Here is a 55123-nt window from a genome sequence, read left to right on the forward strand (position 1 = left end):
AGCGGGTCACGGGCGACGACAAAACCCCGGACGCCGGGGAGCCGTCCGACGACCCGACTACCGAACTCACCTACAAGGGACCGCTGGTCGAGGCCGAGTCGAAGACCCGCCGAGAGGTCGAGACCGCGGTCGCTGACGGGGCGGCCGCCGACGCCATCCTCGACGCGCTGGGGTTCGCGCCCGCCGCGACCGTCCGCAAGGAGCGCCGTCGGTACGCGGTCGACGGGTTCACCGTCACGATCGATGCGGTCGAGGGTCTGGGCGAGTTCGTCGAGGTCGAGACCGAGGTCGAGGGGTCTGACTCGGTGCCGGCGGCCCGCGAGCGGGCCTACGGGATTCTGCGCGAGGTGGGCCTGGACCCCGACGACCAGATTCGGACCTCGTATCTCGGACTGTTGCTGGAGTCCGAACCCGGGGCGTAGGGCGTCCGAACGGTTCGCGACGCTTCGCTCGACGGTGCCGGAACGGCCGAGTTCCCGAATCGAGGACGGCCGCGCTCCCCACGCTCACGTCGGTCCTGCGGACGCTGGCTCGTTTCGATCGCCGAAACCCCGAATCCGCCGATACAACCTCGCACGCCCGTATCTCATCGGAAATATCCGAGCCAGGGGGATAACCATCAGTAATTACTGGCGGCCTTCGTCGTTTCCGCAAGTTATAGATTGCGCGACCGGAAATGGGGAAGCAATGACCGACAGGAACGTGCAGGTCGAACCGATCGACCGACCCGCAGTCGAGGACCAGGAGATAGAGATCGTTGAGCGAAAGGGGCTGGGACACCCCGACTCCATCTGCGACGGCATCGCCGAGAGCGTCTCGAGCGCGCTCGCACAGGCGTACCGCGACCGCGTCGGGACCGTCCTCCACTACAACACCGACGAGACCCAACTGGTCGCCGGCCGGGCAAACCCCCAGTTCGGCGGCGGCGAGGTCGTCGAACCCATCTACCTGCTCATCGTGGGCCGGGCGACCAAGGAGTACGAGGGCGTGACCATCCCCGCCGAGAAAATCGCGCTCGAAGCCGCACGCGACTACCTCGGCGAGCACTTCCCCGAAATCGACTTCGGCACCGACGTCATCGTCGACGTGAAACTCGGCGAGGGCAGCGGCGACCTCCGGGAGGTCTTCGACGACGAAGAAGCGGAAGAGCGCGAGGGCTCCACCGGCGACCAGCCCCGAGCCGGCGCGTCCGTCCCGATGGCCAACGACACCAGCTTCGGCGTGGGTCACGCGCCCCTGACCGAGACCGAGCAAATCGTGTTGAACGCCGAGCGCCGCCTCAACGGCGAGTTCGCCGACGACAACCCCGCGCTCGGGCAGGACGTCAAGATAATGGGCAAGCGCGAGGGCGACCACATCGACATCACGGTCGCGGCCGCGCTGGTCGACAGCTACGTCGAGGACCGCGCCGACTACGACGACACCGTCGAGTCCGTCCGGGAGTTCGTCCGCGGAGTGGCCGGCGAGTACACCGACCGCGACGTGAGCGTCTACGTCAACACCGCCGACGGCGAGGGCGACGACGAGGCGTCTATCTATCTCACCACCACCGGCACCAGCGCCGAGCAGGGCGACGACGGTTCGGTCGGGCGGGGCAACCGCTCGAACGGCCTCATCACGCCCAACCGCTCGATGTCGATGGAGGCCACCTCGGGCAAGAACCCGGTCAACCACATCGGCAAGATTTACAACCTCCTCGCGACTCAGATCGCCGAGCAGGTCGTCGCCGAGGTCGACGGCATCCGCGACCTCCGCATCCGGCTGCTCAGCCAGATCGGCCGCCCCATCGACCAGCCCCACGTCGCCGACGCCCAGCTCGCGACCGAGGACGGCGTCGCAATCGCCGACATCGAGGACGAGATGACGGCCATCATCGACCGCGAGCTCGCCGACGTGACGTCGATCACCCAGCGTGCCATCGAAGGCAAACTGACCACCTTCTGAGTTACGGCTCCCGGACGAGGCCGACGTCCCACCGACGCGCGCCGAGCAGTCCCGCCGGGCTGCACACCGGACCTGCCCGGTCGACCGACCGCCTAGCTGTACCGCTCCTCGTTCCACGGGTTCGCCGTGTTGGAGTACCCCCGCTTCTCCCAATAGCCCCGTTCGGGTTCGGTCAAAAACTCCACGCCGTCGACCCACTTCGCGCCCTTGTAGGCGTACTTGTGGGGCGTCACCACCCGGAGCGGGCCGCCGTGTTCGCGCGGGAGGGGTTCGCCGTCGAACTCGTAGGCGAACAGCACCTCCTGGCGGTCGCAGTCGTCGAGGGGCAGGTTCGTGGTGTAACCGTCGAGCGCCGAGAACATGACGTGGACCGCGTCGTCGTCGACGCCCGCCCGTTCGGCGAGCGTGGGGAAGGTGACGCCCGTGAACTCACAGTCGAACTTGCTCCAGCCGGTGACGCAGTGGAAGTCCTGGCGCTGGGTCCCGGTCGGGAGCTCCCGGAATTCGTTCCACGACAGCGATAGCTCCTCGTCGACCGCGCCCGTGACCGTGAACTCCCACGTTTCGGGGTCCCAGTCGGGCGTCCCGCCCTTCGAGAGCACGGGGAACTTGCTGGTCTCGCGCTGGCCCGGCGGGAGTCGGTCGCCGTCGAACTCCTCGTGGAGGTCCGTGACGTCCGTGACGCTCATGTCCCCCAGTGGGCGTCCCACGAAAGTAGGCCTGTCGACCGGGGTCGAACTCGCGGGGGCCGTCGACCGCGAACGCGATGTGTCGCTGCCGCAGCCGGTCGCAACCAGCGATTGCGGCCGGGTAACGACCCGATTCGACCGGCAACGGTCTGAACGCTCGAAACGACCGAGCAATACTGCCGGGCACCGACTGAATAACAAAGGAGCGCCTGCGCCAATGCGCACTCGCAATGTCACTGGAAAGCCAGCAGAAGATGGGCGACCGGTCCACGATGGAGGCCGCCGAGGAGTCGACGACGGACCTCGCCATCGTCGCGTCGGCGGCGTCGGTCGCGCTCTCGTGGTACCAGTTCTTCGGACGCGGGAACAAGATGCAGGGGCTGTTCGTCGGCCTGTGGCCGCCGACCATCCTCGCGTTCGCGAGCTACTTCAACCAGAAGCGGATGGAGCAGAAGCTGCAGTCGCTGGGTCCGAGCCGAATCCGGGAGTCCATCGAGCAGATGCTCAGCAGTCGGTGAGCCGCGGCCGCGTTTCGTCGTTCGCCGGGGAGCGTCGGCCCCGCGGAGCTATGGATTCCGCAAACGGGACTTCAACTGATTCGGCGTCCGACGATAGCAGTTAAACTGTCGGTCCCGGGACCGCGAAACCGGCAGCAGCCGCCGGTTCCACTCCCCGTCAGACTTATAAACACCCCTCCCGAAGCCACCAATGTTCCAATGCCGAAGGTAGAGATAACTATCCCGGAGCATCTCGAAATGCAGATCGCCCAGATGGTCGAACAGGGCGAGTTCGTCAACCGGGAGGAGGCGATAGAGGACCTCCTCTCGACCGGCCTGAAGGCCTACAAGACGAGCGGTCCGATGGACGACGACGACCGCGACCCCGGCCTCGAAGACGAGGGGATGATGGGCCACGAGGACGAGTACGTCTTCTGACGCTCCCTGTGAACCGTTCTCAGAAACCCTTAACTCGGCCACCTCCATATCCACGGACATGCACAAAGACGAGCTTCTCGAACTCCACGAGGAGATGGTCCTCATCATGGAGTACTTCCAGGACCGCGAGAGCGTCCAGGACGGGCTGTTCGACCCCTACGAGGAACTCGACGTCGACCCCTCGCACGTCCACAAGTCCAAGAGCGAGCACAAGCACGCGGTGTTCGTCCTCGGCAACGCCCTCGCCACCGCGATGAGCGACGACGAGTTCAGCGAGGCCGGCCGCATCGGCAAGCGGATGCAGGAACTCGCCGACGACGCGGAATCGCGCATCTAGGCCACTTTTTGCTGCGCACCCTTTTGCAGGGGAGGCGCTCTCGTGCGCCGCCCGAAGCAAAAGGTCGTGATGTGCCGCAAGATATTTGAAACGGCTTTGGCTTCCACGTAATATGGAACCGCGCACGGTCGAGCAGGTCGAGAGCTGGAGTACCCGTTCCGTCGCCGACGGGTACGCTGGCCTGCGCGAACTCTCAGACGGGGAGTTCTCGGGGGCAGTAAGGGGGAGTGGGGCGTGGCTGTTCATGCTCAACGGCCGAATCGTCGGGGTCTTCGAGGGGACCCTCGACGACTTCGAGGACGCGGACGCGACCGCGTACGCCGCACCGCATCCCTCGCTCCCACTGCTGTTCAGTATGCAGGAACAGGGCGGGGACACGCGGGCGAAGTACTACACGAACGACACGCCGCTGTCGGAGGTCGACGACACGCTCACGGAGGGGAAGTTCACGGGGTTCGTCGAACTCAGCGAGAACGTCCTGAGCGGCGACTACTACGTCGCCTACTACGGCGGGCGCTCGCTGAGCGTCGCGTTCGTCGGCGCGAGCGAGCAGGTGGTGACCGGCGAGGAGGCCTTCGAGCGCGCCGCCGACGAGGTCGGCATCTACGAGGTCACCGACGTCGACGTCAAGGTCGTCGACGTCCCCGAGCCCGCGGACGACGAACCGGACGCCGCGCCCGGCGGCAGTGGGTCCGGTGGCGGCGCGCCCGGTAGTACCGGGGCGAGCGGCGCGGGCGGTGGCGGCTCGTCCGGCGACGCTGCGACCGCCAATGACGCGGCGTCTCGCGACGCCGCCGGTCGGAGGTCCGCGGGGTCGAGTAGCGAAGCGGCGTCGAACCCGTCGGCCAGTCGCTCGGGCTCGAACGACGCCGACTCTACGACCGACTCGGACGCCGCCACCGGCGCGTCTGCCCGGTCCTCGGGCGACGACGCGGACGCGTCCGACCGGCGACGGAACGCCCCGGCCCGAGAGTCGTCGGACGCCGGGACGACCGAGCCCTCGGACGCGTCGGCGACCGATTCGGCGGAGTCCGCGTCGAGTCCGAGCAAAGCGGGCGGGGCCGACCCCTCGCCGGGAACCGAAGCGTCGGCGTCCGAGCGGTCGCGGCCTGCCGAGTCCGGGCGAACCACCGATAGCGCACGGAACACGGCCGCCGACCGGACAGCGTCGACGCGCGAGCCCGCCGGAGCGAGTGGGGGCGCGTCGGCCGACCGCTCGACGTCCGGTGACGCGGCGACCGGCCCCGACGTTCGGGACGCCGGTCCGACGGAAGACGCTGGTTCGGCTGGCGACGCCGGGTCATCGGGCGACGCCGGTGCACGGTCGGAGGCGAAAGCGGGCGGCAGGTCTGTCGGGACCGCCGGAACGGCGGACGCCGCCGACTCGACCGGAAGCGGGTCGAGCGCGGTCGGCGGGGAGGCCGAGTGGCGCGAGACCACAACGATTCCGTCGCTCGACCCCGACCTGAGCGACGAGCCCGACGAGCCCTCGGACGACTCGCAGGCCGACGCGACTCCCGCGGGCGGCGACCGGAGTCGGGCCGACGCGTCCGGCGAGCAGTCCCGCGGTCGGCGACCCACCAAAGAGCGAACGTCCCGAGCCGGGACGAGCGAGACGACGGGGACGGCCGCCGGCGAGTCGGGCGCGGCCGAGCGCACCACCGACGACGGCTCTGGGGAGTCGAGCGAGGCCCGGGCCCGCATCCGGAAGCTCCGGAAGCAACTCGAGCAGCGCAAACAGCAGGTCGAGCAGCTCAAAGAGCGCCTCTCGTCCCTCGAATCCAAGCGCAACGAGTACAAGCGCGAGCGCGACGCGCTCAGTCAGGAGGTCGAGCGGCTCGAAGCCAAGCTCGACGGCGCGTCCTCGGCCGGCACCAGCGCGGTCGGCCGGCAACTCGACGAGGCCGACGCCTTCGACGGGACCAACCTCTTCGTCCGGTACGACTCCAAGGGCGAGGCCACGCTCGACGAGGCCGCGAAGGGACAGGTCGACCGGAGCGACGTGAACGCCAACCTCCGGCTCGAACACCACACGCAGTTCGAGGCCGACGAGGTCAGCGTGGACGGCGAGCCGTTCGAGGCGTTTCTCGTGGGCTCGTTCGAGTACGAGTTCGCGTCGTGGGTCGTCGAGGAGCTGCTGTACGAGATACGCGACACCGGCAAGCGGAACGCCCTGAAGGAGCTATACGAGGCGATTCCGAAGATAGACCGGGTCGACCTCCACGGCACGGTGAGCGCGGGCGACACCCGGGAGGACACCCGACAGGAGTCGTTCGACGTCATCATGCGCGACCGGATGGGCGAGCCGCTGGTGGTGGCCGACCTCAACGACTCGCGGGACCCCACCACCGGCGAGATGATGGGCTCGCTGGTCGACGCCGCCTCGGACGTGTCACGGAGCCACGACGAACTCGCGGGCGCGTTCCAGGTCACGGCGAGCTTCTTCGAGCCGGAGGCGCTCGAAACCGCGGAGGCGGCGACCAGCGGCGGCCTGTTGAGTCGCGAGAAGAGAGCGAGTTTCGTCAAACTATCCCGCAAGCGCGGTTACCATCTCTGTCTCGTCGAGTCGCGGGGCGGCGACTTCCACCTGAACGTTCCGGAACTCTAGCTCTCGGCTTCCTGTTTCTCGGTGATCTTCATCCCCTCGAGTTTCCCGTTTATCTCGTCTATCTTGCCGTCGAGTTCGGCCACGAACTCGTCGGTCCGCTCGGTCGTGATGGCACCCTGACTCGACGGCTCGATGAGGTTCTCCTCTTCGAGGACGCGGAGGGAGTAACGGACCTTGTGGTGGGGGTAGCCCGTCTCGTTGGACATCTTCACGATGCCGATGGGCTCGCTCTCGATGACCATCTTCAGTACCTGCAGATGTCGCTCCAACATATCGACTTCCTTCTCCAGTCGATCTATCATGGCACGTGTTAACTTGTCTTAGAGGCTTTTAAATGTTGCTGTCCACCCGGTGGCGCGCTGTTACTGTTCCGATTGTTGAGAGTGAGAACAGTTAACGGTTTTGGCGCTCCCGACGAGCCGCGCGTCGGCCCCTCCCCGGTCGATATCCTCGAAACTGGTTGTTTCGGCCGGGCGAGGTTCGGTTTTAGGCACGACTATGCATCATCACGGTCGACGGACCGAAATCGGTTTACGACGAGCGGGTGAACCACTCGGCGTAATGACCGTAACCATCGTCGGCTCGCAACTCGGCGACGAGGGAAAGGGCGGCATCGTGGACCTCTGGGGCGATGCCGCCGACGTGGTCGTCCGATATCAGGGCGGCGACAACGCGGGCCACACAGTCGTCGAGGGCGGCACCGAGTACAAGCTATCGCTGGTTCCGAGCGGTGCAGTGCGGGGGAAGGTCGGCGTCCTCGGCAACGGCTGCGTGGTCAACCCCGCCACGCTGTTCGAGGAGATAGACGACCTCCGCGAGCGGGGCCTCGACCCCGACGTCCGGGTCGCGCGGCGCGCGCACGTCATCTTCCCGTACCACCGCGTGCTCGACGGCATCGAGGAGGAGGCCAAGAGCGAGTCCGACCAGGAGGTCGGCACGACCGGGCGCGGTATCGGCCCGACCTACGAGGACAAGGTCGGTCGGCGGGGCGTTCGGGTCGGCGACTTGGTCGACCCCGAGCGCCTGCGCGAGAAGTTGGAGTACGTCGTGCCCCAGAAGCGGGCGCTCGCCGAGGACGTGTTCGGCGTCGATATCGGCGAGGAGTTCGACGTGGCGTCGCTGTACGAGGAGTACCGGCGCTACGGCGAGCGCCTGCGCGAGGAGCGGATGACCGTCGACGCCGGCCCGTTCCTCGCCGACCGCCTCGACGCCGGCGACGAAGTGATGTTCGAGGGCGCGCAGGGGACGCTCATCGACGTCGACCACGGCAACTACCCGTACGTCACCTCCTCGAACCCCACTGCGGGCGGCGCGGCCACCGGGACCGGCCTGGGGCCGGGCGTGGTCGGCGGCGGCGAGGTCGTCGGCATCGTCAAGGCCTACCTCACTCGGGTCGGCAGCGGGCCGATGCCGACCGAACTCGGCGGCGTCGTCGGCGATACGCCCGGCTACGACGAGCAGGGCGAGGGCGACGACGAGGAACTGGCGACCTACGTCCGCGAGGAGGGCGGCGAGTACGGCACCGTCACCGGCCGACCCCGGCGCGTGGGCTGGCTCGACCTGCCGATGCTCCGCCACTCGACCCGCGTGAACGGGTTCACCGGCCTCGCGGTCAACCACGTCGACGTGCTGGCGGGGTTGGACGAAGTGCAGGTCGGCCACAGCTACGACCTCGACGGTGAGGAACTGTTCACCGTGCCCGCGACCACCGAGCGGTGGGGCGACTGCGAACCGAACTTCCGCACGTTCGACGGCTGGGAGGACGTGGACTGGTCGGCGGTCGCCGAGACGGGCTACGACGCCATCCCCGAGAACGCCCGCGAGTACCTCGGCTACGTCAGCGACCAACTCGACGTTCCCATCTACGCGGTCGGGGTCGGGCCGAACCGCGAGGAGTCGGTCGTGCTGGAAGACCCCTTCGAGTGACCTGCCCGGGCGTTCGCGAGCGTCACCGCGCGGACTCGCCTACGCGGGGGACCCCGCCCGAGACCGCCCGCCAACCCGTCACGCTTTTGGCCCGTCCGCCCACACGCTCTCTCATGAAACAGTCGCTGATGGACGTCATCTGCTGTCCACTCGACAAACAGGCGCTCGAACTCGACGCGACCGAGACCGACGACGAGGAGGTCCTCGCGGGCACCCTGACCTGTACGGAGTGTGGCGAGACCTTCCCGATCGAGGACGGCATCCCGAACCTCCTGCCGCCGGACATGCGCGACGCGGAGGCGTAGTTTTTTCTCCCCCGACTCGGAGGTAGTACCCGTCGTGCCAGACAGTCTCCCGGTCTCGCTCAACCACGACCGACTCCACGACGTCCGGACGCCGGCGTCGTTCGAGGCGACCGACTCGTTCGAGATACTGCTTCGGAACGGCGACGCGCCTGTCCACGTCCACCTCCACCTCGACGACGCGCTGTCGCAGGTGGCGTCGATTCCCGCGAACAACCACTTCGTGGACGCCGATTCGACCCGGCAGGTGACGGTCGAGGTCGCGGACGAACCCCGCCCCGTGGAGGGCCAGCTCAAGGTGGTCACCGGCCACGGCGCGGAGACCGACTACGTGACCGTCTCGGTCGTCGAACCCGACGAGCGCGAGGACGCCGTCGACGTCGACGAGCGCTTCGCCGACCCGCCCGCGAGGGAAGCGACCGACGACGAGGCGGGCGGGTACGAGGCGGTGTCGGCGTCGCTGGCCGCGGACGGCCCGGTCGCCGCGCTCGGTCTGTTCGCGGTCGCGGTGGCGGTCGGCTCGGCCACGCTCTCGAACAGCGGTGCGGTGGTGGTCGGCGCGATAGTCGCGCTGGCGAGCGTGGCGACGGCGGGCTACCTGCTCGTTCGCGGCGATTGAACGCTCGGCGCGGGACCCGCCCGCGACCGAGCTTTCGCATCGTTTTTGCCGGTCGACCGCGTCGCCCCGCGCATGACGCTGGCCGAAGACGCCCGCGAGGCCGCCCGGCGTCGCCCCGCGTTGCTGGGCGCGCTCCGCGACGGCGTCGTCAACTACACGGCGGCGGCCCGCTCGCTCGCGGACGAGGTCGACGGGGACGCGGAGTCGGTCGCGACCGCGCTGCGCCGGTACGCGGAGTCGCTCCCCGACCGCGAGCGCGAGCCACGGGACGTCCGCGTGTCGATGCGGAGCGGACTCGGCGAGACGGACGGATGGCCCAACGCGGGAGGACAGACGGGGCCGGGCGACGACGGTGGCGCGCCGCTCGCGGTCGGGGACACCGGTCTCGAACCCGGCGAGGGGACGCTGACGGCGGTGGTCGCCGAGGGCGAGGTGGACGGTCGCGGGCTGGCCCACCTCCTCGACCGGCTGGACGCGGCGGGCGTCGACGTCCGGAGCGCGGGGGTTGCCGGCGGCCGGCTCGTGGTCGCGGTCGACCGGCGCGACGGGCCGAACGCGGTGCGGGTCGCCGAGGACGCGCTCGCGACCGTGCCCGCCGCCCTCGGGTCCGACGGGAGCGAGTAGGCGTCGGTCGGGCCCAGCGGGTCGCCCCGAGCGAGTGTCGGCGCGAAGTGTTCCTATCGAACCTTTAAAGCGAACGCTGGGGCTACTAGCCGGCGATGACGTTACGCGTGACGAACACCCTGACCGGTGAGCAGGAGCCGTTCGAGCCCCAGGACCCCGACTCGGTTCTCCTCTACTACTGCGGGCTGACGGTCTCGGACCTCGCCCACCTCGGGCACGCCCGGTCGTGGGTCCACGTCGACGTGATGCATCGATGGCTCGAACAGGTGGGCTACGACGTGCGCCACGTCGAGAACTTCACCGACGTCAACGAGAAAATCGTCGCGCGCGTCGGCGAGGACGGTCTCGGCGACAGCGAGGACGAGGTCGCCCGCCACTTCGTCGGCGAGGTCCTCGAGGACATGCGCTCGCTCAACCTCCGACGCGCCGAGGTGTACCCCCGGGTCAGCGAGCACGTCCCCGAAATCGTCGACCTCGTGGAGACCCTGCTAGGGAAGGGGTACGCCTACGAGTCGAACGGCTCGGTCTACTTCGACGTGACCGAGTTCGAGGAGTACGGCAAGCTCTCGAACCAGCAGGTCGAGGAGATGGAGGCCCAGGGCGAGGCGTCCGAACTGTCGGAGAAGCGCAACCCGGCCGACTTCGCGCTCTGGAAGGCCGGCGAGGCCCAGCCGGACGACGCAGCTCCCGGCGGCCAGACCTGGGACTCGCCGTGGAGCGAGGGCCGGCCGGGCTGGCACGTCGAGTGCTCGGCGATGAGCACGACGCATCTGGACGACACCATCGACGTCCACGTCGGCGGGCAGGACCTCGTCTTCCCCCACCACGAGAACGAGATCGCCCAGAGCGAGGCCGCGACCGGCCAGCAGTTCGCGAAGTACTGGCTCCACGTCCGACTGCTGGAGACCGGCGGCGAGAAGATGTCGTCGTCGCTCCAGAACTACTTCACGGTCCGGAACGCGATTTCGGAGTTCGGCCCGAACGCGGTCCGGATGTTCCTGCTGTCGACCGCGTACAACAACCGCCAGACGTACAGCGAGGCGGTCCTCGACGAGGCGGTCGAGCGCTGGGAGCGACTCGACAGGGGCTACGACGCCGCCGTCGACGCCGTCGACTCGGTCGAGGCCCGGACCAAGGTCGAAGACGGCGACCTCCGGGACGCGGTGGCCGACGCTCGCGAGGCGTTCGAGGCCGCGATGAACGACGACTTCAACACCCGCGAGGCCATCACGGCGCTGCTGGAACTGGTCGGCGCGGTCAACAGCCACGTCGACGAGCGCGACGAGTACGACTACCGGGCGCTCCGCGACGCGGTCGAGACCTTCGAGGAACTCGGCGAGGGCGTCCTCGGGTTCGCGCTCGCGGGCGACGCCGCGGGCGACGTCCGGCTCGTCGACGAACTGGTCGACCTCGTGCTGGACGTCCGCGAGCGCGAGCGCGACGCCGGCAACTACGAGCGCGCCGACGACCTCCGGGACGACCTCGAAGCGCTCGGCGTCGAGGTCCAGGACACCGACTCGGGGCCGGAGTTCCGCGTCGAGTAGTGCGGCGTTCGATTCGCCGCAGTAGATGTCACGGCCGAGACGGGAAGCTCAGATAAGCGCGACCACCGGCTACGTGCGCTCGGTCACGCAACCGTCCAACCCTGGTGGACTGAACTGGCCGAGGGCTTTCGACGTCACACTCGTCGTTCGGTCTTCTCCGAACTGCCACGACCCCCGAGTTATAAAGTCCCGCTGGGCCTTCGGGACGGTATGGACAGGGTAGCAATCGTCGGGGCGTCGATGACGGAGTTCGGCGAGCGCGACGCGTGGCTGAGCGAGTTGCTCGCGCAGGCCGGTCGCGAGTGTCTCGCCGACGCGGACGCGACCCCCGCCGACGTCGACCACCTCTACGTCTCGAACATGGCCAGCGGGGAGTTCGAGGGCCAGACCGGCGCGCCAAACGCGCTCGCCCACGACCTCGGGGCGATGCCGGCCTACACCCAGCGCGTCGACCAGACCTCGGCCTCGGGCGGCGCGGGCGTCTACGCCGCGTGGCAGTCGGTCGCCTCGGGCGCGAGCGACCTCACCCTGCTGGTCGGCGGCGAGAAGATGACCCACCGGACGACCGCCGAAGCGACCGACGTCATCGCCTCGCTCACCCATCCCGTCGAGTACAAGCACGGCGTGACCCTCCCGAGTTTCGCCGGCCTCACCGCCCGCCGGTACCTCCACGAGTACGACGCGCCCCGCGAGAGTCTGGCGAAGGTCGCGGTCAAGAACCACCGGAACGGGCTGGACAACCCCCACGCCCAGTTCCGGAAGGCGGTCGACCTCGAAACCGTGATGGACTCGCCAATCGTGGCCGACCCCCTGCGGCTCTACGACTTCTGTCCCATCACGGACGGGAGCGCGGCGCTGTTGCTCTGCCCCGAGTCGCTGGCCGACGAGTACGCGCCGGACGAGCGGTACACCGTAATCTCGGGCGTCGCGGGCGCGACCGACACCCACGTCGTCCACGAGCGCGACGACCCCACCGTGATGGGCGGCGCGGTCGAGAGTTCCCGCGAGGCCTACGAGATGGCCGGGCGCGGCCCCGAGGACGTGGACGTGGCGGAACTCCACGACATGTTCACCATCCTCGAATTCCTCCAGAGCGAAGCGGTCGGCTTCTTCGAGCAGGGCGAGGGCTGGCGCGCGGTCGAGGACGGCGTCACCGACCGCGACGGCGAGTTGCCCGTCAACACCTCCGGCGGCCTCAAGTCGAAGGGCCACCCGCTCGGCGCGAGCGGCGTCGCACAGTTGTACGAGTTACACCGGCAGTTGCTCGGCGAGGCCGGCGACCGACAGGTCGATTGCGAGGTCGGCCTGGCCTGCAACGTCGGCGGGTTTGGCAACTGCGTCACCACGACTATCGTGGAGGAGCCGTAGATGTCGATGCACGCACACCGCTGTCCGAACGGCCACCTGACCTATCCGGGCCACGAGCTGTGTCCGGACTGTGGCGAGGCACAGACCGACGAAATCGACCTGAGCGATCGGACCGCGACGGTCGTGACGTGGACGACCAACACCGCGACCCCACCTGGCGTCCGCCAGCCCAACTCGCTGGCAATCGTGGCGTTCTCGGTCGAGGGCGAGTCGGTGCGCGCCATCGGCCAGTTGGTCGAGGACGCCGAAGTCGACATCGGCGACGAGGTGCGGCCGGTGTACGCCGAGGAGCTTCGGGACCCCGAGGCGGGCATCCGCGAGCCGGCGAGCCAGGAGTGGGACGGCTACCGGTTCGAGCCGGTGTGACCGCGACGCCAGCCGAGGAGCGACGATGACACCACCCGAAGAAGGGGATACCCGAACCTTCGAACGCGCCTTCACGCCCGAGGAGGTCCGGGCGTTCGCCGCCCTCTCGGGCGACGACCAGCCCCGCCACCTCGAACCCGACGCGGAGGGCCGCCTGCTGGTCCACGGCCTGCTCACGGCCACGATGCCGACCAAACTCGGCGGCGACCTGAACGTCCTCGGCCGGTCGATGACCTTCGACTTCCTGAAACCGGTCTACACCGGCGAAACCGTCACCTGCGAGATGACCATCGACGCCGTCGCGGAGCGCGAGCGCAGCTACGACCTCACCGCGTCGGTCACCTGCGAGAACGAGGCCGGCGAGACGGTGCTGACGGGAACGGTCGAGGGACTGGTCCGGAAGGAGTAGATGCGGTGCTGTGCGGTTGTTGGGGTGCAGTGCTGTGCGGTCTCTCATCGGCTTCGGCAGTAGCTAGCTTCGAGCTGCCCGAACTGGCCGTGACCGCTGTCAGGAAGCTAGCTGCTGCCGTCACCTGTGAGAGACCGCCCAGCGACCGCGCCGCAACCCTACCACGACCGCGCCGGACGCTGTTTGCCCGCGCAATAATTTGAATCGATAGATTCACATTGAGTCCCGAGAGGCGATTCGGTATGTTCCCGCTGGGCCACTACGGCGTCGCGCTGACGCTGTACGCCCTCGTCGGCTACGCGCTGCTCTCGCGGCGATACGACAGCGACGCGCTCTACGGCGGCGGCGTGGTCGTGGCGTTCGCGCTCCTCCCGGACGTGGACGGCGACGTCGCCTTCCTCGTCCACCGAGGCGTAACCCACACGCTCTGGTTCGCACTCGGGGTCGGGGCGGTCTGCGTGCTGGTCGTGGCGTCGTCGCTGCGGGGTCGCCCGCGCCGCGAGGCGATTCGGGGCGCGTGCTGGGCGTTCTTCCTCGGCGCGTTCGCGGTCGTCGCCCACCTGCTCGCGGACGTACTGAACCCGTGGGGCGTGATGCCGCTCTACCCGCTCTCGCCGAAGCTGTACGCGCTCGACCTCGTGTACGCGACCAACGACGCCGCCAACTACGCGCTGCTCGCGCTCGGGGTCGGGGCGGCGACGCTGGCGTGGGTCGCCGGGCGGGCCGGGCGCTCGGGACCGACGCTCAGGGAACGACTCTATCGGTGGGTCAGCGACCCCGACGTCGAGCGCGTGCCGGAGTAGATAGCCGGCGACGCTTCCCAGAAGGAATCCGGAACCGACTACTCGTCGTCAGCGTCGCTCTCGTCCGCGCCGTCCTCGGGCGCGTCGTCGCGCTCGCCGGTGGCGGCTTCCTCGCTGGCGTCGTCGGCCGCCGACTCGTCGTCGGGGTCCGACGACTCCGAGGTCGGCGTCGCGCCCGTGCTTCGGGCGTCGTCGAGTTCGTCCTTGATGGACCGGAGTTCGGCCTCGACGTCGACCTCGGGACCGGGTTCGTCGACCCCCTCGCGGTCCTCGGCGGCCGCGTTCCGGCCTTCGGAGTCCACGTCGTCGACCTCGATGCGCGTTCCGCCGTCGAGGCTATCGTCCGAGTCCTCGAACGCCCTCCTGCGCTCGCGGTCGCCTCCGTCGTCGACGCGTCGGTCGCCGTCGTCCCTGCGCGGTCGCTCGCGGTCGGTCTCGCGGGCGCGCTCCCGTGCGTCGTCGGCCGCTTCGCGCTCGCTGTCGACCCGGTCGCGTATCTCGCGGTTGACACGGCGAGCGTCGTCGAGGATGCTCCGGGCCTCCTCCTCGCGGGGCAGGTCGTTCTCCCGGATGGTCGTCTCCACGTCTTCGAGCGCGGATTCGAGCCGGTCGAGCGTCGCCCTGCTGGCGTCGGCGGCCCGGGATTCGAGCCGGTCGCGCTCCTGGCCGACCGCGCTGCGCTCGGGGTCGAGTGCCGTGACGACGCGCTGGAGCGCCTTCAGCGCGCGGACGTTGGCCTCCAGCACGGCGATGGCGGTCGGAATGGCGTACTCGCCGGTGAACGACAGCACCTCGCGGGGCGTCGGCGGTCTGGGCAGGCCGGCGGGACCCTCCGGCGGTCGACCGAGTTCGTCCCGGAGCTCTCGGACGTGGGATTCGAGTTCGGCGACCCGCTCGTCGAGGTCCTCGGGGTCGCGCCGAGCTTCCCGCCGGTCGCGTCGGTCGTCGCGGTCGTCGCGGTCGTCGCTCATGACTGGACGTAGGTGTCGCGGCGTAAAGAGTTTGGGCGCTTTCCCGGGAGTGTTCGGATACGCCAGTTTCCGCAACGAGAGGTCTTCGAAAGCCCTCGCCCGTTCAGCCCACCAGGAGCGCTAGTTGCGTCACCGAGCGCGGGCAGTAGTTGGGTGCGCATATCTAAACACTGCCGTCTGGAACCGGAGTGTCGCCCCGTTTCGTGCGACCGAAATGCGGGTCGAGAAGCACAACGCATTTTTCGGTCCGGTTACAGGTTTGGGTCGATGGCCCTCCCGCGAGCCGACTCGCCGCTGGCCCGAGACGTACTGGTCGGTCTGCTGGCGGTCGGACTGGTCGCCGGACCGCTCTGGACCGCCGCTATCGGACTGGGCGGGCCGACTTACACCTACGACCGCGCCGAGGTCGTGACGACCGACGAGGGAATCGAGTACGCCGGCGAGGCGGACCTCCCGCCGGGAACGCCGCTCAGCGAGGACATCGAGTGTGCGGGCTGGGGCGGCGACCTCCGGGCGTGTAGCTTCGAGCGCCACCTGCTCGACGAGGGGTGGATTCCGACCGGGGTCTACTTCTCCAACCCGGACCACACGCCCACGTTCTCGACGTACTCGGCGGACTACTACGAATACGTCCAACTCGACGGCACGCTGTACGAGCCGACGCACGTCACCAACGAGTCGGCCCCGCGTGGCGACGGACTCTACCGGGTCGACGCGAGGCTCGAACGCGCGGACCCTGCGGAAGCCCTCGAACGGGAATCCCTCGACGTGAACCGCGACGACCTCGCTTCCGTGACGGTCGAGACTGCTCGGAACGGCGAGACCACGTCCCGGCGCGAAGTCGACGTTCCCGACACGCCGATTCGACTCGACGACGGGTCGTACTACCGGGTGTACCGCGAGCGAGTCACCGACGACCCCTCGTGGATCGAGACGTTCGTGACGTGGGTGTTGACCTACGTCGGGCCGCTGTACGGCCTCTCACTTCTCGTCCGGCTCGCGGGTCGCGTCGAGGTGACGTATCACGGCGACCGCAGGTGACCCCCGAGCGAACCCGACGTCTCAGAACCCCTCGGTCAGGAAGACCTCGCGCTCGGGGAACGCGGCCGCGAGCGCGTCCCGGACCGCCGGCGTCCGGATTTCGAGGTCGCCGAATCGCTCCGCGTCCGCGACCGAGTGGTAGCCCGCGACCACCTGCGAGAGCGCGCCCACGCCGGTCGTCGCGTCGGCCTCGTCGTCGGGCGCGTCGGTCGGCTCGCACGTCGCGGTGCCGTCCGCGAGCGCGACCCGGAACGTCCCGTCGTTCCAGTCCGCGAGCGGGTCCGACACCGAGAGCGTGAACTCGGTCGCCGCGCCCTCGGGAGCGTCGGGGGCTGGCTCGGCGAACGCCTCGAACGCCGCCGGAACGTCCACGATTCGGGCCATCGGCCCGGGCTTGACCTCGCACTCGACGTCGCCGGGGTCGTCGACCACGTCGAACAGGTCGGCGTCGGGCGTACCGTAGAAGCTGACGCGGTCGACCTGCGAGTCGTGGTCGGCGAGCAGTCGCAGGCAGTGGAGCCGCGCCTCGTGGTCGGCCGCGACGAATTCGTCCGCAGCGAGTCGCTTCCCACCGTCCTCGTCCTCGACGCGGTAGGCGACGTAGCCCCGAAGCTCGCCCGCGTCGTCGGCCCAGCCGTAGACGTAGGGGTCGCCCTGCCAGCCCTCGAAGATGCGCTTGCGCCACCACTGTTCGGTGCGGTCGAGCGCGAGTTCGCGGCCCTCGTTCGCGGCGGCCAGCACGGGGTCGAGCAGGTGGTAGTCGTCGGCGTCGAGCCTGCGGAACCGCCCGGACTCGTCGACCCGGTCGCGCGCGAACCCGAGCGTCTCGGGGTCGCACTCGTACTCGGCGAACTTCGTGGCGAGTCCCCAGCCCTGCCGCGCGTAGAAGGAGTGTTCGAACGCCCACAGCGCTGTCAGCGGGTCGCCCCGGTCGCGGTACTCGACCAGCGACTCGGCCAACATTCGGGCGACGTTGCCCTGCCGGCGGTGCTCGGGCGGCGAGGCCACCGCCGAGAGGCCGGGGAGCTCGAACCAGCGGTCGCGGAGGCGAGCGCGGAACCAGTAGTGGCGACACACCGCGAGCAACTCGCCGTCCGCGAGGAGCGCGCGCTCGTCGCCGGGCTGGTCGTCGAGCGCCACCTCGTCGTCGATTCCCGGCCCGTCCTCGGGGCTGAAAGCGTAGTCGACGTACTCCCGGAACTCCTCGGCGCGGTCCGACGGTAGCGGCCGGTACTCCATACGATGGCGGGCGGCCGGTCGGCACAAATAGGTTGCCGTAGCGTGGGACTCGGAGTCACGCTCCGGAGCGGTTCGGCGTCGGTCCCGTCGTCACTCGAACACGCGCCGGTACTGCACCGGCACGTCCGCGCGGTCGACGGCGTCGAGTTGTTGGGCGGCGTGGAGCGCGAAGTACGGGTCCCGGAGGTGCTCGCGGCCCACGATGGCGAGGTCCGCGCGGTCGTTCCGAATCACGGCGTCGGCTTGGGCTGGTTCGGTGATGCCGCCGACCGCGCCCACGAGCGCGTCCGTGTTCTCGGCCACGCGCTCGGCGTAGGGCACCTGATAGTTCGGTCCCGTGCTGGGGATTTGCTGGTCGGGGTGCAGACCGCCAGAGCTCACGTCGACGAGGTCCGCGCCCGCGTCGGCGAGCAGGGGCGCGAGCCGCGCGGTGTCTTCGACCGTCCACGACTCGCGGTCGGGGAGCCAGTCGCTGGCCGAGACCCGGACGAAGACGGGTTCGTCGTCGGGCCAGACCTCTCGGACCGCCGCAGTGATTTCGCGGACCAGCCGCGTTCTGCTTTCGAAGTCGCCGCCGTAGGCGTCCTCCCGGCGGTTGGTGACCGGCGACAGGAACTCGTGGAGCAGGTAGCCGTGCGCGGCGTGGACCTCCGCGATTTCGAAGCCCGCCTCGCGGGCGCGCTCGGCGGCCGCGACGAAGGCGTCTTTCACGTCCGCAATGTCGCCTTCGGTCATGCGCCGCGTGGCGGGCGGCTCGTCGTCGTAGGGGTAGGGTTCGGCGCTGGGCGCGACGGTCTCCCAGCCACCCTCGTCGGGCTGGAGCGGCCGGCTCCCGTCGGCCGGTCGGGTCTTGCTGGCCTTCCGCCCGGCGTGGGCGAGCTGGATGGCCGGGGTCGCGCCGTGGTCGGCCACGAACTCGGCGACGGGCGCGAGCGCGTCGGCGTGGTCGTCGCTCCACAGCCCGAGGTCTCGCGGCGAGATGCGGCCCCGAGGCTCGACGGCGGTCGCCTCGGCCATCACGACGCCGGCCCCGCCGACGGCTCGGCTCCCGAGGTGGACCTCGTGCCAGTCGGTCGCGAGGCCGTCGGCGTCGCAACTGTACTGGCACATCGGCGAGACCATCACGCGATTTCGTAGCTCCGTGTCGCGGATTTCGAGGGGACTGAACAGGTCGCTCATCGCGTGACAGTCGGGCTTCCGAACCCGAAAGGCCACGGCTAACCCCGGTTTCTTGCCGGCTACTGGCGGGCGTTCGCGGAGTCGGTTGCAGTCACGTCGACGCATCCCGACACCGCCTTTCGAGGGCCCGAAACGCTTATTGTTGCGATTCCCGTCATTAGTGATTCGATGCAGGGGGAGCAAGGAAGGGGTGGGCACGGGGCCGCCGGCCAGTTCGGGCGGCGACTGGCCGACCTCAAGCGAAACGGGTGTAACGTTCTGCTGGTCGGGACCGACGCGCTGGACGCGGGCTGCGAGCGCCTGCTGGGCGAGTCGAGCGCCGGGCCGCGCTACCGGCTGTTCGTGACGACCGACGCCGGGCCGGCGAGCGCGCGCGCCAGACTCGCCGGCGTCCAGTCGGGTCCTTACCGCGACTCGGCCGCGGTCGTGGACTGGCGCGCCGACGGTCGAGCTGCAGGGGAAGCCGGCGACCGGGAGAGCGACGGGCGGGCGTTCCGGGTCACGTCGGTCGAGAGCGACGACCTCGGCGACCTCTCGCGGGCAGTCGAGGCGGCCGTCGAGTCGTTCGCGGCCGAGGCGGGCGAGCTCTCGCCCGCGGAACTCCGGCTGTGCGTCGACTCGCTGGCACCCCTGGTCGAGGCGTCCGACGAGCGGACTCTCCGCCGATTGTTGCTCGCCCTCATCGAGACCGTCGAGCGAGTCGACGGCATGGGCCACTACCACCTGCCGGGCGGCTACGACTCGGCGTCGGTGGCGACCGTCGAGGCGCTGTTCGACGCCGTGGTCGAACTCCGGCGCGTCGAGAGCCGGGTCGAGCAGCGCTGGCACCTGCTCGACCCCGACCTGACGACGCGGTGGCTCGCGCTGTAAGGTTCCAGTTCATCCGTCGGGGGTCCTGTCGGCTGCGAGCGTCCGGTCGCTTCCGTCGTCCCCCTCGTCATCGCCCCCGTCGTCGTGCTCCCCGTCGTCTCCCTCGTCGTCGCGGGCCACGTACCAGGGGTAGTCGTCCAGCAGTCGCTTCCAGACCCGGGGGTCCGCGCCGGGCGACTCCCGGTCGAGTCGTCGGATGCGCCGGACGTCGCCCCGCGCGAGACGCTCCATCCCCGGACGGTCCAGGAGCTCGCGGATGCCGACCGACTCTTCGGTGCCTTCGAGGCGCTGCTTCCGGCGCTCGCGGTCCTCCGCGACGAGTTCGCCCGGGCTGAGGCTGTAGTAGTAGGCCTCGACGACCGGGAGCCAGCCCTCGGCGACCGCGCGGTCGGTACAGCCAAGCACGGTCGACCGGACGATAGAGCGGATTCGGTCCCGCTCCGAGGGGTCGACGGTCCGGTCGACGTGATCGAGGCCGGCCGAGACGAGCGCGTCGTGCGCCGACAGCAGCGACCGGAGGTCCGCGACGGCGTCGCTGAGCCGTTGGGCGGTCCGCACTCGAAACCGGCGCTCGGCCCGCTCGTCGTGTTTCAGGTACTTGCCCGTCGCGTCGTCCTCGTACTCGCGGGCCGCGAAGTAGCTGTCGTTGATCGCGACTAGCGCCGCGAGGTACCGCCCCTTCGCCTCGTCGGCCGCGAACGGCGCGCGGTAGACCTTCCGTCCCGCCGCCGCGAGCGCGCTCAGAAATCGCTCGTCGTCGAACCGCAGGTAGTCGTGACGGCCGTCGTTGTCCTCGACGAGGTACTTCGACCCCGTGAAGAACGCTTTCGACACCATCGGGGGAATCGTCTCGTGCGGTTCGCCCGTCGGCCAATAAACCCCCCGCGAATTATCAGCCCCGAGAATCGCCGGCTGGGTTCGAGACGCTCCCGACGAACTACCACAGCGTCAGCGAGGCGTGGGCGAGCAGTCCGTCGAGGGCGCGGGCGCGCTCTTCGAGGGCGACCAGTTGCTCGCGCAGGACGTGGCCGGTGGCGTGGTCGCCCAGGCTCTCGGCGAGTTCGAGGTGGCTGCTGACGCTCTCGACGAGGTCGCCGTAGGCGTCGAGGTCGCTCTCCAGCGCGGTCCGGGCGTCGTAGGCGTCCGCGCCCTCGAACGGGACCGGGCTGTACCGTTCGAAGGCTCCCGGGTCGCTCACGGGGACGCCGCCCACCGCGACGACTCGGTGGGCCAGTTCGTCGGCGTGGCGCTCGGCCTCGGCGGCTGCGTCGGCGAGGAACTCGCGGAGCTGTCGGGCCTGCGGGCCCGCCGCGTTCCACCGGTGCTTGCGGAGCTGGTGATAGAGTATCGAGGTGGCCGCGAGGTCGGCGTTCAGCGCCTCCACCACCTGCTCGGCCTTCTCGGCGTCGAGCCGGACCGCGTTGTCGGCCACGGTGCCCGCTCGCTGTCGGACCTGTCGCTGTCGGCTCATCGTGGCGTCGACTGACGGGCGAGAACCGCTTAAGGCTACTTGGCGAGCACGTCCGCGACGAGGTCGCGCTCGCTCCGGTTTACCTCGGCCAACACGCTTCCAGCCGGGCCGTCGCGGCGAGGGAACCGTCGGTCGTCCCGAGCGTCGCGGTGGGCGTCGTCGCTTCGGTCCCGGAGGCCCGCGCGGCTGTTAATCCGATTTTGAGTAAACATTTTACGCGCGGACCGCCAAGTAGGACGTATGTCACAGCGACCACTCCAGCGTCGGGAGCGCCTCTACGTGGACGGCGACTGGCGCGACGCCGACGACGTGATAGACGTCACCGACCTCGCGGACGGCGGCACGTTCGCGCAGGTCGCCGCCGCCGGTCCCGAGCAGGCCGACGAAGCGCTCGCGGCCGCCGAGCGCGCCCAGTCGGCGCTCCGGGGGACGACGATTCCCGAGCGCGCGGCGTGGATGGACGCGATCGCGGACGGCCTGCTCGACCGCAAGGCGGAGCTCGCCGAGGTCGTCGTGCGCGAGGCCGGCAAGCCCATCTCGTCGGCCCGGGGCGAGGTCGAGAGCGCGGCCGAGCGGTTCCGCCGGGCCAAAGAGGAGATTCGCGCGATGACCGGCGAGTTCCGCGAGGGGACCACGGCGGGCCACGAGGGCTGGAACGCCATCGTCAAGCACGAGCCCATCGGCACCGTCCTCGCCATCACGCCGTACAACTACCCCCTCTCGACCACCGCGCTGTCGGTCGCGCCCGCGCTCGCGGCCGGCAACGCCGTGATTTTGAAGCCCGCGAGCGACACGCCCGTCAGCGCCGCGATTCTGGCCGACGTGGTCGCGGAACTGGACCTGCCCGACGGCGCGTTCAACTTCGTTCCGGGTCGCGGGAGCGTCGTCGGCGACGTGCTCTCGGGCGACGACCGCATCGACATGATATCGATGACCGGCTCCAGCGCGGCGGGCAAGCACGTCGCCAAGGAGAGCGGAATCGTCAACCTCCACATGGAACTGGGCGGCAACGCGCCCGCCGTGGTGTTCCCCGACGCGGACCTGAGCGACGTCGCGGGCGAGTGCGCCAAGGGGTCGTTCAAGTACGCGGGCCAGCGCTGTTCGGCCGTGAGTCGGGTGCTGGCCCACGAGTCGGTCCACGACGAGGTCGTCGACCGACTGGAGGCCGAGATGGACGCGTGGCAGCCCGGCGACCTGTTCGACGACGACGCCACGATGGGACCGCTCATCGACGAGGAGCAGGCCGAGTGGGTCGAGGACCTCGTCGAGGACGCGGTCGAGAAGGGTGCCGAACTCGTCCGGGGCGGCGACCGCGAGGGCGCGACGTTCGAGCCGACCCTGCTGGCGGACGTGCCCGACGACGCCCGCATCGTCCACGAGGAGCAGTTCGGCCCGGTCGCCGCAGTGACGACCTTCGATACCGAGGCCGAAGCCGTCGAAATCGCCAACCGGGGCGATCTCGCGCTCGACGCCTCGGTGTTCACGAGCGACTACGACCGCGCGATGGAACTGGCCGACGAGTTGGACGCCGGCGCGGTCCGCATCAACGGCGCGCCCAGCCACGGGCTCGGCGACGTCCCCTTCGGCGGCAACGAGGCGTCCGGAATCGGCCGACAGGGCCTCCACGCGACCATCGAGGAGATGACCCGGAAGAAGAGCATCGTCCTCTGAACGGTCCTCGGGCGCTTCGTTCCGGCCCCGAACGCTCGTATCGTCGTCGACGCGGTTACCGAGTGGTCAGGTCACCCTCGCCCTCCCCGTCCTCTCCGCGCCGCGAGAACAGGAACAGCGCGAACAGTACCGGCGAGACGAACGCCATGACCAGCGCGCCGACCAGCGCGAGCGACTCGACCGAGGGGCCGCCGGCGTCCTCGCCGTCGGCCGCCCCGTCCTCGACGGTGCCGCTCACCTCCAGGTCGGCGACCATCGTGGTGGGGTGGACGATGCAGATGTACTGGGTCATTTCGGGCGTGGCGGTGAACGTTATCGACGCGGTCGCGCCCTCCTCCGAGACGGTCTCGCTCTCTTCGAGCGTGTTGCCGTCGGCGTCCTGCACCGCGATGTTGTGTGGCGCGCCGTCGACGTTCTCGAACCAGAACTCGTACTCGGTGCCGGCGTCGAGTTCGATGGTCGGGTTCTCGGTGTCGGCTATCCCCTCGGGCGACCGGCCCCGCCACGCGAGGGTGTGTCCGCCGAACTCGTATCGCTGGGCCTGCGCGGAGGCGTCCTCGCCCGCGCCGAGCCCGACCGCGGTCGCGCCGGCCGCTCCCGCCGCTCCGCCGGCCCTCCGAACGAACGCCCGACGGCCGACCGACCCCTCGCGTCTCTCACCCGTCGAATCCCCCGTCATCTCGCGTCCTCGAACGTTCGTCGGGACTCCGTAAGAATCCACGGGCCACGGGCGGTCCCCCGGAGGGACGCGGACCGGCGACTGCCCTCCACCCGGCGTGGCCAACGCCTATGACGCTCCCGGCCGACCGCCGACCCACGAGGACGCATGACCGACTCGGACGCCCGGCACTCGACCGCCGGAACGGCCAACGACGGCTCGACCGCCCGGAGCGGGGACGCCCCGGACGTCCTCGTGGCCGGCGAGAGCCTGATAGATTTCCTACCGGACAGCGCCCGCCCGCTGGCGGACGTGGCGTCGTTCGAGCGGCGCGCCGGCGGCGCGCCCGCGAACGTCGCGGTCGGCCTCGCCCGCCTCGGGAACCCGCCGTGGTTCTGGACCCGGTTCGGCGAGGACCCCTTCGGCGACTACCTCGCCGAGACGCTCGCCGAGGCCGGCGTCCCCCGGCGATTCGTCGAGCGCGACCCCGACGCCAAGACCGCGCTGGCGTTCGTGACCCGCGACGCCGGCGGCGCGGGCGACAGCGCCGACCGCGCGAACGCCGAGACCGACGACGCGGACGCCGACCGAGCGTTCACCTTCTACCGGGACGGCACGGCCGATACCCGACTCGAACCCGGCGGCGTCCCCGACGCCGCGCTCGACGGGGCCTCGTGGGTCGCGCTCGGCGGGGTGATGCTCGCGGCCGACCCGGGCCGGACCGCGACGCTCGACCTCGCCGACCGCGCGGCGGCCCGCGACTGCACCGTGGTCTTCGACCCGAACGCCCGCCCGGAACTCTGGGCGTCCGACGCGGCGTTCGCCGACCTCGCGCTCGAAGCGTTCGACCGCGCCGACGTGGTGAAGGCCACGCCCGGGGACCTCGCGGCCGCCGGTATCGAGGCCGACGACCCCGCCTCGCTCGCCGAATCCGTCACCAAGTTCGGACCGCACACTGCCCTGCTCACCCTCGGCGAGTCCGGGTCGGTCGCACACGCCACCGACGACGCGCCGTGGGGGCCCGCGACCGCCGCCCACGGGGGCTACGACGTGGACGCGGTCGACGCCACGGGCGCGGGCGACGCCTTCACCGCCGGCGCGCTCGCCGCCTTCGCCGACGGGGAGTCGTCGCTGTCGGCGGTGCTGTCGCTGGCCAACGCCGTGGCCGCCCTCACGACGACCGCGAGGGGCGCGATGACCGCCTTGCCGACCCGCGAGGCGGTCGACGCGTTCCGCCGGAACGCGTCGAGTTCGTGACGGCCGTACGCGCGTCGGGACCGTGACGACCGCCAACGCGTCGCGCGAAATCGTCCGTCACCGCGACCTATTTGGGCCCTGCCCACACAACCCACGCCCATGCACGAACGAGCCGAGGAGTTCGCGGAGCGCGCCCGCCGCGAGTACGAGTTCGAGGTCGACGTCGAGGAGTTCCCCGAGGGGACCAAGACCGCCGAGGACGCTGCCGAGGCGGTCGGCTGCGACGTTGCCCAGATAGCCAGCAGCATCGCCATGCGGGCCGACGACGCGCTGGTCGTGGTCGTCACCAGCGGCGCGAATCGGGTCGACGCCGACCGGGTCGCGGACCTGCTCGACGCCGAGTCGGTCGAGATGGCCGACGCCGGCGAGATAAAGTCGGTGCTGGGCTGGTCCATCGGCGGCGTGCCGCCGTTCTGCCACGACGCCGAGGTGCCGACGCTGATGGACGAGACGCTGACCACCTTCGAGACGGTGTGGGCCGCCGCCGGCACGCCCGAGGCGGTGTTCCCGATAGCCCCGGACGAACTCGAATCGCTCTCCGGGGCCGAGGTCGCGGCCGTCGCGGAATGAGGGAGACGTCCCCGACGGCGGAACCGAATCGAAACCGAAGCGAAGCGCGGAACGAAGCTGAGAGCGGTGAGAAGCGCGGAACGGGGCTGAGAGCGGTGAGAAGCGCGGAACGGGGCCGAGAGCGGTGAGAAGCGCGGGTCGCTATTCGAGGTCGAAGCGGTCGAGCGTCATGACCTTGTGCCAGACGTCCACGAAGTCCTCGACGAACTGCTCCTCGCCGTCGGCGGCACCGTAGACGTCCGCGACGGCGCGGAGCCGGGCGTTCGACCCGAAGATGAGGTCGAACCGGGTGGCCTCCCACTCGACCTCGCCTGTCTCGCGGTCGCGAATCTCGAAGAGTTGTTCGTCGTCGTCGACCGCTTCCCACTCGTAGCTCATGTCGAGCAGGTTCACGAAGAAGTCGTTGGTCAGCGTCCCCGGTTCGTCGGTGAGGACGCCGCGGTCGGAGTCGCCGTAGGTCGCGCCCAGCGCGCGCATGCCGCCGACCAGCACCGTCATCTCGGGGACGGTGAGGTTCAGCAGTTCCGCCTTGTCGACCATCCGCTCCTCGGGCGTGTCGTACAGGTCCTCGAAGTCGCCGTCGCCCAGATAGTTGCGGAAGGCGTCGACCTTCGGTTCGAGCACCTCGAACGACTCGACGTCGGTCTGGTCCTGCGTGGCGTCGGTGCGGCCCGGCTCGAAGGGCACCTCGACGTCGTAGCCGGCGGCGGCCGCGGCCTGCTCGACGGCCGCGTTACCGCCCAGCACGATGAGGTCGGCCAGCGACACCCGCACGTCGTCGGTCCGCGAGGCGTTGAACTCCTCCTGTATCCCTTCGAGGGTCGAGAGGACGACCTCGAGTTCCTCGGGCTCGTTGACCTCCCAGCTCCGCTGGGGTTCGAGGCGGACGCGAGCGCCGTTCGCGCCGCCGCGCTTGTCGCTGTCGCGGTAGGTCGAGGCCGACGCCCACGCGGTCTTGGCCAGCTGCGAGACCGACAGGTCCGTGGCGAGGAGTTCGTCCTTGAGCTCGGCGGCCGCCTCGTCGCCGATGGTCCCGTAGTCGGCGTCCGGGAGCGGGTCCTGCCAGATCATCGTCTCGTCGGGGACCTCCGGGCCGAGGTACCGCTCGGGCGGTCCCATGTCGCGGTGGAGGAGCTTGTACCACGCCTTCGCGAACGCCTGCTGGAACTCGGCGGGGTTCTCCTGGAAGCGCTCCAGCACCGCCCGGTAGTCGTCGTCGTGCTTGAGGGCGACGTCGGTCGTCAGCATCATCGGCTGTTCGGCCTCCGAGGGGTCGTCCGCGCCCGGCGCGTGCTCGACCGCGTCCGCGTCGGCGGGCTCCCACTGCCAGGCACCGCCGGGGCCCTTGACCGAGACCCAGTCGTGCTCCAGCAGGTTGTCGACGTAGCCCGTGTCCCACCGGGTCGGGGCGGAGGTCCAGGGACCCTCGATACCGCTCGTGATCATCCCGCCGATGTCGCCGAACTCGTGGTCCCAGCCGAGCCCCTGCTCGTCGATGGGTGCCGACTCGGGGTCGGGACCGAGGTGTTCGCCGGGGTCGTCCGCGCCGTGGACCTTCCCGAAGGTGTGGCCGCCGGCGATGAGCGCGACCGTCTCCTCGTCGTTCATCGCCATGCGCTCGAACTCCTCGCGGATGTTCTTCGCCGACCCCTCGACGTCGGGCTCGCCGTTCGGGCCCTCGGGGTTCACGTAGATGAGGCCCATCACGGTGTTCGCGAGCGGGTCCTTGAGGTTGCCGGCCTCGCCGCCCTCGTAGCGGTCGGGCGAGGTCGTCTCCCACTCGTCCTCGGGGCCCCACTCGATGGCCTCGTTGGGCTTGAACTCGTCCTCGCGCCCGCCGGCGAACCCGTACGTCTCGAAGCCCATCGACTCCAGGGCGACGTTCCCGGCCAGCACGATGAGGTCGCCCCACGAGAGCTTGCGGCCGTACTTCTGCTTGACCGGCTGGAGCAGCCGGCGCGCCTTGTCGAGGTTGATGTTGTCCGGCCAGCTGCTCTCGGGGGGCAGACGCTGGAGGCCGCCCGAGGCACCGGCGCGGCCGTCGGCGGTGCGGTACGTCCCGGCGCTGTGCCACGCCATCCGGATGAAGAACGGCCCGTAGTGACCGTAGTCGGCCGGCCACCAGTCCTGCGAGGACGTCATCAAGTCCCGGATGTCGGCCTTCACCTGCTCGTAGTCGAGCGTCTGGAACTCCTCGGCGTAGTCGTAGTCCTCACCGTACGGACTGCCGTCGTCGGCGTTGTCGTCGAGAACGTCCAGCCGCAACAGGTCCGGCCACCAGTCCTGATTGCTCCACGTCATCGTCGGCCGACCTCCGGGGTGCAGCCGGTCGCCGTCAGCGCGTCCCGGCCGCCGGCGTCGCCGTCCGTGCCGTTCGTGCGTTCGAATAGTTTCTCCGACATTAGTGGTAACTCCTACGGATGAGTGATACGAGCAACGGCCTATAAATTCACCGATGGTACTTTCCGCTTTCGTCTATCTGGTTCTCCGATAGCGAGTATCTAGGCCAAACTCGACATCATATCTTTCTTATTAAAGAATTTTTCTTTTCTCTTCGCCATCTCCCGGCGGGTTCGCGCGAGCCTCGCCGTCCCGGTCGGCTCGACCCACGGGCGCGAGCCGGGCGGACGTTCTGACGGGTTCTAGAACAGAACCGGGGACCGTACCTTTCAGCCAGCCGCGACGTCGGGCCGCTCGCGGTCGCGGCCGGACCGCTCGGGCCGAACCGACGTCCGGCCGGCGCGAGGCCGAACCTTCTTTGTCGCTCGCTCGGACCCACGGTCATGGACCAATCCACGGCGACCGAGCGATGCGAGCGCGTCCTCGACGCGGTCGGCTCGGCGGTCGTCACCGACCGTGAGTTCCTCGAAACCGTGCTGACCGGCGTCCTCGCCCGCGGGCACGTCCTGCTAGAGGACGTGCCCGGCACGGGCAAGACGCTGACCGCGCGCTCGTTCGCGAACGCGCTCGGGCTCTCGTTTTCGCGCATCCAGTTCACGCCCGACCTGCTCCCGGCCGACATCACCGGCTCGAACGTGTACGACGAGGGGACCGGCGAGTTCGAGTTCTCGGCCGGCCCGGTGTTCGCCAACGTGGTGCTGGCCGACGAAATCAACCGCGCGCCGCCAAAGACCCAGGCCGCGCTGCTCGAAGCCATGGGCGAGGGACAGGTCACGGTCGACGGGACGACCCACGACCTGCCCGACCCGTTCTTCGTGCTGGCCACGCAGAACCCGGTCGAACAGGAGGGCACCTTCGGGCTGCCCGAGGCCCAGCGCGACCGCTTCATCGTCAAGACCGCGATGGGCTACCCGGCGTTCGAGGGCGAGCGCGAACTCGTCGACCGCCGGGCCGACCGCACCGCGAAGGCACCCAGCGTCGAGCCGGTGATGGCGGGCGAGGAGGTGCCCGCCGTCCAGCGCGTGTTAGAGTCGGTCCGGGTCGACCCCAAAATCCGGGACTACGTGGTCGCGCTCGGCCGCGCGACTCGCGAGGACGACCGCGTGGCCGTCGGGGTCTCGCCCCGGGGCGTCCAGCGCCTGTTCGAGGCGGCCCGCGCCCGCGCCGTGATATCGGACCGCGAGTACGTCGTTCCCGACGACGTCAAGCGCGTCGCGGAGCCGACGTTCACCCACCGGCTCGTGCTGACCGACGAGGCCAGCGTCCGGGGTGCCGACCGCGGCGCGGTCGTCGACGACGTGCTGGACCGGGTCGAGGTGCCGGCGGTCAAATCGCCGTAGCTCGCGCACGCCGCTTTCGGTTCGCGCGCACGCACCGCCGTCGACGCCCCGAACGTCATCGGTCCCGTTGTCGGTCGCGTGGAATCCGCCCCGGGAATTTCCGTCCGCGAGTCGACCGCCCGGCATGGTCGAGAAGGCGCGCCGAGCCGAGGTCGAGGAGCCGAGGCCCGACTCGACGTGGGCGGTGTTCGCTCGCGAGGACGCCGGCGACCCGGTCCGCCACGTGGGGACGCTCCCCGCGGGGGACGCCCGGGAGGCCCACGCCGAGGCGACGCGGCTGTTGTGCTGGTACGCCGACGAGGTGTGGGTCTGTCCGAGCGAATCGGTCCGGAAGTTCTCCGTGGACGCGGCCGAGGGTTCGGAAATCGGCGATTCGCCGGCTCACGAGCCGGCGGGCGACGAGCCCCGGACCCACGAGCTGTAGCCCTCGCGTCTCAGCGCAGCGCCAGCACCAGCAACACGACCGCCGCGACCGCGCCGACGAGCGCGACCGCGACGGCGGTGAACGTCCCGCCGGAGTCGACGCCGACCCAGTCGGTCGCGGTCACGCCCGCCAGCCGCGCGGCCGCGAGCGCGGCCAGCCCGCCCACGCCGACCGACGCGAGCCCGTGGAGGGGCTCGACCCGACTGCGCATCCCGCGGCGGCCGACCTCCGCGCCCAGCGTCGCGCCGAACGCCCCGACGTCGCGGACGACGAGCCCGGCGACCAGCCCGCCCAGCAGGACCCACAGCGGCGCGCCGACCGTGCCCGCGAACGCCGCGGCCGCGAACAGCCCGGTGCCGGCCAGCGCCGTCCCGGCCGCCCGGTCGCCGACGAACCCGAACAGGAACCACAGCGAGAGCGCGAACAGCGCGAGGGCCGCCAGCACCAGCACGCCGGCGACGAGTCCGAGGACGACCGTCTCCGAGCCGTAGAACGTCACGACGCCGTCGGCGACCTCGCGGACCCGCCCGGCCAGGGGCCGGTCGAGCCGCCCCGCGACGAAGCCGACCAGCGCCCGCCGAACCGCGCCGTGGACCGCGAAGACGCCCGCGAGCACGCCCAGCCCGGCGACGAGGGGCGCGTAGTCGGCCAGTACTTCGCGGACCGAGACGCGGGAGAACCGCCGGGCCAGCGCCGCGCTCACGGCGACCGCGCCCGCGACGAGCGCGATTCCGACCAGCGCGCGACGGAGCCCGGCCGCGGTCGTGAGTTCCACGAGCGGGCCGTAGGCGGCCCCCGGTATCACCTCGCGCGCGACGCCGGCCTCCTCGAAGAGGAAGACGAAGAGCCCGGCCAGCAGCCACAGCACGGTCACGACGAGCAGCCGATTCGTCGTCCGTTCGAGCGCGGCCACCAACTCGACCGCCTCGACGTCGCCGACCGTCGCCCCGCCCGCGAGCGCCCGCAGGGGCAGGGTCCGGACCGCCCGGTGGACAGCGAAACACGCCGCCGCGAACAGGACGCCGAAGCCGAGCGCGCCGAGACGGTCGGGTGCCGGCGCGACCAGCCAGTCGACCGCGTTCCCGAGGAGTTCGCCGGGCACCCCGGCAGCCCCGGACGCGACGTTCTCGACCAGCGCGCGACCGGCCAGCGCGACGAACGCGGTGACCGACGGTAGCGCCACGCCGGCCGCGAGGTCACGGGTCCGCCGCACCGACCGCCCCGTGAGGTCGCCCCGAATCGACGCGACCGCGCCGAAGACCGCGAGCGTCGACCCCCACAGCACCGCCAGCACGCCCACGATGCGGAGGCTCTGGCCGACCACGCCGGTCTGGGAGGCGGCGGGGAACGACGCCGCGAACGCCACGACGAACTCGTAGCCGACGCCGGCGGCGACGCCCGCGCCCGCCGGGACCAACAGCAGGCTCGCGGCCAGCGTCGCCGGCACCTGCCAGCGGTCGACGGCGAGCAGCCGGACCGCGACCGCCAGACAGACCGCGCCCGCCCCGGCGACGAGCGCGCCGGTCCGGACCCCGACGGCGGCGGTCAGCGCGGCGACGCTCCCTGCGGTCGCGACGAGCGCGAGCGTGGTGCTGGCGCGGGTCGGCGACCAGTTGGCCTCCCCGAGTCCGGCGTCGGGGTCGTCTATTTGTCCGTCTGTCATGGGTTGACTATCGACCGCAGCGAGCGTTCGAGCGCGACGTCCAGCGGGTCGTCGACGTCCCAGTCCACCACGGTCGCGCCGGCGGTCCGGAGGGCACGGAGCCTTGCGGCGCGCCGCGTCGCGGCCACGCGCCGGCCCGGCGAGTCCCCGGCGTCGCCGGTTCCGTCCCGCGCCCCGCCGGTCGCGTCCGGCGCGAGGACTGCGACGCGGTGGCCCCGCGCGGACAGCCCGCGGACCAGCGACGCGGGCCGGTCGTCGAGCACGGGTGAGACCAGCACGACCTGGGCGTCGGTCGGCAGGCGGGCCAGCAGCCGGCGGACCGTCTCGTCGTCCGCGACCGGGCGGTCGCCCGGCCGACCCCCGTCTGCGGTCGCGGCGGCCGACTCCCGGCTCCCGGTCGACGCCCGACCCCCGCCGAGCGACCCGCCGGTCCCGTCGTCGGGCACGTCCCCGGGGGCGTCCCGGTCGGCCGCGTGCGCGACCGCCTCGAACACGAGTTCGGCGCTCCCGACGCCGTCGGCGTCGGCCCACGGCAGGCCCTCGGCCGGGAGTGCGTCGGGCACGTCCTCGTCCAACAGCCCGAGCGCGGTGACGCTGGTCGCCACGCCGGCCCCGCCCAGCGCCTCGTGGAGCCGCTGGGCGGCGTACGCACAGAGCGTGGCCCCGTTCGGGTAGCCGGCGCTCGGCCGCGCCCGGGCGGCTGGTCGGGCGTCCACGACGACGACCGCGTGGGCCGACCGCTCCTCGCGGAACGCTACCGTGGTGAGGTCGCCGGTCTTGGCGAACCGCCGCCAGTCGACCCGACTCAGGGAGTCGCCCGGTCGGTACTCCCGGGTGGAGTGGAACTCGATTCCCTCCCCGCCCGCGTCGGTGCGCTGGGTGCCGACCCGCCGCGGGGTGGCCCGTGCGAACGGCGGCGCGGCCACCGACCGGGCACACGAGAGGGTCGCGTCGCCGCCGGCCGCGACCGAAAGCGTCGCGCGGTCGGTGGCGCTGACGGTCCGCACCCGGACGGCGGGGTCTTCGAACTCGTACTCGCCGGGCAGGGCCGCGACCGCGTACGAGAGGGTCGCGGACTCGCCCGGCCGGAGCGCGACGGCGGCCCGGGGCGAGCCCGACACCACCGCGAGTTCGTCGGGCACGCCGTCGACCACTCGGACGTCAGCGAGCGCGGACTCGCCGTCGTTGCGGACCGACAGCGTCACCGCGACCGTCTCGCCGGGCGCGGGACTCGACGGCTCGAACGACCGCTCGACGGTGGGCGGGGTCGCGTCCGACAGCGACGAGAGCGCGCCGAAGGCCACGTAGCCCAGCGGGACGACCGCGGCCGCGAACAGCCGAGGGTCGGCGTACAGCAGGCCGAGCGCGGCCAAAAACAGGGTCCCCGCGAGCCCGCCCCGGTAGCGCCGGACCCGGGTCCGGGTCATCGCTCACCTCCGAGCCGGTCGCGCTCGGCCGCGGCTTCGACGGCGTCGACGGTCCGGTTGATGCGACGTCGGCGCTCGGCCGGCGGGTCGAGCCACGCCCGGAGCCGGGCCGCCAGCGGGGCGTCGGGCCCGTCATCGTCGGCGAGGAACGCGGCCGCGAGCCGGTCGTCGGTCCACGCGCCGGTCTCGACCGCGCGGCGGGCCGCCTCCGGCTCGCGGCCGCCCGGGCGAGCGACCGCGTACGCGGCGGTGTCGGCCAGCGATTCGCGCACCATCCGGAGCGCGAGGTCGTCGCCCGAGCACGCCGCGCCGACCCGGTCGTCGAACGACCCGCCCGTCCGGGCCCGGCCGGCCGCGCTCGCGACCTCCGGCGCGGTGCCGGTCCGCGCGAAGCGGGCGGTCGGGCTCGCCCGGGCCGCCCGCTCGGCCGCGCGCGCCGCCGACCCGCCCCGCGCCGTCACGGCCGCGAACGCCAGCACGGCGAGGCCAAGCGCCAGCAGGAGCCGTCCGGGCGGGAGGGTCTCGACGAGCGGGTCGACCAGCGGGACGGCGTCGACGAGTTCGGGCCGGTAGGCGACCGCGCCCGCCGCGAGGGTCGCGAGCGCGCCCAGCCCGCCCAGAAGCCGGGTGCGCATCAGTCGTCACCTCCCGGCGTGGTCGCTTCCTCCGGGGCGTCTCGGCCCGCCGGACCGCCCCGTTCCGGTCCGTCCCCGCGCTCGGGGTCGTCCCCGCCGGCCGACTCGTCGGGGCTCGGGCGGGCGGCCCGCTCGATGGTCCCGACCGCGCGCTCGATGCGGGCCAGTCGGTCGGCGGGCGAGCGCGCGCCGTACTCCACGTCCCGGAAGGCGTCCCGGAGCGTCACCACCGCGCCGGCCGGCAGGTCGTCCTCGCGGATGGCGTGGGCGGCGAGTTCCCCCGGCGTGGTCGACTCGGGGTCGCGGACCGAGACGACGCCGAGGAAGTCGGCCCACGCCTCCCTGAGCGTCCGGTAGGAGTCGGCGTCGCGGTCGGGCGCGTCGGGCGCGGCTCGGACGCGCGAGCCGACCGACTCGTCGGCGGGGCCGGTCGCGCTGGCCCGCGCGGCCCGGACGCGCTCGCGCAACCAGGCTCGGAGCCGGCCGAGCAGTCCGCCCGACCACGCCCGGACGCGAGCGAGCAGTTCGCGGACGGTCGACTCGCCGGCCCGGAGGTCGCGGAGCGCCGCCAGCAGGCGGTCGAGCGCGGCCCGCGCGCGGCTGACGAGGCGTTCGAGCCCGTCCGCGACGCCGAACAGGAGCGCGACCGCGAGCCCCGGGACGGCTCGCACGCCCGCGACCAGCAGGCCCGCGAGGCGGCGCGGCCCGTAGCCGCGCCGCCGAGCTCCGTAGCCGAGCCCGCCGACGACCAGCGCCGCCCCGCCGAGCACCGCCGCGAGGTTCGCGAACAGCCCCGAGACGGTGGTCCGGTCGGTCTGGCCGCGGGCCGAGACGACCACGTCCGCGCTCGACTGGAACGGCAGGGCCGTCGACGCGAAGCCCTCGAAGTCGGTCCTCGCGGTCGCGCCGGCGACGTCGACCCGGGCGTCCGAGGCGGGTTCGCCGCCGTAGGTCGCGGCCACCTCGACCGGCGTTCCGGGGAGCGCCAGCGGGAGCGCGGGGGCGACCGAGACGTTCAGCCGCGGTATCTCGACGGTGGTCTCGCCGGCCACGGGGCCGCGCTCGACCCGGAGGGTCGCGTTCCCCGGCGCGTCGGGTAGTCGGACCTCGGCCCGCCCGCGCCGGTCGGTACTGGCGACCCGCTCGCCGTCGAGCACCACCGTCCCGTTCCGGACCGGCACGTCCTCGACCGTCGCGGTCACGACCACCTGCGAGTCGACCGCGACGTCGCCCGACATCGACAGCGAGGCGTCGGTGGCCAGTTCGTACTCGGTGCCGTTGCCGCCGCTTCCGTCGCCCGCGGGGCTCGACTGTTGCGTCCGGGCGTCGAGCGCGAGCGACCGGAGCGGCGCGCGCGACAGGCTCATCGGCGCGTCGAGTCCCGGCGGCACCGCGGCGACGCCGGACCCGTCCGGCGGGTCGACCCCGCCGCCGAGCGCGTCGACGTCGTCGGCCGTGCTCGCGCCGCCGTCGGCGACCGTGACGGTCAGGTTCTCGACGTAGGGCACCTGCGCGGTCACGGTCCCGTCCTCGCCGGTGGTGCCGACGCGCTCGCCGTCGAAGCGGACGGCCACGCCGGCGGCGGGGCTCCCGCCGTCGCTGACCTCGACCGTCACCGTCGCGCCCGGGACCGGCGTCCGGTTGAGCGCCACGTCGTACTCGTCGTCGTCCGGGGAGTCGTCGTCCGGTTCGTCGTCGGACGAGGAGTCGTCGTCCGGGGAGTCCTCGCCGGACGCGGTGGTCGTCGGGGCCTGTTCGGTCGTGGTCGGCTCCGAGCCGTCCGACTCGGACTCGCCGGATTCGGTCCCGGACTCGCCCGTCGTCGGGGCGTCGCTCGTCGCGGTGGCGTCGTCGCTCGCCCCGGTCGACGCGTCGCCGCCCGACGAGGACTCGCCCGTCGTTCCGTCGGCGGTGGGAGGGCCGTCGTCGCCGGGGGTCCCGTCGGACTCGCCAGCGCCCTCCGACGACCCGGCGTCGGTGGACTCCCCGGACGACCCGTTCGGCGAGAGCCGCTCGCCGGGGCTGCCGGGTTCGGTCGGCTGGTAGTCGCCGGCGTCGGTCCCGGTCTCGTTCGCGAGCGCCCGCTGCTCGGACTGGAGGCGCTCGCTGCCCGGCGTGGGGTCGAACGTCACCCACCCGACGTCCGGGAAGTACACCTCGACCCACGCGTGGGCGTTCATCTCCCGGACCTCGTAGGTGTTGGGCGCGACCCGCTGGCCGGTGGAGTAGCCCACCGCGTACCGGGCGGGCACGTCCTGAGTCCGGAGCATCGCGGTCATCGCGGTCGCGAAGTACTCGCAGTACCCCTCCTCCATCTCGAAGACGAACTCGGAGGCGACGTCGCCCTCCGGGGCGGCGGCGTCAAGCGAGTAGTTCTTGGTCGACTCCAGCCACGACTCGACGCGCACGGCGGCGTCGTACGGCGAGTCGGCGTCGGCGGTCAACTCGTCGGTGAACGTCGCGAGCTCGTCGGTGCCGTCGGGAAGCCCGGTGTACCGACGCTCCAGTTCGTCCGGATACGCCCGGCCCGCGGTCCGGAGGACGTCGGGGTCGTCGGCCGGTCGGTGGCTGACTCCCGAGTAGCTCGCGCCCGCCGGGACGCGGTCGTCGGTCGCGAACGCCCGCCGGTCGGTGACCAGCACCGAGTCGGTCGTCACTCCCTCGTCGCCCGAGAGAGTCGCGGGCCGCCAGACGCTCGGGAGCGCGGTCGCCGACCGGTTGAGCGTCACCCGGTACTCGACCTCCCGGTCGCGGAGGCCGTCGCCGGCTATCGGGCCGTCGTAGGGCCGGCGCTCGCCGGTCCGCTCCCAGCCCGAGCCGGTGTAGGCGTCGTACGCGCCGGTCCGCCAGTAGGCCGGGGCGGTGCTCTGCACGACGAAGTGGACCGAGGGGTCCTGCGAGCGGAAGGTGGCGTTCTCGCCGGCCATCGACCCGCCGACCGAGGTCTCGCCGCCCGGGTTCAGCGCGCCGAGTCCGCCGCCGGACCCGGCCCCTCCGGGAATCGACCCCTCGGCCGGGAGGCCGGAGCCGGCACCGCCGCTTCCGGGGTCGCCGTAGAGGTTCACGTCGTGCTGGGGCACGGCCGAGCCGACCGGCGTGCGCCCGAGGCCGCCCTCCGATATCGCCGGGACGACGCTGCCCGCGAGGACGACCGCCACCACGCACGCTATCGTCAGGAGCGCGCGCAGCCGGTCGCGCTTCGAGTCGCCGTCGGACGGGAGCGTCGGGAGCTTCTCGGACATGAGGTGGTCGTTCCGATGGGAGCCGACCGGGCCGAGTCGGTCGGCCGGGACGGCCGGAGTGGTTCGTCGTGCCGCGGGGACGGTCGGCGGCGCGGTTCGTTGCCGATACGTGAACGAGTCACGTGAAAAGCGTGTTGGAACGCGGGAATTTCGCGGCCCGCGTCGAGTCCCGCGGTCGCGTTCGCTCCGGTCCGAGCGTTCCGCCGGCACCACGCGCCGGCCCGGCCGGCGACACCGAACGAGGGACGCGCCCGGACCTGCCCCGCGAGAGGCGCGAGCCGACGTGACGCGGCGAGCGGACGTGACGCCGCGGGCCGACGGGGTGGTTCAGAACGTTTCGTTCAGCGCCAGTCCGACCACCGCGTCGTCGAGGGGTTCGCCGTCCTCGCGGATTCGGACGACCGGCGCGCCGGTCACCCGGAGCCACTCGTCGTCGCTCTCACCAGAGAGCCTGACGGTCGGGTCCTCCCCGCGGTCGCTCGCACCCGCGCTGGCGTCCGCGCGGTCGCGCCTCGCGCTCCGCTGCTCGGAAGCGTCGAGCGGGGCGGCGGCCTCGTCGCGGGCCACGACCGGGACGTTTTCGAGGTGCGGGTCCACCTCGCGCAGGAGGCTCCGGTACTCGACTACTAGGTCGGCTGCCGCTTCGGCGGCGGCCGGCGACGGGAACGACTGGCCCCGGACGGGGACGGGTCGCTTGCCCGAGAGCGGGCAGACGACCGCGTACTCGCCGTCGGGGTCGGTGAGGTCGTCGAGCGTCCGCTGGAGGGTTTCGAGGCGGTCGGCCATAGGGTCGGTTGCGAGAGGGCAGACCAGCCGCTAAGTAGTTTCGGAACGCGCATCGGCAGCGAGACTGATACGACAGGCCCGCGAGGTGAACGGCGGGGAGTCGGTGGTCTCGGGTCAGAGCTTCGAGTCCAGTTGGCGCTCGATGGCGTCGTCGGGCAGCGGTTCCCCGTCGCGCCGAACGTGGACCAGCGGGGCGTTGTCCATCCGGAGCCACTCGCGCTCGCCGCCGCCCGACAGCATCACCGACCGGGAGGTACGGGGCAGGCCGTTCTCGCGCAGGCCGCCGACGCGCTCGCGGGTCGAGACGAGGGTGAGCGCCTCGCCCGACAGTTCGTACACCGAGAGCCGGCGTTCGGGGAGGTCGGCGTCGGACTCCCGGAGTTCGTCCCGGTAGGTCCGCGCGAGGTCGGCCGCCGATTCGGCGGCCTCCTCGGTGGGGAATCGCCTGCCGGTCAGCGGCGCGGGGCAGTCGTCGGTGTCGGCGCACGCGACGTAGAAGTCGCCGTCGTCGTCGCACAGGTCGGCGATCTCGCGGCGGATGCTGGCGAGGGAGTCGGCCATGATTTAGGCTTGCCTAATCCAAATTAGGCCACCCTAAAAGAGGTTTCGGTCGGAGCGACTCCCGGCGAGGCGGCGCGGGCCGTCGGCTATCCCGAATACGCTTCGACCAACCCCGCCAGGGTCTCCTGGTCGACCGCGTCCTCGACACGCTCGGCGCGCTCGCCGTCGGCGTACACGTCGATGGTCGGCGTCCTCTCGACGTCGTGTTCGAGCGCGAGCTTCTGGTGGTGGACGACGTTGACCTTCGCGACCGCCGCGAACGTCTCGCGAGCGACCGACTCGACGACCGGGTGGAGGCGCTGGCCCGCGCCGCCGCCGGCGTAGTAGTGGACCACCACCACGTCGTGTGCGGCCACGGTGTCCGCGAAGTTCTGCGAGCCGTCGACGTACACGGGCGCTTTCGGGGTCTCGGAGCCGTGCTCCCGGAGGAGTTCGCGCTTCTTTCGCTCGCGGACCGCGTCGATGTCCTCGTCGTCACCCATTTGGTCGAGGGTTTCGCGGCGCTCGACTTAACTTTGCGGCTCGTTTCTCAGCGCCGAGAATCACGCCCGCTACGCCCGGCTGCGTCGGTCAGTTCCGCCAGCAGGAACCGGGCCTGCTCGCGGTCGAGCGGGTCGTTGGCGTTGCCACAGTGGGGCGACTGGACGCAGGCCGGACAGCCCCCGACCGCGCCGCAGTCGCAGGCCCCTATCATCTCGGCGGTGGTCGCCAGCAGGTCCTCGACCGTCCGGTAGCCCTCCCGGACCAGTCCGACGCCGCCGGGATAGCCGTCGTAGACGAAGACGGTGCTCGCGCCGGTGTGGGGGTGCATCGGCGTCGAGAGGCCCCCGACGTCCGCGCGGTCACAGAGGAGTTCGAGCGGGAACAGCGATATCAGACCGTGTTCGGCGGCGTGGATGCCGCCGGCGAAGTCCCCCTGCGCGCGCATCGCGGCTTCGAGGTCGTCGGGGACGGTGAAGTAGAGGGCTTTCGTCCGCAACGAGACCTCCGGAAGGTCCAGCGACTCCCGACCCAGCGTCTCTCCCGACGGGTCGCGGCGCTCGAATCCCGTAATCTGTTTGCGCACGGTCACGTCTGCGAACCGGACCGGCACGTCCTCGCGGGCCGACAGGCGCTTCTCGCGGCGGTCGGCCTCGACCGTTATCTCCTTCTCGTGGAGGACCTTCGTGTGGTAGTCGGCCCACGTCGGCGAGAGTTCGGCTATCTCGCGGTCGAGGTCGAGGTCGACCACCTCGTAGGACTGGCCCTGATGGTGGTAGATGGCTCCCGGGTGGGCGTCGGTCAGCGCGTCGTCGAACGGCAGGCTGGCGACGGTCTCGCCGTTGCGCCGGTCCACGAGGTTCACCTCCCGGTCGTCGATGGACCGGAGGCTCATCTCGTGCTGGGGGCTTCCCTCGCCGTCGTAGGTCCAGCGCACCCCGTCGTCGGTGTCTCTGCGCTCCAGCAGTCCGTCGGCTTCGAGGTCCGCGACGAGGTCCCGGAACGACTCGCCGAAGAAGCCGTCGTCGTCAGGCGAGAGCCACGTCTCGCGGGCGGCCGACAGCACGTGGTCGGGGAGGAGCTGGTCGTTCGCGGGGTTGACCACGGCGCGCTCGGGGTCGCCCTCGAACAGGTCGTCGGGGTTGTTCGCGAGGTACTGGTCGAGCTGGTCCTCGCCCGCGACCAGCGCCACCAGCGCGGGGTCGTCGCCCCGACCCGCGCGTCCGGCCTGCTGGAACGTGGCCATCCGGGTGCCGGGGTAGCCGTCGAGCAACACGGCGTCGAGGCCGCCGATGTCGACGCCGAGTTCCAAGGCGTTCGTGCTCCAGACGCCCCGAACCGAGCCGTCCTGCAAGCCCTCCTCGATTTCCGTCCGGCGGTCGTTCTTCAGCGCAGCCTGATACGCGGTCACGTCCGACGCGAGGTCGCCGTGGCCCCTGTTTCGGAGTTCGTCGGCGCTCTCCATCGCCCACTGCTCGGCGGCCTGCCGGGCGCGGGTGAACGCCAGCGTCTGGTAGCCCTTCGATACGAGGTCGGCGAACAGCCGCTTGGTCTCGGCGTGGTTGGACCTGCGGCGGCCCGACGTGCCGGCCTGCGGGTTCTCGTACTCGGGGGGATTCCACACCAGCCAGTGTTTCGGGCCGGCGTCGCTGGCGTCCTCGTCGACGAGTCGGAACGACGAGTCGTCCCGTCCAGTCACGGTCGCGGCGTGTTCGACCGGGTTGCCGATGGTGGCCGAACAGCAGACGAAGTCGGGGTCCGCGTCGAATCGCTCGCAGACGCGCCGGAGGCGTCGCAAGACGAGCGCGACGTGGCTCCCGAACACGCCCCGGTACTCGTGGACCTCGTCGAGCACGACGGTTTCGAGGCCCCGGAAGAACCAGTCCCACAGCCGGTGGGCGTGGGGCAACAGCGCGTAGTGGAGCATGTCGGGGTTCGTGAGCACGACGGTCGGCTGGCGGTCCCTGACCGCGCGCTTGTCGGACTTGCTGAGTCGGCCGGTGTACTGGGCGACCGAGACGCGGCTTCCGAACCCGAGGTCGCGGGCCAGCGCCGAGAGGGTCTCCTCCTGGTCGTTGATGAGCGCGTTCTGGGGCGCGACGTAGAGAGTGCGCCCGCCGTGGTCCATCGCGCGCTCGAACGCCGGGACGGTGTACGCGAAGCTCTTCCCGCTGGCGGTCGGCGTGGCGACCACGACGTCGTCGCCGTCCCGGACCGCCTCGATGGCCTCGACCTGATGGCGGTAGAGGCCGTCTATCCCGCGCTCGTCGAGCGCGCCCACGAGTCTGGGTTCGAGGTCGACGTCGCGAAACTCCCCGTCCCGACCCGGAACGACCCGACGGTCCTCGATCTGGGCGTCGTAGTAGGGTCGTCCGCGAAGCCACTCGATGGTCTCGTCCACGAGTCGCGGGTAGGGTCGGAGTGGCTAACCGCTTTCGCCGTGGGGCGGAACTGAACCGGGGACTCGAAACGGGACTCGGCTTTCCTAATCGGGAACCGGCGTTCCGATTTCGGGAAGAATGGTTAAGGGATTGTGAGTCGTGGTCGGGACGGGGGAACGACGATGTCCGACGAGAAGCCACACGCCAGCGGGAGTATCGAAGCGGGCGACACCAGCAAACGGGTCGGGATGGAGTCGATTCGGGAGCGCGGGCTCGACCCCGAGGAACTGCGCGAGAAGCTCATCGACGCCATCGGGGCGGAGTTCACGACCTACTACTACTACACCAACCTCCGGATGCATCTGGCGGGCCACGAGGACTACAAGGAGATAACCGAGGACGCGCGGCTCGAAGACCGCGCGCACTTCGAGTTGGTCGCGCCCCGGGTGTACGAACTCGGGGGGCACCTGCCCAACGACATCCGGGAGTTCGCCGACCGGGCGTCGTGTCCGGACGCGGAGGTGCCGGTCCCCTACGACGACGAGGGCGGGCGACTCCAGGTCGAGGACCTCACCGCCGAGGACGTCCTGGAGGTCCTGCTGGAGGCCGAGCGGTGTGCCATCCGGACGTGGAGCGAGGTCTGTGACATGACGCGGGGCAAGGACCCCCGGACCTACGACATGGCCCAGCGCATCCTCCACGAGGAGGTCGAACACGAGGCGTGGTTCGTGGAACTCCTCAGCATGGAGCGCGACGGCGAGATAAACCCGGCGGGCCACTTCGTCCGGGGCGAACCCGGCGACGCGCCCTACTCGACCAACCGGCGCATCAACGACTCGGCGTAGCGTCGACGACTCGCCGCGATTCGACCGCGCGCGCTCGGTGACGCCTTCCACCGCGGACGCGCTCGACGACGCCTTAGACCGAACTGCGCTCGGTGACACCTTCCACCGGGTCGCGCTCGGCGAACCGGACGACGGGGCGGGACTGAAAGGGGCCGCCCGGTCGCGTTCAGTGTAGTCGTCTGAGCGACCCCTATCGGCGCGCGGTTTGCGCCGATATGTCGCTCAGCGACCGCGAGCGGGCGGGGGCTTTCGAAGCCGTGTTCAGTCCGGACGTAGCTGTCGCGTCGGATTCGACGAGGACCGACAGCGAGCAGGTCGATTGTGGAGCCATCACGTTCATGCGCGTTTGCCAACTAAACAACGAGGTGACGAGCTACACCGTCGAGATAGAGGTGCCCGAGGACTGCGGCATCGAGCAGGCTGGCGAGACCGTCACCGTCGAGGTCCCCGAGACGGAGTACGTCCTCTCGGCCGCCCGAAGTCAGGGCGTCTGGCTCCCCGCCGACTGCCAGCAGGGCTGGTGTACCACCTGCGCCGCTCGACTGCTCGACGGCGAGGTCGACCAGTCCGACGCCAAGCGCTACTACGACGCCGACGAGGCGGCCGGGCTGGTTCTGCCCTGCACCGCCAAACCCGCGTCGGACCTCCGGATTCGGGCCTGCCAGTACGACGCGATGCTCGACCACCGCGCGAGCCACGACCTGCCGCCGGGGCGGTCGAAGCGGTAGCGCGCGGTCGGCGACCCGGCGATTCTCGGGCCGACCGACTTTTTCCGCCGACCGTCGTACTCCGAGCCATGGGGGAGTACCACGGCGTCCTCGTCTACGACGGCGAGTGTCCGTTCTGCTCGGCGGCCGCGACGGCGCTCAGGCGGGTGCAGGGCGTCGGCGCAATCGCGTGGGGCGACGACTCCGCCCAGTCGTTCCTCGCCGCCCAGTTCGGCGAGCCGCCATTCGCGCTCGTCTTCGCCGACTCGCGCGAGCAGCGGGTGTACATCGGCCGCGAGGCCGCCCGCGAACTCTGCGAGCGCGCGGGGCTGCCCGTGCTGATTCGGGACGTGCTGGGCGACAACTACGAGTCGATCGCCGACGCCGTCCGGACCGTGACGGGAGCGGAGGGCGACCCGGACCCGTACCACGGGGCGTATCCGATGGCCGACGAGGCGCGCGAGGCGTTCGACGACCTCGCGGCCGACGCGTGGCACACCGCGAAAGTGCGGGAGTAGGACGGGTTCGGTGCCGTGTGTTGACGTCGACTCCGGGACATCGGCAGTAGCTAGCTCCGTGGTACTACCGGTCCGGTTCGGGCAGACCGAGGCTGCGGAGACGCCGCAATCGCACTGTGACCGCACCACGACAACGACCACACCGTACCGCGCCGCGACCCCGAGCGACCGCGCCGAAACCGCCTGCAACCGCGCCGCGACCGCGCCGGCGCGCACCAGTGGCCGGTCGAAGCCGCCGCGACCGGCCTATCTGTCGCGCGTGACGGTTTCGCCGGGCGCGGTGGTCGCGTCCTCCGAGAGTTTCACGCCGGGGTTGAGGCTGGTGTTGATGCCGGTCTTCGCGCGGTCGCCGACCACGACGCCGAACTTCCGGCGGCCCGTCGACACCCGCTCGCCCTTCACGGTCATTTTTACGGGTTCGCCGTCGTGGCGGAGGTTCGCGACGTTCGTGCCCGCCCCGAAGTTGACCTCCCGACCCAGCACGCTGTCGCCGACGTAGCTCAAATGCGCGACGTGCGAGCCCCGGCCCACCACGCTGTTTTTGAGTTCGACGCTGTGACCGACCTTCGCGTTCTCACAGACGAGCGTCGCGCCCCTGATGTACGCGTTCGGGCCGACGCTCGCGCCCGACCGAATCAACGTGGGCCCTTCGACGACGACGCCCGCGTCCACAGTTGCGCCGTCCTCGACCACCACCTCGCCCCGGAGGTCGGCGTCGGCGTGGACGTCGCCGTCGATACGTCGGTCGAGCTCACCCAGCTTCCACTCGTTGGCTTCCAATAGCTCCCACGGCCGACCCACGTCCAGCCACTGGTCCAGCTCGGCGTAACTCACGTCGTATTCGTCGACGACGCGCGCGAAGACGTCGGTGATTTCGTGTTCGCCGCGCTCGCTCGCGGGCACGTCCAGCCATTCTCGCGCCTCGCCGGGAAACACGTACGCCCCCGTGTTCGCGAGGTTGGTCGGCGGCTCGGCCGGCTTCTCCACGATGCTCGTGACCGCGCCATCCGCCGTCGAGACGACGCCGTAGTTCTGTGGGTCCGCGACTCGATGGACGCCCACGCTCGGCCCGTCCGCGAACAGGTCCGCGACCGCGTCGGCGTCGTAGAGATTGTCGCCGTTCAACACTGCAAACGGCCCGTCGAGGTGCTCGCGGGCCGCCCGCACCGCGTCCGCCGTCCCCGCCTGCTCGGACTGCACCGCATAGCGCACCGGCACGCCCGCGTACTCCGCCCCGAAGTACTCCCGGACCGCCTCGGCCTCGTACCCCACCACGAATATCAGTTCGCTCGCGCCCGCCCGCACGGCCGCCTCGGCCGCGTGGGCCGCCAGTGGCCGGTCGCCCACCGGCACCATCGGCTTCGGCCGCGACCCCGACACCGGCCGCAACCGCGTCCCTTCCCCAGCCGCGAGGATGACTGCTTGCATGGACGGACGATTCGAGCGCGCCGCTTAAAGAGTCCCGGAGTCGGCCGGGTTCGGACAGGGGGCTTAAATGCCGTGACTGATACCACCGCGAGCTTTTCCCTCCCGACTATCTCTTTCGAGATAGGAGATGGGGGGCTTCGGTCGGGCCGGACGCCCCACCTCGCGACTCGCATCCGTGCGAGCCGTGGAGACGTGCCGTCCCCGCACGACACGTCCCCGGCGGCGGAAGTCCCTGGAAGGCAATGACTTAATACGTGCCGTACCGTCACCGACTGTAACTGTGGAACCGCTCGATTCGCCCGCTTGTCAGGACGCCTGACCGACCCCGACGATAGACAACGAATGAACATCGATACATCCGACAGGAAGCAGTTAGAAGCGTGTTCCAACGTCCTCCTGCTCGCACCGCTGACCCCGACCGGCAACCGCGCCTGTCTGGAACTGCTCGCTGCGACGTCGCCCCCCGAGTCCGCGAACGTCGCCGCAGTCACGTACACGCCCCCGCCCGAGACGTGGGTCTCCGACTGGCGGACCCACGTCGACGGGTTGCCCGCGGAGCTGGCGTTCATCCACGCCAACACCGTGGAGGCGACCGGGGCCGAGGGGGAGTCCGGAGTCCCGGACGACGTGCCCGTCTCGCGGGTGGACCCGAACCAGCCGATGGACATCGTCGCGCCCCTGAGCGAGCAGTTGACCCGATGGGAGGGGAACGGCAACCAGACGCTGGTCGCGGTCCAGACGCTGACCATCCTGCTGGAGTACGTCGACTTCGACACCGCGTTCCGATACCTCCACATCCTCACCCACCGGGTGCAGGCCGCCGACGCCATCGGCTTCTACCACATGGACCCGGACATCCACGACGAGGAGACGGTCAACGCGCTGAAGACGCTGTTCGACGCCGTGGTCGAGGTGAGCGACGACGGCGAGACGTGGTCGGTCAGCGAGACGTACGGCGACCGGAGCGCGACCAGCGACCACGTCCAGACCCACGACACCGACGTCTCGGCTTCCGACGACGACGGGCTGTTCGCGTCCATCCGGGAGTCGCTGGCCGGCGTGTTCTCCGGGCAGGAGCGGGCGACGCCCGACGTCGACGCCGAAGACGTCTCGCCCGGCGGGACGCCCCCGGCCGAGTCCGACGTGGACGAACTCCCCGACGAGGCGATGCTCACCGACGAGGACCGAATCAGGGAGCTACTCACCCAGTACGGGGGTCGGATGAAGCAGGCCGACGTGACCGAGGAGACCGAGTGGTCGAAGTCCACGGTGAGTCGAAAGCTCTCGAAGATGGAGGAGAAGGGACTCGTCACCCGGGTACAGGTCGGGCGGGGGAACCTCGTCTTCCTCAGCGGATACGAGCCCGAGACGGCCAAATCGCCCTTCGAGCAGGAGACCGACTGACCATGCGAACGACCACGCCACCGTCCGACGCTCGCACCGACCGGCGAGGCTGCCGACCGAGCGCTCCGACCCACATCCGTTTAAGTCCGCCCCGACATGAGTGATTCACTACAGCGTGGAAGCGACCTCCCAATCATGCCCAAGGACGCCACAGTGCTGATAGTCGACGACGAGCGACCGATAACCGACGCGTACGCCCAGTGGCTGGACGACCAGTACACGGTCCGGACGGCGTACAGCGGCTCCGAAGCGCTCGACGAACTCGACGACGCGGTCGACGTGGTGCTCCTCGACCGCCGGATGCCCGACCTCTCGGGCGAGGACGTCCTCGACGAAATCCACGAGCGGGACCTGACATGCCGGGTCGCGCTCGTCTCGGCGGTCGAACCCGACTTCGACATCCTCGAACTCGGGTTCGACGCCTACCTCGAGAAGCCGGTCTCGGACGCCGAGGACCTGCTCTCGACCGTCGAGACCCTGCTCCGGCGTACGACCTACGACGCCCAGATGCGGCGGTTCCTCTCGCTGGCGAACAAGAAGGCCGCGCTGGAGACCAAGAAGACGCCCGAGGAACTCGCCGCCAACGACGAGTACGAGCACCTCACCGAGGAACTCGCCGACCTCCGTGGCCGGCTCTCGGCCACCGCGACCGCCCTCAACGACGAGGACCTCCGCGCGGAGTTCTACGACGACGCGGCGTTCGACGACGACCCCACCGACGAGTAGGCCGCCCCGCCCGCGAGGGCGACGCCACTCGTCTCGTCGCTCGCCCCTCGACGCGGACGCGGACGTCGAGCCGATTACTCCCCGTCGCCCCGACCGGCCCGAGACTCGCGTGCGCTGGCGTCGGCCGGCCGCCGCGCGTCGAGGCTCGGTAGGTTCGGGTCCCGGTAGGGGTTCCGGCCGTAGACGGCGTCTTCGAGGCCCTGCTCGCGGAGCTGTTCTTTCAGGACGCGCCGGAGGCGGTTGAGGCTGGTGACGTTCAGGTCGTACTTTGCGACCAGTTCCGAGAACGCCGCCTCGTCGGTAATCGAGCGGAACTGGTCGTAGAGGTCGGTGAGTCGCTCGGGCGAGAGCCCGGCTATCCACTCCTCGTCGTGGAGCCCGAGGTGGCGCTCGCGCTCGCGGTCGACGACGTGGCGGATGACGACCAGCGCGACCTTCGGAATCGCGCGCTGGCTCCCGAACGCCGTGAGGTCGAGGTCGGACATGATGCCGACCACGCGGTCGCGCTGCCACGGCGTCAGCGAGAGGTCGTTGCACAGCGCCTGCGAGATGCGGAGCTTGTCGAGCCGGTGCATCCGCGAGCTGTGGCCCGCCATCGCAGAGTGGCGCTCCTCGTGGAGCCGCCGGACGCTCTCCGAGAGGTCGGCGTCGGGCGACTCCGCCCGCCCGATCTGGGTCGCGCTCGGCGTCACCGGCCCCCACTTGCGCACCGTCCGGTCGCGCTGGAGGTCGGCGCGTCCGACCGCGCCGTCGCCGGGTCGCTGGCTCAGCGGGCGCTCGAGGGCTTCTTCGTCCTCGAACGCCCCGGACTGCCACGTCGCCTGCGGGTCGGTCCCCCCGTCGGTCATCGTCTCGGCGTACTCGGCCCGGACAGTTTAAAGGTCCGCCTCGCGAAACTGCCGAGTCGGCGATACGTTCGACGCTTCGAAGCGAGCGACGCGACGACGTCGGGTCAATCCTCACGCACAGAACGAGACCGCCTTCCCGTCGTATCTACCCGTTGTCGCCAGAATCACTTAAACGAACGTCACACCGGCCCACGACGACCCGACCCGGTTTCGCTGCGGGCGGTTCCGGGACGAAGCTCGGACCACTGGCTCGGGGGTCAAATCGAGACGAGTCGGAGAATCCCGTGGCCGAAATCTCCCGGAACCGGGCCCACTTCCCTCTATATCTCCCCGTTGTCGCCAGAACCACTTAAAGGGCGGCTCGGTGGGCGCGAGACCGGCAGTCGACTTCGTTCCGCCGGCCGACCACAAAATCAAGTGCCCCCGGTGAACACTCCCCAGTATCGCGATGATAGAAGTCGAGAATCTCCGCAAACAGTACGGCGGGTTCACCGCCGTCGAGGGGAGCAGCTTCTCGGTCCCCGAAGGCGAGGTGTTCGGCGTGGTCGGGCCGAACGGCGCGGGCAAGACCACGACGCTCAAGATGCTCGCCGGGCTGATCGAGCCCACGTCCGGGTCGGCCCGCGTGGCGGGCTACGACGCCCAGGACCCCGAGATGCGCGCCCACCTGGGCTTTCTCCCCGAGGAGTCGCCGCTGTACGAGGACATGACCGCGCTGTCGTACCTCCGGTTCTTCGCGGACCTCTACGACGTGCCCCGGAAGACGGCCGACGAGCGCATCCACGACACGCTCGACCGACTCGACCTCGACCACCGCGAGCGCCCCATCGGCGACATGTCCAAGGGAATGACCCGGAAGGTCGCCATCGCGCGCTCGCTGGTCAACGACCCCGACGTGTTGGTCTACGACGAGCCCGCCAGCGGGCTCGACCCCCTCACCACCAACTACATCATCGAGTTCACCCGCGACCTCGCCGAATCGGGCAAGACGGTGCTGTTCAGCGCCCACAACCTCTTCCACGTCGAGAGCATCTGCGACCGCGTCGCGGTGATGAACGACGGTCGAATCGTCGCGCGCGGGAGCGTCGAGGACATCCGCGAGGAGCACGGCCGGACCGAGTACCGCGTCTACACCACGGTCGAAGTCGAGGGGTCGGAGCCGGTCACCCCCGACGGGGCGGCCGCCGGCGTCGGCGAGAACGGGCGCTACCGGCGCACGGTCGAGAGCATGGACGCGGTCGAGGAGACCCGCGAACTCGCCGCGCGGGCCGGCGGTGAAGTGGAGGACATCCAGACCCACACGCCCAGCCTCGAGGACATCTTTCTCGACATCGCCGAGGGGTCCCCGGACGTGGAGGGCCGGCCGTGAAGGCGGACGCGACGCTCCGAATCGCCAGGTGGGAGGTCACGAAGAACGCGGGCCAACTCGACCGCCGGACGCTCGCCGCCATCGGCGTCGTCCTCGTGCTGGTCGCCGGCCTCACGCCGCTAGTCGCCAGCGAGGGCATCTCGCTCGACGAGGGCATCTACCGCGTGGGCGTGGCCGACGACAGCCCGTACCACGACGCCGTGGTCAACGACTCGACGTTCGTCGCGGTCGAGCCCGACACCGAGGCGTTCCAGCGCGGCGAGATCGACGTGCTGATTCTTCCCGGCGGACCGCCGGTCGGGGCAGAGACGCCCAAGGGCCAGGCCGCCGTCTCGGAACTGGGCTCGACCATCCGGGCGTACAACGACGAACTGATGGTCCTCGAACCCAACCGGACCGCCGCGTTTCCGGTGAACGTCTCGCTCCGATACGCCTCCCAGAACGTCTCGGCCGCACCCAGCGGGTCGGGAGCCGCCGAGTCGCCACCGGCCACCCAGACGCCCGACGACGGCGAGGTCGCGCTCGGCGATAGCGGTGGGGGCGGCGATGACGGTGGGGGCGGCGACGGCGGTGGGAGCAGCGGCGACGACGGGAACAGCGCGACCGATTCGGACGGCCAGAGCGCGGTCGCCCCGCCCTCGGTCGGGGGCGGGTCCTCGCTGTTCGCCGCCGACAACCCCGGCGGCACGCCCGCAGACATCACGCCGCCGTTCCCCTTCGAGTCGCTGGTGCTGGCGTTCGCGTTCGTGTTGCCGATGAACTTCGTGATTCAGGCCTACGCCTCCAGCGTGCTGAACGAGCGAATCAACTCGCGGGGCGAACTCCTGCTGGTCTCGCCGGTCTCGCGGGGCGACATCGTCGCGGGCAAGACCCTGCCGTACCTGCTCGGGATGGTCGCCATCGCCACGCTGACCGCGTTCGGCATCGCGGGGCTGACCCCCGCAGGCGGCGACGCGCCGGCCGAGATAGCGTCCACCGTGGCGGTGTCGGTCGCGGCGGTCGCGCCCATCGCGTTGCTGTTTCTGGCCTGCGCGTTCGTCGGCGCGATGTTCGCCCGGTCGTTCAAGGAACTCACCTTCGTCACGGTCGCGCTCTCGGTGTTGTTGACCTCCTACGCGTTCATCCCCGCCATCTTCACCGACGTCCACCCCATCGCGGCCATCTCGCCGCTGACGCTCGTGGTCCGGACGCTCGGCGGCGGCGGGGTCCCGCTGGTCGACTACGTATTCTCGACGCTCCCGCTGTTTCTGGCCGCCGGGACGCTGTTCGCGCTCGGCGCGGGCGTCTACCGCGAGGAGGACATGTTCACCCAGCGGTCGGTGCCGCTCAAGTTCCTCGACGCGCTCGACGGCCAGATTTCGAGTCCCCGGAGCGTGGCGACGGTGAGCGCGCTCTCGATTCCGTTCGTCTTCGTCGCGGAACTGCTCGCGGTCGCGCTCCTGTTCGCGCTCCCGGTCTCGGTGTCGATTCCCGCGCTGTTGGTCGCCATCGCCGTAATCGAGGAGGTCGCCAAGAGCGTCGGCATCTACGCCGGCTTCGCTCACGACCGGTTCGACCGGTCGCTCCGGTCGGTGGCGTGGCTGGGCTTCCTGTCGGGGCTGGGCTTTTTCCTCGCCGAGAAGGCGGTCGCGGTCGCCCAACTGGTCGGGCTGCCGGAACTCGAACTCGGGCGGGCGGCCTTCGGCACCGTCACGGGGCTTGGCATCGAGGCGTCGCCGCTCGTGCTGGTGGGCCTGCTGTTCGCGCCCCTCGCACTCCACGCGGTAACTGCGGCGACGACCGCGCTCGGCGCGAGTCGGAGTCGGAACGCCTACCTCGGGTCGCTCGCGGTGGCGGTGCTGGTCCACGTCGCCTACAACCTAACGGTGGTGAACTTCCTTGGATAAGCGCCTCACGGTCGCGCGCCGGGAGCTCGCCTCGCTCCGGAGCGAGAAGACCATCGTGCTCGCCATCCTCATCCAGCTGTTCATCGCGGCGTTCTCGTCGTTCCTCGCGGTCGGACTCGTCTCGCTGTACGACCCCGGCTCGGTCTCGGGCGGATTCGAGGTGGAGTTCGCGGTGGCCGGCGAGGGCGGCGACGAGCTCGCGCCCGTGATAGCCCGCGAGGACGGCTGGCGGGCCGTGCGGTATCCCGACTACGACACCGCGATGGACGACTTTCAGTCGGGCGAGGTCCACGCCGTCCTCTACGTCGACCGACTGCCGGACGGCCGGGCCGACGTGGAGGCGGTCGTGCCCGACGGCAACGTGCGGACCACGCTGGTCGTCACGCAGGTCCGGGACGCGCTCGACGCCTTCGAGCAGGCCGAGCGCACGCGCCTCGACGCCCATCTCGAACGCACGCCGCTCGACCCGCCGGCCGAGGACGGGTCGAGCCCGTACTTCGGGTTCACCTACACCGCGTTGCTCCCGCTGTTGATGTTCCTCCCGGTGTTCCTCAGCGGGAGCGTCGCGGTCGACGCCATCGCCGAGGAGTTCGACCGGGGCACGCTCGAACTGCTCCGGGTCACGCCCCTGACCGGGACCGACATCGTGGACGGCAAGCTGCTGGCGATGGGCGCGCTCGCGCCGGTCCAGGCGGGCGCGTGGCTCGCGCTGCTGTCGCTCAACGGCACCGCCATCTCGAACCCGGTCGAGATTCTCCTCTTGGTGACCGGGCTCTCGGCCGGCGTCGTGGCGCTGGGCGCGGGTGCCGCGCTGGCGTTCCGGGACCGCAAGCAGGCCCAGTTCCTCTTCTCGATGGGCGTGTTAATCGCGCTCAGCGCGACCTACCTCCTGCCCGAATCGCCGCCGAACGCGGTCGCCAAACTCGCCATCGGGAGCCCGACGACGGCGACGCACCTCGCGGTCGCGGCCTACGTCGTCGTCTCGCTCGCGGCGTTCGTCATCCTCCGACGCGCGGTGGCGACGCGGGGGTTGGGCGAGTGAGCGAGAGAAGACACGGACCGGAACCCCGTCTCTCGGCCGACGTGAACCGCCGTCGCTTCCTCGGGGCGCTCGGTGCCGGCTGGTCGCTCCTGACGGCCGGCTGCGCGGAGTCGCTCCCGACCGCCGACCACCCGCCGGACGCGTCCGCCGTGTTCGCGGGACACCGGTTCGAGGGGGCGGAACTCGTCGTCGACTTCCGCGAGGAGATCGACGTCCAGCGGGCCGTCCTCTTCGACGGCGACACCGACGAGGAGTACGAGACGGTCGAGCGACCACGGGGGACCGCCCGATTCAGGGTCGTGTTCCCCGACCGGCTGGCGACGGCCGTCGGCAGTTCGCTCCGCGTGAAAGCCGAGACGCCGGACGGATGGGCCCGCCGGTGGATACCCGAAATAGTCCACGCCCACGTCGACGGCGTCGAAGTCCTGCCCGACGGACGCGCCCGGTTCGCAGTCGAGAACCAGGGCGAGGCACCGCTCCTCGTCCGGTTCGTCGGCGTCCACGGCGACGTTCCGAACCCGACCGTCGACCCGCAGGCCGAGTCGTTCGACCGAGCGTCGCTCGGCCTCGAACCGGGGGTCGTCGGCGTCGGGTCGAACCGACCGCTCTCGCCGTCCCGGACCGACCTCGTCGTCCCGGCGGGCGGGACCGCACCGTTCGAGACGACGTACGCGCCGTTCGCGTTTCCGGACGGAGCCGCCGAGGGCGACTGCGACGGCTCCGAGCGCACCGGCGAGGTCACGGTCGTCCACGCCTCGGGCGGGAGCGCGGCGTACACGTTCGACTACCGACTCGACGGCGAGCCGACCGGCCTTGACGGCCGGTCGGCGGCGGTCTGTGGCGGTGGCCGTTCGACTACCGACTCGACGGCGAGCCGACCGGCCTTGACGGCCGGTCGGCGGCGGTCTGTGGCGGTGGCGACTGAGACACCGCTGGACCGACGCCGGCGCGAACGGTCGAGTCCACGGACTCGTCGCCGCCGGGTCGCGGACGGTCGACGGTCGGACTGGCTCCGCTACCGGCGGGTCCGGTCGTCGTCGGTGTCCCTGCGGGCGACCCGCTCGGCCGACTCGCGGTCCATCACCTGCCGACCGTCGCGCTCGGCGGCGACCGCCGCGTAGAGGAGCAGGCCGCCGCCGACGCAGACGACCAGCATCAGCACGGCGATCGTGACTCCGAACATGGGGCCTACCCGAGGAACACGTCCACGATGTCGCTCCCGGCCGACCCGGTGTCGCGGTACAGTTCGGAGTAGCCACAGTGGACGCACGAGACGACCTGGAAGTTGTTCGTCTGGATGTCGAACATCTTGGAGAGGCCGCCGCCGGTCGTCGATATCTTGCCGACGTCGGTCTCGGTGTGGCCGCACTTCGGACAGCCGCGTTCGCTGCTCGCGGGGTCAGGGGTGTCGTCGAAGGGCATTGTCGGGGATTCTCCGAGTACCGGCAAGAACTTTGTGGGGTCTCGCCCGTCCGAATCGACGGGGCGGGTCGGCAGCCGCGAGTCGCCTCACTCGCGGCGGCGGTCGACCACGTCGAGGTCCCAGAACGCGGTGGTCGACGCCGTGGTCGCGCTCGTCGGAGTCGGACATGCCGCGCGATTCGGCGAGGAAAGACGTGAATAGGTCGACACATTTCGGCGTGCCCGGTCCGAAATTCTTAACCGAGCGCGACCGAATCACGAATCAACGACGCCCGATGAGGCCGTTCGGCTGAGGGCGCTCGGAGGGTCGACGCGAACCGAACCGCCCGCGTCGACGCTCTGCTCTCTTGCCTTCGAGCGTGATTCGCCAGCACCGCGAAAGCAAACCGTTTTCCGCCCGCTAACCGTACGCGACAGCCAATGCGAGCGTGGCTCTCGGTCTACCTGAAGGGTGCGTTCATGGGCGTCGCGGAGGGAATCCCCGGCGTCTCGGGCGGCACCATCGCGCTGATAACCGGCATCTACGAGCGACTCGTCGGTGCTGTCGCCGCGTTCGAACCGCGCGTGCTGACCGACCTGCCCCGGGCGTACGACGCCGACGCTCGCGGTCGAATCGTCGCCGTCCTCCGCGAGATGGACGTCGCCTTCCTCGCGGTGTTGTTGGCCGGGATGTTCACGTCCCTCGTGGGCGTGACCGGCATCATCGACGCGGTCCGAAATTCGCATCAGGCACTGCTGTACGCCTTCTTCTTCGGGCTTATCGCGGCGTCGGCGGTCGTGCTGTGGAGCGAGTTCCGGGTCGACACCACCGGCGAGAGGATAGTCGCGGTCGCCGGCTTCGCGGTCGCGTTCCTGCTCGCGGGAGCCTCGGAAGGCGGGTCGACGGTCTCACACGCGCCACTGTTGCTGTTCGCCGTGGGCGCGCTCGTCGTCAGTGCGATGGTGCTTCCCGGCGTATCGGGGTCGTTCCTGCTGTTGTTGCTGGGCCAGTACGAGTTCATGATAGGAGCGCTTCACGGCTTCCTCGACGCGGCGGCCGAGACCGTCCGAGGCGGGCCGCTCGACGCGCTGCTCGCGCCGGGCGTCAGCGTCGTCTCGTTCAGCGCGGGCATGGCGGTCGGCATCCTCACGTTCGCCCGCGTCGTGGAGTGGGCGCTCGCCAACCACCGGCAGGTGACGCTTACCTTCCTCATCGCGCTGATGGTCGGGGCGCTCCGGCTTCCGGTCGAGCGCGTCGTCGCTGCGGGCGACGCGTGGCCCGTCGCGCGCGTCGGCGCGGTCCTGCTCGCGGGTGCGGTCGGCGCGGCCGGCGTCCTGCTGATGGACCACTACACCGACGACCTCGAATACGGTCCCGAGGGGAGTTCGGAGCCGGCACCGACCGCGCGGACCGACTGAGGACCGATTACGTCCCGAATAGCGCCCGGAGGACCTTCGACTCGGCTTTGCGGAGGTGTTCGGACGCCGTACTCGGCGCGCAGTCCAGTTCGGCCGCCACGTCCTCGTGGGACGCGGTGCGGGGCACGTCGTAGTAGCCCAGCGCCAGCGCCGCCTCGACCGCCTCGCGCTGTCGGGCCGAGAGCGCCGAGACCGCCGTCTCCGTGGTGGTCGCGGTGCCGCCGACGCGCTCGATTTCGAACTCGATGTCGTCGGGCGCGTTCCCGTTCAGCGACTGGAGCGCGTCGTCGTCGCCCACCAACTCGAACGTGACGCCCCCGTCGTCGGTGTGTTCGAGCGGCGAGGTGACCACGACGCCGCCCTCGCGGTACGTCTCGAACAGCTCCCGGAGGAGCGGCGTGGTCTCGGCACGCACGGCGGCGTAGAACCCCCGGTCGTCGACCGGCGTCAGGTCGCACGACAGCACTTCGGGGACGTCGGCCAGTTCGGCCGCGAACGCCTCGCGGTCGCCCTCGACGTAGAAGACGTGCGCGATGGTTTGCCCGACCATGTTCCAGTGGACCATCTCCGCGAGGTCGACGTAGTCGCGCTCGGCCAGCAGCGTGTGGACCGGGTGGACCTCGGCGTCGGGCGCGTAGAAGGTCAACTGGAGGCGTCGCACGACCGGCGTCTCGCTCGCCGGCCTCTTAAAACCGCCGCGCTGATTCGGCACAACCGCTACCGCCCCTGCGGTCGACCCCTCACGCATGAGAGTCTTCGTCGCCGGCGCGACGGGCGTCCTCGGGCATCG

56 protein-coding genes (2 of these 56 cut by a window edge) are annotated in these 55123 nt (G+C 70.7%); 34 read left to right on the plus strand and 22 right to left on the minus strand.

Going from position 1 to position 55123, the window contains the following annotated elements:
• Both cyaB and EPL03_RS16320 read left to right on the plus strand, forming a co-directional pair.
• Positions 1–422 carry the 3' portion of a class IV adenylate cyclase gene (cyaB, locus tag EPL03_RS16315; RefSeq protein ID WP_135830410.1) on the plus strand. The gene continues 166 nt to the left of window position 1, outside the view, so 422 of the gene's 588 nt are visible here — the last part of the coding sequence; its start codon lies beyond the left edge, outside the window; the stop codon is at positions 420–422.
• Between the two features lie 265 nt (positions 423–687).
• The gene (locus EPL03_RS16320; RefSeq protein WP_135830411.1) at positions 688–1944 is read left to right on the plus strand and encodes a methionine adenosyltransferase; all 1257 of its coding nucleotides are present in this window, start codon (positions 688–690) and stop codon (positions 1942–1944) included.
• A 92-nt stretch (positions 1945–2036) separates the two neighbouring features.
• Here the strand turns inward: EPL03_RS16320 and EPL03_RS16325 are convergent, their stop codons facing one another.
• Positions 2037–2633 carry a sulfite oxidase-like oxidoreductase gene (locus tag EPL03_RS16325; RefSeq protein ID WP_135830412.1) on the minus strand — a complete coding sequence of 199 codons (597 nt, stop codon included), beginning with the start codon at positions 2631–2633 and terminating at the stop codon, positions 2037–2039.
• Between the two features lie 236 nt (positions 2634–2869).
• Between EPL03_RS16325 and EPL03_RS16330 the strand changes: the two genes are divergently transcribed.
• The 4 genes from EPL03_RS16330 (at position 2870) to EPL03_RS16345 (ending at position 6513) form a co-directional block, all read left to right on the plus strand.
• Positions 2870–3151: a hypothetical protein gene (locus EPL03_RS16330; protein WP_394346956.1), complete on the plus strand. Its 282-nt coding sequence runs from the start codon at positions 2870–2872 to the stop codon at positions 3149–3151.
• Between the two features lie 198 nt (positions 3152–3349).
• Positions 3350–3568 carry a ribbon-helix-helix domain-containing protein gene (locus EPL03_RS16335; RefSeq protein ID WP_135830413.1) on the plus strand — a complete coding sequence of 73 codons (219 nt, stop codon included), beginning with the start codon at positions 3350–3352 and terminating at the stop codon, positions 3566–3568.
• A 58-nt stretch (positions 3569–3626) separates the two neighbouring features.
• Positions 3627–3905: a UPF0058 family protein gene (locus tag EPL03_RS16340; protein WP_135830414.1), complete on the plus strand. Its 279-nt coding sequence runs from the start codon at positions 3627–3629 to the stop codon at positions 3903–3905.
• A gap of 112 nt (positions 3906–4017) precedes the next feature.
• Positions 4018–6513 (plus strand): DUF7527 domain-containing protein, encoded by a 2496-nt coding sequence (locus tag EPL03_RS16345; RefSeq protein ID WP_135830415.1) that lies wholly within the window; start codon positions 4018–4020, stop codon positions 6511–6513.
• On the opposite strand, the gene EPL03_RS16350 is transcribed toward EPL03_RS16345, so the two are convergent.
• A complete protein-coding gene (locus tag EPL03_RS16350; protein WP_135830416.1) occupies positions 6510–6815 on the minus strand; it encodes a hypothetical protein in 306 nt (101 codons plus the stop codon). The genes EPL03_RS16345 and EPL03_RS16350 overlap by 4 nt on opposite strands.
• Before the next feature lie 259 nt (positions 6816–7074).
• Between EPL03_RS16350 and EPL03_RS16355 the strand changes: the two genes are divergently transcribed.
• The 9 genes from EPL03_RS16355 to EPL03_RS16395 all read left to right on the plus strand — a co-directional run bounded on the left by EPL03_RS16355 (position 7075) and on the right by EPL03_RS16395 (position 14474).
• Positions 7075–8439 (plus strand): adenylosuccinate synthase, encoded by a 1365-nt coding sequence (locus tag EPL03_RS16355; RefSeq protein WP_135830417.1) that lies wholly within the window; start codon positions 7075–7077, stop codon positions 8437–8439.
• Between the two features lie 113 nt (positions 8440–8552).
• Positions 8553–8744 (plus strand): methytransferase partner Trm112, encoded by a 192-nt coding sequence (locus EPL03_RS16360; protein WP_135830418.1) that lies wholly within the window; start codon positions 8553–8555, stop codon positions 8742–8744.
• A gap of 34 nt (positions 8745–8778) precedes the next feature.
• A complete protein-coding gene (locus EPL03_RS16365; RefSeq protein WP_135830419.1) occupies positions 8779–9360 on the plus strand; it encodes a DUF7524 family protein in 582 nt (193 codons plus the stop codon).
• A 72-nt stretch (positions 9361–9432) separates the two neighbouring features.
• Positions 9433–9984, plus strand: a complete 552-nt coding sequence (locus EPL03_RS16370) for a DUF7523 family protein (RefSeq protein ID WP_135830420.1) — start codon at positions 9433–9435, stop codon at positions 9982–9984.
• 95 nt (positions 9985–10079) lie between these two features.
• Positions 10080–11528: a cysteine--tRNA ligase gene (gene cysS / locus EPL03_RS16375; protein WP_135830421.1), complete on the plus strand. Its 1449-nt coding sequence runs from the start codon at positions 10080–10082 to the stop codon at positions 11526–11528.
• Between the two features lie 210 nt (positions 11529–11738).
• Entirely contained in the window at positions 11739–12896 is a 1158-nt protein-coding gene (locus tag EPL03_RS16380; RefSeq protein ID WP_135830422.1) for a thiolase family protein, read from the plus strand.
• Entirely contained in the window at positions 12897–13262 is a 366-nt protein-coding gene (locus EPL03_RS16385; RefSeq protein ID WP_210425025.1) for a Zn-ribbon domain-containing OB-fold protein, read from the plus strand.
• 25 nt (positions 13263–13287) lie between these two features.
• Complete coding sequence (locus EPL03_RS16390; RefSeq protein ID WP_135830423.1) at positions 13288–13671, plus strand: MaoC/PaaZ C-terminal domain-containing protein; 384 nt, start codon at positions 13288–13290, stop codon at positions 13669–13671.
• A 242-nt stretch (positions 13672–13913) separates the two neighbouring features.
• Positions 13914–14474, plus strand: coding sequence for a metal-dependent hydrolase (locus EPL03_RS16395; RefSeq protein ID WP_135830424.1), 561 nt, complete (start codon positions 13914–13916; stop codon positions 14472–14474).
• Positions 14475–14512: 38 nt separating this feature from the next.
• On the opposite strand, the gene EPL03_RS16400 is transcribed toward EPL03_RS16395, so the two are convergent.
• Complete coding sequence (locus tag EPL03_RS16400) at positions 14513–15445, minus strand: DUF7547 family protein (RefSeq protein ID WP_135830425.1); 933 nt, start codon at positions 15443–15445, stop codon at positions 14513–14515.
• A gap of 267 nt (positions 15446–15712) precedes the next feature.
• On the opposite strand from EPL03_RS16400, the gene EPL03_RS16405 reads away from it, so the two are divergent.
• Positions 15713–16486, plus strand: coding sequence for a hypothetical protein (locus EPL03_RS16405; protein WP_135830426.1), 774 nt, complete (start codon positions 15713–15715; stop codon positions 16484–16486).
• Between the two features lie 21 nt (positions 16487–16507).
• Here the strand turns inward: EPL03_RS16405 and EPL03_RS16410 are convergent, their stop codons facing one another.
• Together EPL03_RS16410 and EPL03_RS16415 are read right to left on the minus strand one after the other, a co-directional pair.
• Positions 16508–17725 carry a GNAT family N-acetyltransferase gene (locus EPL03_RS16410; RefSeq protein ID WP_135830427.1) on the minus strand — a complete coding sequence of 406 codons (1218 nt, stop codon included), beginning with the start codon at positions 17723–17725 and terminating at the stop codon, positions 16508–16510.
• A gap of 90 nt (positions 17726–17815) precedes the next feature.
• On the minus strand, positions 17816–18904 hold the full coding sequence (locus EPL03_RS16415) for an NADH:flavin oxidoreductase/NADH oxidase (RefSeq protein WP_135830428.1): 1089 nt from the start codon (positions 18902–18904) through the stop codon (positions 17816–17818).
• A gap of 168 nt (positions 18905–19072) precedes the next feature.
• On the opposite strand from EPL03_RS16415, the gene EPL03_RS16420 reads away from it, so the two are divergent.
• Entirely contained in the window at positions 19073–19774 is a 702-nt protein-coding gene (locus tag EPL03_RS16420; protein ID WP_135830429.1) for a DUF7504 family protein, read from the plus strand.
• A 9-nt stretch (positions 19775–19783) separates the two neighbouring features.
• Here the strand turns inward: EPL03_RS16420 and EPL03_RS16425 are convergent, their stop codons facing one another.
• From EPL03_RS16425 to EPL03_RS20175, 3 genes are all read right to left on the minus strand, one after another.
• On the minus strand, positions 19784–20611 hold the full coding sequence (locus EPL03_RS16425; RefSeq protein WP_135830430.1) for a hypothetical protein: 828 nt from the start codon (positions 20609–20611) through the stop codon (positions 19784–19786).
• 100 nt (positions 20612–20711) lie between these two features.
• A complete protein-coding gene (gene dpsA / locus EPL03_RS16430; RefSeq protein ID WP_135830431.1) occupies positions 20712–21245 on the minus strand; it encodes a DNA starvation/stationary phase protection protein DpsA in 534 nt (177 codons plus the stop codon).
• 35 nt (positions 21246–21280) lie between these two features.
• The gene (locus EPL03_RS20175) at positions 21281–21457 is read right to left on the minus strand and encodes a hypothetical protein (protein WP_168216291.1); all 177 of its coding nucleotides are present in this window, start codon (positions 21455–21457) and stop codon (positions 21281–21283) included.
• 28 nt (positions 21458–21485) lie between these two features.
• Here EPL03_RS20175 and EPL03_RS16435 point away from each other — a divergent pair, with 28 nt between their 5' ends.
• Entirely contained in the window at positions 21486–22916 is a 1431-nt protein-coding gene (locus EPL03_RS16435; protein ID WP_135830432.1) for an aldehyde dehydrogenase family protein, read from the plus strand.
• Positions 22917–22971: 55 nt separating this feature from the next.
• Here EPL03_RS16435 and EPL03_RS16440 read toward each other — a convergent pair whose 3' ends face one another.
• Positions 22972–23595, minus strand: coding sequence for a cupredoxin domain-containing protein (locus EPL03_RS16440; protein ID WP_135830433.1), 624 nt, complete (start codon positions 23593–23595; stop codon positions 22972–22974).
• Between the two features lie 147 nt (positions 23596–23742).
• On the opposite strand from EPL03_RS16440, the gene EPL03_RS16445 reads away from it, so the two are divergent.
• Positions 23743–24831, plus strand: a complete 1089-nt coding sequence (locus EPL03_RS16445; protein ID WP_135830434.1) for a carbohydrate kinase family protein — start codon at positions 23743–23745, stop codon at positions 24829–24831.
• A 99-nt stretch (positions 24832–24930) separates the two neighbouring features.
• Positions 24931–25401, plus strand: a complete 471-nt coding sequence (locus EPL03_RS16450; RefSeq protein WP_135830435.1) for a YbaK/EbsC family protein — start codon at positions 24931–24933, stop codon at positions 25399–25401.
• Between the two features lie 141 nt (positions 25402–25542).
• Here EPL03_RS16450 and katG read toward each other — a convergent pair whose 3' ends face one another.
• Entirely contained in the window at positions 25543–27702 is a 2160-nt protein-coding gene (katG, locus tag EPL03_RS16455; protein WP_135830436.1) for a catalase/peroxidase HPI, read from the minus strand.
• Positions 27703–28184: 482 nt separating this feature from the next.
• Here katG and EPL03_RS16460 point away from each other — a divergent pair, with 482 nt between their 5' ends.
• Both EPL03_RS16460 and EPL03_RS16465 read left to right on the plus strand, forming a co-directional pair.
• Entirely contained in the window at positions 28185–29141 is a 957-nt protein-coding gene (locus tag EPL03_RS16460; RefSeq protein ID WP_135830437.1) for an AAA family ATPase, read from the plus strand.
• 124 nt (positions 29142–29265) lie between these two features.
• Complete coding sequence (locus tag EPL03_RS16465) at positions 29266–29565, plus strand: Htur_1727 family rSAM-partnered candidate RiPP (protein ID WP_135830438.1); 300 nt, start codon at positions 29266–29268, stop codon at positions 29563–29565.
• Positions 29566–29575: 10 nt separating this feature from the next.
• Here EPL03_RS16465 and EPL03_RS16470 read toward each other — a convergent pair whose 3' ends face one another.
• The 8 genes from EPL03_RS16470 to EPL03_RS16505 all read right to left on the minus strand — a co-directional run bounded on the left by EPL03_RS16470 (position 29576) and on the right by EPL03_RS16505 (position 40760).
• Positions 29576–31228 carry a hypothetical protein gene (locus EPL03_RS16470; RefSeq protein ID WP_135830439.1) on the minus strand — a complete coding sequence of 551 codons (1653 nt, stop codon included), beginning with the start codon at positions 31226–31228 and terminating at the stop codon, positions 29576–29578.
• Positions 31225–32655 carry a DUF58 domain-containing protein gene (locus EPL03_RS16475; RefSeq protein ID WP_135830440.1) on the minus strand — a complete coding sequence of 477 codons (1431 nt, stop codon included), beginning with the start codon at positions 32653–32655 and terminating at the stop codon, positions 31225–31227. The genes EPL03_RS16470 and EPL03_RS16475 overlap by 4 nt, the downstream gene beginning before the upstream one ends.
• Positions 32652–33290, minus strand: a complete 639-nt coding sequence (locus tag EPL03_RS16480; RefSeq protein WP_135830441.1) for a DUF7269 family protein — start codon at positions 33288–33290, stop codon at positions 32652–32654. Before EPL03_RS16480 ends, EPL03_RS16475 begins: the two co-directional genes overlap by 4 nt.
• Positions 33290–36532, minus strand: coding sequence for a transglutaminase domain-containing protein (locus tag EPL03_RS16485; protein ID WP_135830442.1), 3243 nt, complete (start codon positions 36530–36532; stop codon positions 33290–33292). Before EPL03_RS16485 ends, EPL03_RS16480 begins: the two co-directional genes overlap by 1 nt.
• A 327-nt stretch (positions 36533–36859) precedes the next feature.
• Entirely contained in the window at positions 36860–37318 is a 459-nt protein-coding gene (locus EPL03_RS16490; protein ID WP_135830443.1) for a DUF7552 domain-containing protein, read from the minus strand.
• A gap of 114 nt (positions 37319–37432) precedes the next feature.
• The gene (locus EPL03_RS16495; RefSeq protein WP_135830444.1) at positions 37433–37879 is read right to left on the minus strand and encodes a DUF7552 domain-containing protein; all 447 of its coding nucleotides are present in this window, start codon (positions 37877–37879) and stop codon (positions 37433–37435) included.
• A gap of 86 nt (positions 37880–37965) precedes the next feature.
• The gene (locus tag EPL03_RS16500; RefSeq protein WP_135830445.1) at positions 37966–38361 is read right to left on the minus strand and encodes a thioredoxin family protein; all 396 of its coding nucleotides are present in this window, start codon (positions 38359–38361) and stop codon (positions 37966–37968) included.
• A 47-nt stretch (positions 38362–38408) separates the two neighbouring features.
• The gene (locus tag EPL03_RS16505; protein WP_135830446.1) at positions 38409–40760 is read right to left on the minus strand and encodes a DEAD/DEAH box helicase; all 2352 of its coding nucleotides are present in this window, start codon (positions 40758–40760) and stop codon (positions 38409–38411) included.
• A 162-nt stretch (positions 40761–40922) separates the two neighbouring features.
• On the opposite strand from EPL03_RS16505, the gene dps reads away from it, so the two are divergent.
• The 4 genes from dps (at position 40923) to EPL03_RS16520 (ending at position 42810) form a co-directional block, all read left to right on the plus strand.
• Positions 40923–41585, plus strand: a complete 663-nt coding sequence (dps, locus tag EPL03_RS16510; RefSeq protein WP_135830447.1) for a DNA protection during starvation protein — start codon at positions 40923–40925, stop codon at positions 41583–41585.
• Positions 41586–41622: 37 nt separating this feature from the next.
• Entirely contained in the window at positions 41623–41760 is a 138-nt protein-coding gene (locus EPL03_RS20180; protein WP_168216292.1) for a hypothetical protein, read from the plus strand.
• Between the two features lie 163 nt (positions 41761–41923).
• Positions 41924–42313: a 2Fe-2S iron-sulfur cluster-binding protein gene (locus EPL03_RS16515; protein WP_135830593.1), complete on the plus strand. Its 390-nt coding sequence runs from the start codon at positions 41924–41926 to the stop codon at positions 42311–42313.
• Between the two features lie 68 nt (positions 42314–42381).
• Entirely contained in the window at positions 42382–42810 is a 429-nt protein-coding gene (locus EPL03_RS16520) for a DCC1-like thiol-disulfide oxidoreductase family protein (protein ID WP_135830448.1), read from the plus strand.
• Between the two features lie 246 nt (positions 42811–43056).
• On the opposite strand, the gene glmU is transcribed toward EPL03_RS16520, so the two are convergent.
• Complete coding sequence (gene glmU, locus EPL03_RS16525; protein WP_135830449.1) at positions 43057–44238, minus strand: bifunctional sugar-1-phosphate nucleotidylyltransferase/acetyltransferase; 1182 nt, start codon at positions 44236–44238, stop codon at positions 43057–43059.
• A 342-nt stretch (positions 44239–44580) separates the two neighbouring features.
• On the opposite strand from glmU, the gene EPL03_RS16530 reads away from it, so the two are divergent.
• Both EPL03_RS16530 and EPL03_RS16535 read left to right on the plus strand, forming a co-directional pair.
• Positions 44581–45642 (plus strand): helix-turn-helix transcriptional regulator, encoded by a 1062-nt coding sequence (locus tag EPL03_RS16530; RefSeq protein WP_244605296.1) that lies wholly within the window; start codon positions 44581–44583, stop codon positions 45640–45642.
• Positions 45643–45738: 96 nt separating this feature from the next.
• Complete coding sequence (locus tag EPL03_RS16535; protein ID WP_244605297.1) at positions 45739–46368, plus strand: response regulator transcription factor; 630 nt, start codon at positions 45739–45741, stop codon at positions 46366–46368.
• A 74-nt stretch (positions 46369–46442) separates the two neighbouring features.
• On the opposite strand, the gene EPL03_RS16540 is transcribed toward EPL03_RS16535, so the two are convergent.
• The gene (locus tag EPL03_RS16540; protein ID WP_135830450.1) at positions 46443–47216 is read right to left on the minus strand and encodes a DNA-directed RNA polymerase subunit epsilon; all 774 of its coding nucleotides are present in this window, start codon (positions 47214–47216) and stop codon (positions 46443–46445) included.
• A 448-nt stretch (positions 47217–47664) separates the two neighbouring features.
• On the opposite strand from EPL03_RS16540, the gene EPL03_RS16545 reads away from it, so the two are divergent.
• Genes EPL03_RS16545 through EPL03_RS16560 form a run of 4 tightly spaced genes read left to right on the plus strand, consistent with a single transcriptional unit; the run spans position 47665 to position 52634 of the window.
• Positions 47665–48585 carry an ABC transporter ATP-binding protein gene (locus tag EPL03_RS16545; RefSeq protein WP_135830451.1) on the plus strand — a complete coding sequence of 307 codons (921 nt, stop codon included), beginning with the start codon at positions 47665–47667 and terminating at the stop codon, positions 48583–48585.
• Entirely contained in the window at positions 48582–50471 is a 1890-nt protein-coding gene (locus tag EPL03_RS16550; RefSeq protein WP_135830452.1) for an ABC transporter permease subunit, read from the plus strand. The genes EPL03_RS16545 and EPL03_RS16550 overlap by 4 nt, the downstream gene beginning before the upstream one ends.
• Entirely contained in the window at positions 50464–51513 is a 1050-nt protein-coding gene (locus EPL03_RS16555; RefSeq protein ID WP_135830453.1) for an ABC transporter permease, read from the plus strand. The genes EPL03_RS16550 and EPL03_RS16555 overlap by 8 nt, the downstream gene beginning before the upstream one ends.
• Positions 51510–52634 (plus strand): hypothetical protein, encoded by a 1125-nt coding sequence (locus tag EPL03_RS16560; protein ID WP_210425026.1) that lies wholly within the window; start codon positions 51510–51512, stop codon positions 52632–52634. Before EPL03_RS16555 ends, EPL03_RS16560 begins: the two co-directional genes overlap by 4 nt.
• Before the next feature lie 67 nt (positions 52635–52701).
• On the opposite strand, the gene EPL03_RS16565 is transcribed toward EPL03_RS16560, so the two are convergent.
• Positions 52702–52935: a zinc ribbon domain-containing protein gene (locus EPL03_RS16565; protein ID WP_135830454.1), complete on the minus strand. Its 234-nt coding sequence runs from the start codon at positions 52933–52935 to the stop codon at positions 52702–52704.
• A gap of 420 nt (positions 52936–53355) precedes the next feature.
• Here EPL03_RS16565 and EPL03_RS16570 point away from each other — a divergent pair, with 420 nt between their 5' ends.
• Positions 53356–54333 (plus strand): DUF368 domain-containing protein, encoded by a 978-nt coding sequence (locus EPL03_RS16570; protein ID WP_135830455.1) that lies wholly within the window; start codon positions 53356–53358, stop codon positions 54331–54333.
• A gap of 7 nt (positions 54334–54340) precedes the next feature.
• Here the strand turns inward: EPL03_RS16570 and EPL03_RS16575 are convergent, their stop codons facing one another.
• Entirely contained in the window at positions 54341–54994 is a 654-nt protein-coding gene (locus EPL03_RS16575) for a helix-turn-helix domain-containing protein (RefSeq protein ID WP_135830456.1), read from the minus strand.
• Positions 54995–55079: 85 nt separating this feature from the next.
• On the opposite strand from EPL03_RS16575, the gene EPL03_RS16580 reads away from it, so the two are divergent.
• Positions 55080–55123 carry the start of an NAD-dependent epimerase/dehydratase family protein gene (locus EPL03_RS16580; protein ID WP_135830457.1) on the plus strand. The gene runs 997 nt beyond the window's last position, so the window shows 44 of its 1041 coding nt (coding positions 1–44); the start codon lies at positions 55080–55082; its stop codon lies beyond the right edge, outside the window.

Source organism: Halorussus halobius (genome assembly GCF_004765805.1).
Classification (GTDB): domain Archaea; phylum Halobacteriota; class Halobacteria; order Halobacteriales; family Haladaptataceae; genus Halorussus; species Halorussus halobius.

Coding starts and splice junctions, on each gene's coding strand:
- EPL03_RS16320 (WP_135830411.1), top strand. CDS start 688: ATGACCGACAGGAACGTGCAGGTCGAACCGATCGACCGACCCGCAGTC.
- EPL03_RS16325 (WP_135830412.1), bottom strand. CDS start 2,633: ATGAGCGTCACGGACGTCACGGACCTCCACGAGGAGTTCGACGGCGAC.
- EPL03_RS16335 (WP_135830413.1), top strand. CDS start 3,350: ATGCCGAAGGTAGAGATAACTATCCCGGAGCATCTCGAAATGCAGATC.
- EPL03_RS16340 (WP_135830414.1), top strand. CDS start 3,627: ATGCACAAAGACGAGCTTCTCGAACTCCACGAGGAGATGGTCCTCATC.
- EPL03_RS16345 (WP_135830415.1), top strand. CDS start 4,018: ATGGAACCGCGCACGGTCGAGCAGGTCGAGAGCTGGAGTACCCGTTCC.
- EPL03_RS16350 (WP_135830416.1), bottom strand. CDS start 6,815: ATGATAGATCGACTGGAGAAGGAAGTCGATATGTTGGAGCGACATCTG.
- EPL03_RS16355 (WP_135830417.1), top strand. CDS start 7,075: ATGACCGTAACCATCGTCGGCTCGCAACTCGGCGACGAGGGAAAGGGC.
- EPL03_RS16360 (WP_135830418.1), top strand. CDS start 8,553: ATGAAACAGTCGCTGATGGACGTCATCTGCTGTCCACTCGACAAACAG.
- EPL03_RS16370 (WP_135830420.1), top strand. CDS start 9,433: ATGACGCTGGCCGAAGACGCCCGCGAGGCCGCCCGGCGTCGCCCCGCG.
- cysS (WP_135830421.1), top strand. CDS start 10,080: ATGACGTTACGCGTGACGAACACCCTGACCGGTGAGCAGGAGCCGTTC.
- EPL03_RS16380 (WP_135830422.1), top strand. CDS start 11,739: ATGGACAGGGTAGCAATCGTCGGGGCGTCGATGACGGAGTTCGGCGAG.
- EPL03_RS16385 (WP_210425025.1), top strand. CDS start 12,897: ATGTCGATGCACGCACACCGCTGTCCGAACGGCCACCTGACCTATCCG.
- EPL03_RS16390 (WP_135830423.1), top strand. CDS start 13,288: ATGACACCACCCGAAGAAGGGGATACCCGAACCTTCGAACGCGCCTTC.
- EPL03_RS16395 (WP_135830424.1), top strand. CDS start 13,914: ATGTTCCCGCTGGGCCACTACGGCGTCGCGCTGACGCTGTACGCCCTC.
- EPL03_RS16400 (WP_135830425.1), bottom strand. CDS start 15,445: ATGAGCGACGACCGCGACGACCGCGACGACCGACGCGACCGGCGGGAA.
- EPL03_RS16405 (WP_135830426.1), top strand. CDS start 15,713: ATGGCCCTCCCGCGAGCCGACTCGCCGCTGGCCCGAGACGTACTGGTC.
- EPL03_RS16410 (WP_135830427.1), bottom strand. CDS start 17,725: ATGGAGTACCGGCCGCTACCGTCGGACCGCGCCGAGGAGTTCCGGGAG.
- EPL03_RS16415 (WP_135830428.1), bottom strand. CDS start 18,904: ATGAGCGACCTGTTCAGTCCCCTCGAAATCCGCGACACGGAGCTACGA.
- EPL03_RS16420 (WP_135830429.1), top strand. CDS start 19,073: ATGCAGGGGGAGCAAGGAAGGGGTGGGCACGGGGCCGCCGGCCAGTTC.
- EPL03_RS16425 (WP_135830430.1), bottom strand. CDS start 20,611: ATGGTGTCGAAAGCGTTCTTCACGGGGTCGAAGTACCTCGTCGAGGAC.
- dpsA (WP_135830431.1), bottom strand. CDS start 21,245: ATGAGCCGACAGCGACAGGTCCGACAGCGAGCGGGCACCGTGGCCGAC.
- EPL03_RS20175 (WP_168216291.1), bottom strand. CDS start 21,457: ATGTTTACTCAAAATCGGATTAACAGCCGCGCGGGCCTCCGGGACCGA.
- EPL03_RS16435 (WP_135830432.1), top strand. CDS start 21,486: ATGTCACAGCGACCACTCCAGCGTCGGGAGCGCCTCTACGTGGACGGC.
- EPL03_RS16440 (WP_135830433.1), bottom strand. CDS start 23,595: ATGACGGGGGATTCGACGGGTGAGAGACGCGAGGGGTCGGTCGGCCGT.
- EPL03_RS16445 (WP_135830434.1), top strand. CDS start 23,743: ATGACCGACTCGGACGCCCGGCACTCGACCGCCGGAACGGCCAACGAC.
- EPL03_RS16450 (WP_135830435.1), top strand. CDS start 24,931: ATGCACGAACGAGCCGAGGAGTTCGCGGAGCGCGCCCGCCGCGAGTAC.
- katG (WP_135830436.1), bottom strand. CDS start 27,702: ATGACGTGGAGCAATCAGGACTGGTGGCCGGACCTGTTGCGGCTGGAC.
- EPL03_RS16460 (WP_135830437.1), top strand. CDS start 28,185: ATGGACCAATCCACGGCGACCGAGCGATGCGAGCGCGTCCTCGACGCG.
- EPL03_RS16465 (WP_135830438.1), top strand. CDS start 29,266: ATGGTCGAGAAGGCGCGCCGAGCCGAGGTCGAGGAGCCGAGGCCCGAC.
- EPL03_RS16470 (WP_135830439.1), bottom strand. CDS start 31,228: ATGACAGACGGACAAATAGACGACCCCGACGCCGGACTCGGGGAGGCC.
- EPL03_RS16475 (WP_135830440.1), bottom strand. CDS start 32,655: ATGACCCGGACCCGGGTCCGGCGCTACCGGGGCGGGCTCGCGGGGACC.
- EPL03_RS16480 (WP_135830441.1), bottom strand. CDS start 33,290: ATGCGCACCCGGCTTCTGGGCGGGCTGGGCGCGCTCGCGACCCTCGCG.
- EPL03_RS16485 (WP_135830442.1), bottom strand. CDS start 36,532: ATGTCCGAGAAGCTCCCGACGCTCCCGTCCGACGGCGACTCGAAGCGC.
- EPL03_RS16490 (WP_135830443.1), bottom strand. CDS start 37,318: ATGGCCGACCGCCTCGAAACCCTCCAGCGGACGCTCGACGACCTCACC.
- EPL03_RS16495 (WP_135830444.1), bottom strand. CDS start 37,879: ATGGCCGACTCCCTCGCCAGCATCCGCCGCGAGATCGCCGACCTGTGC.
- EPL03_RS16500 (WP_135830445.1), bottom strand. CDS start 38,361: ATGGGTGACGACGAGGACATCGACGCGGTCCGCGAGCGAAAGAAGCGC.
- dps (WP_135830447.1), top strand. CDS start 40,923: ATGTCCGACGAGAAGCCACACGCCAGCGGGAGTATCGAAGCGGGCGAC.
- EPL03_RS16515 (WP_135830593.1), top strand. CDS start 41,924: ATGCGCGTTTGCCAACTAAACAACGAGGTGACGAGCTACACCGTCGAG.
- EPL03_RS16520 (WP_135830448.1), top strand. CDS start 42,382: ATGGGGGAGTACCACGGCGTCCTCGTCTACGACGGCGAGTGTCCGTTC.
- glmU (WP_135830449.1), bottom strand. CDS start 44,238: ATGCAAGCAGTCATCCTCGCGGCTGGGGAAGGGACGCGGTTGCGGCCG.
- EPL03_RS16530 (WP_244605296.1), top strand. CDS start 44,581: ATGAACATCGATACATCCGACAGGAAGCAGTTAGAAGCGTGTTCCAAC.
- EPL03_RS16535 (WP_244605297.1), top strand. CDS start 45,739: ATGAGTGATTCACTACAGCGTGGAAGCGACCTCCCAATCATGCCCAAG.
- EPL03_RS16540 (WP_135830450.1), bottom strand. CDS start 47,216: ATGACCGACGGGGGGACCGACCCGCAGGCGACGTGGCAGTCCGGGGCG.
- EPL03_RS16545 (WP_135830451.1), top strand. CDS start 47,665: ATGATAGAAGTCGAGAATCTCCGCAAACAGTACGGCGGGTTCACCGCC.
- EPL03_RS16565 (WP_135830454.1), bottom strand. CDS start 52,935: ATGCCCTTCGACGACACCCCTGACCCCGCGAGCAGCGAACGCGGCTGT.
- EPL03_RS16570 (WP_135830455.1), top strand. CDS start 53,356: ATGCGAGCGTGGCTCTCGGTCTACCTGAAGGGTGCGTTCATGGGCGTC.